Genomic DNA, 55156 nt, shown 5'->3' on the forward strand with positions numbered 1-55156 from the left:
CGCTCAAACGAGCCGAGCATCGCAACGGGACACCACCCGCACCTGACACCGTCACCATCACTCGGCAGGACAGAACTTAAGTCACCAACATTGGGGCTAGGCCGTCTGACCGCCGCCGGGCGGCGCGCACCCGCCCCGCGGCGGCTCACCCTCCCGGGTGACGGGGCGCGCGCCGCCGCCCCGCGTTCTGCCAGGGTGTCGGTCCATGACCTCACTGCGGGTGGACATCGACCGCCTGACCCGGCTGTGGCAGTCCCTGGACACGTGCACGGCCTCCCTCGCCGAGGCCCGCCGCGGCCTCTCCCGGATCCGGGCGGACCAGCTGGGCACGGCGGAGCTGGACGAGGCCTGCGAGGCCTTCCAGGAACGCTGGGAGTACGGGGCCGGAGAGCTGACCGAGCGCATCGGCGAGGTCCGCGAGGGCGTACGCCTCAGCGCCGCCGAGTACGCCCGGCTGGAGGAAGCCCTGCGGGCGGCCTTCCGCGCCGCGGGACCGGTGCCGCGTGGCTGACGGCGGCGCGGCGGCGTACCCCGCGCTCGGCTGGGACCCGGCCCCCGGCTCCCCCGCGGCGGTGGACGCCCTGGCCGGCCGGCTGAAGACCTCCGCCGCGGCCCTCGGCGAGGCGTCCGGGGTCCTGGACCGGCTGCTCGGCGCGAGCGGGGCGTGGCAGGGCGAGGCGGCGACGGCCTTCCGCGCCTCCCTCTCGGAGGAGCTCCCCCGCTACCTGCGCACGGCCCACACCTCCCTCTCCCGCGCGGCGGCCCGGATGGCGGCGTGGCACGACACCCTCACGTCCCACCAGTCCCTGGCCCGCCGGTACGAGGCCCACGCGGCGGCCCTCCCCCCGGACGACCCCCAGGCCCTGGCCGACGTACGCCGCCTGGCCCGCGAACTCACGGAACAACACGCATCCGACGCCCGCCGCACCGCCCGCTCCCTCGAATCCACGGCGGAACGGCTGGCGCCGCGCGAGCCGGGGGTGGCGCGGCGCTTCGTCGACTGGCTGAAGGAGGACGCGGCGGACCCGTTCGCGGACTGGGCCGCCGTGGCCGGCTTCGCCGGGGTCCTCCTCGCGACGGCCTGCCCGCCGGTCGCCATCGGCCTCGTCCTCGTGGCGGGCGGCCTGAGCCTGGCGGCCCTGACGCTGCACCTGTCCGACCCGAAACTGCGGAAGTCCATTTCGGACGGCGTCACCAAGGGTGAATTCGACGCGGACTTCTGGAAGAGCACGGTCACGGTCCTGGGCGACGGCCTGGGCGCCATCCCCGGCATCGGCGCCCTCGCCACCGGCGCCAAGGCCGGAACAGCAGCCTTCCGCACGGCGGCCCTGATCCCGGAGTCCACGGCGATCGCGAACGTGGGGGCGGGGGTGCGGGAGGGTGCGCGGAGCACTTGGACGACTACGGCGGCTTTGCAGCAGGTCGAGAACCCGCTGACCCAGTGGGCTGTGCGGCGGATCGGGCCCGCATCCGAGGACGTGATCAAGTACGGCCTGCCTGGCACCGGAGCCGCGACAGGAATCGCCGGCATTACTTCCCTGGACAACAACTCGACCGTGGACGAGGTCTCCACAGGAGTGGACGGTACGCGCGCTGTCGTGGACGATGCCCCGACCGTCGCAGCCAAGACAGCACACATTTGGTCGGCGGTGACACGGTGACCACGAGCACTGTCGCAACCGATCAGTCTGTTTGGTTTCGTACTCCTCCAGGGTTCTGGGACGTAGTGCCCGAAGTCGGCGAGGAGCTGCCTCAGCTGCTAGCCGAGTGGCTGCCCACTGCGACGGCCACAGAGGCCCTCGCCGATGCACACCGGCTACTGGAGGCGTTCGCACAGCTTCATGCAGGCATGACGCACACGGCGATCGGGCTACACCCTGATGACGAAGACGGTGCCGTACTGTCGGTGCTCGCTTCCACCGTGCGCCCCAGCAGAATCCATGACCCGAAATTGGCCGTAGCACGGGCATCATTGGCCTTTTCAAGTAAGCCTCGCTGGGAGGCCTGCAGCGTTCGCCCTCTCGATCTTCCCTGCGCCACGCCAGCAGTTCTCATCTCCGGCATGGTGACAATCCTCGATCGCAGCGACCCCGTCTCGCTCTGCCATTCATGTGTCATTCTCTCGTACCCCGCCGGCGACCAAACACTCGCCCTCGACATTGCCAGCAGCGCAACCCAGCACGCGGATGCGTATGCCGACATCGTGGAAGCAATCGCGAGCACCGTGTCCTTCACTGACCCGTCGCCGCCTGCGGCAGAAGCTCACCAGACCAGCCAGTCACGCATCTTGGATGTGCTCGCATGACATCAACCCCGCGGCTCTGCAAAGCGGCTCTGGACCATGTCCCAACGCTGCGTGGCCTCAAACGCCTCAGACGTCGCCGGGCTGCGTGGGTCGCAGGGGCCATTGCCGTATCGCTTTCCACCGCCTCGCTGCTCAGCCTCTCCAACAAGCCGGTCAATGCCGTACTGGGCTGGCTTGCCGTATGCGGCCCGATGCTCTATGTCGCCGGAATGTACTTCTGCCGGTATCACCGGATGGCGGCCATCCTTGGTGCATACGAATGGCGCGAACACGATTGCCTCTATCCACCCCGCAACATGAACAGTCCCGCGTTGATCACCCTCGCGATCGACAACGATCAACCGGTCTACCGCCTGGTGCCCACTATCCCCGCCCTCGCCGAAAAGGAGAACGACCACCCCGACCGCATCTGGTTCGCCGGGGACCCCCGATACGGGGGCGTCGTGTCGCCCGTCGGCGGGCACTATCCCGTCCGTGTCGTGCCGCACGGCCATCGTGGAGAGGTGCCCCCCGCAGGGGACGAGGCGCTGGCGCGGCGGGTCGGGCTGGTGCGGCGGAGCGGGAAGGGGACGCAGACCTGAGGCGGCGCAGGCCTGGGGTGGGCGCGGGCCCAGGGCGGGCGCCAGCCGAGGAGGCGGCGTCCGGGCCGGGGTGGCCCGGTTGCGGCGTCAGGCCCGCCGCAGGCGTCGCCGCTCCTGTTCCGACAGCCCGCCCCACACCCCGAACCGCTCGTCATTGGCCAGCGCGTACTCCAGGCACGCCACCCGCCCCGCACACGCCCCGCACAACCGCTTCGCCTCGCGCACGGACGTCCCCGGCTCCGGGAAGAAGAACTCCGGCCCGGTCTGCGCGCACAGCGCCTCCGCCCGCCACCCCGTCGTGCGCCCCTGCGCCCCGCCCCGGGCATCGGCGGCGGACGGCCTCGTCGTCGTGTTCGTCAGCATGCCCGCGAGCATGCCGAACCGCGATATACGTCTGATGAACGCGCCCTCAACGCGCACATCCCGCACGACCGTGCGTTCAGTAACATGGACACATGAGCGACGGTCGCATCGAACGCGGAAACCAGACCCGCCGCCTGGTGCTGGAGCACACGACGGGCATCGCCTCGGCCGAGGGTCTGGAGGGCCTCTCCCTGGGCAAGATCTCCACGGATCTCGGCCTGAGCAAGAGCGGCGTCTTCGCCCTGTTCGGCTCGAAGGAGTCGCTCCAGGTCGAGACCGTCCGCGCGGCGGCCGGCGTCTTCGTCGAGCAGGTCGTGCGGCCGCTGCGCGGGCAGCCCGCGGGGGCGGCGAAGGCCTGGCGCCTGTGCGAGCTGTGGCTCGACTACTCGGCGCGCCGGGTGTTCCCCGGCGGCTGCTTCTTCTACGCGGCCTCGGCGGAGTTCGACTCCCGCCCCGGGCCGGTCCGCGACGAGATCGCGAAGGCCCGGCGGGACTGGGCGCGGTACGTGGAGCGGGTGCTGGACGAGGCCCGGCTGGCCGGCGGGTTCCCGGAGGATCTGGACGTCCCCCAACTCCGCTTCGAAATCACGGCGTTGATGGAGATGGCGAACGCCGAGTCGGTGCTGCACGGGGACGCCGCGCCGTACGGGCGGGCGGCCCGGGGGATCCTTTCCCGGCTGCGCGCCGAGGCGGCCGATCCGGGGAGTCTTCCGGAACGGCCGCCTGCGGGCAGCGGGTTCGGGGCGCGGACGCCCGCCGCCGGGTCCTGACCCCCGCCGGATCGGCTCCGCTTCAGCGCGCTGCCGGGACCGATCCGGGCGCGGAAGCCGGTACGCCGGGCGCGGAAGCCGGTACGCCGGCCCCGGCCGCCCCGCCCGCCGCCGTCCGGATCTCTGCCACGCGCCCCTCCGTTACGAACTCCACCGCCAGGGAGACGACTTCCGGGTCGGCGAGGATCCGGCGGTGGCCGAGTCCGCGGGTCTCGACCAGGCGGGCCCGCGGACCGTACGCGGCCGCGAGGGCCCGGGACTGTGCGGGTGCGGCCACGTCGTCGTCGGCGTCGTGGACGAGCAGTACGGGGACGGGGACCTCGTCGGGGCGGTGGACGGCGTCCAGGCGCTCCGGGATTCCGGCCTCGCCGGGGAGCACCACCCGCCCGATGTGCCCGTACAGCACCCGGCGGACCCGGCCGCCCAGCCGCAGCTGCGCACTGAACTGCTGGACGAGGTAGTCGAATTCGGCGATGCCGCCGATCGCCGCGACGCGGCCGGCCCGCACCCCGCTGCGCAGGGCGAAGAAGGTGGCGAGGACCCCGAGGGAGTGGGCCACGACCGCGCCGAACTCCCCCTCCTCGTCCTGCAGTCGGCGGATGATCTCGCGGATCTGCCGGAGGTTGAAGGCCCGCCCGCCGGATTCCCCGTGGCCCGGGGCGTCGTACGAGAGCACCGGGTGCCCCTGGGCGCGCAGGGCCGCCACCAGGGGTGCGAACCGCGAGGCGCGCGAGGTCCAGCCGTGCACGAGGAGGACGGGCCGGGGGCCCTCGCCCCACCGGTAGGTGACGACGGGGACGCCGTCCACGGTCAGGCGCCCCCTGCGGGCCCCGGCCATCACGTCCTCCTCCTCGCCGGGGCGCATGCCGACCCGGTGGAGGGGCCGGACGAAGAGTGCGAAGGCGGCCCTCCCGGTGAGCTTCGGCGCGACACGCGCGCCCGCGTTCAGGGCGGCGCTCAGGACGGGGACCAAGGGATGCATGCCGGGTCTCCAAATCTCCTCGGGAGGCGGATGCAAAAATGCTAGCACGACCGTTCGTGTTGTTTTAGGCCGACGAGAGCAGGGGCAGGGGGGCAGGGCACCGTACGGGCGGTGGCCGTCAGGCCTCGTGGTCCTCGTGCTTCGCGCGGCTCGGCTGCACGCGCTTCGGCTCCCCCGGCATCTTCGGGTGGTCCGGCGGGTACGGCATGTCCCCGAGCCCGCGGTCGTGCTCGTCGCGGTCGGCGAGCTCCAGGACGGCCTCCAGCGAGAAGGCGTGCTCGTCCATGTCCGCGTGTACGTCGCCCAGTTCGGCGAACCGGGCCGGCATGGTCACGATGTCGAAGTCGCGGGGTTCCGCCCGGTCCACCTCGTCCCAGCGCAGCGGGGCCGACACCGGCGCGTGCGGCCGCGGGCGCACGGAGTACGCGGAGGCGATGGTCCGGTCGCGGGCCGTCTGGTTGTAGTCGACGAAGATCCGCTCGCCGCGCTCCTCCTTCCACCAGGCCGTGGTGACCTCGCCCGGCATCCGGCGCTCCAGCTCCCGGCCGAGGGCGATGGCGCAGCGCCGGACCTCGGTGAAGGTCCAGCGCGGCGCGATCGGCACGAACACGTGCAGCCCGCGCCCGCCGGAGGTCTTGGGCCAGCCGCGCAGGCCGAGCTCCTCCAGGAGGGCGCGCAGCTCGTGGGCGGCGGCCACGGCGTGGTGGTAGTCCGTACCCGGCTGCGGGTCGAGGTCGATGCGCAGTTCGTCCGGGCGGTCGGTGTCGGCGCGGCGCACCGGCCAGGGGTGGAAGGTCAGGCAGCCGAGGTTGGCCGCCCACAGGACGGCCGCGGGCTCGGTGGGGCAGATCTCGTCGGCGGTCCGGCCGCTGGGGAAGGCGATGTGGGCGGTGGGGATCCAGTCGGGCAGGTTCTTCGGCGCCCGCTTCTGGAAGAAGGACTCGCCGGTCACCCCGTCGGGGTAACGCTCGAGGGTGGTCGGCCGGTCGCGCAGGGCGCGGGTGATGCCGTCCGCGACCGCGAGGTAGTACGAGGCCACGTCCAGCTTGGTCAGCCCCCGCTCGGGGAAGTAGACCTTCTCCGGGCTGGACAGCCGTACCGTCCGCCCGCCGGCGTCCAGTTCCACCGCAGTGCGCGCAGTACCCATGTGCGCCACGGTAGGCGCGACCGGGCCGCCCCGCCCGTCGGCGCCCGCCGCACCGCGCCGTACGCCGGGCGGGTCCGTACGCCGGGCGGGTCCGCGTCCCGCCTCGCAGAATCGGGGTATGGACCTCCCGGTGATGCCGCCCGTGAAACCGATGCTGGCCAAGTCCGCGGCCGCGATCCCGCCGGGCCCCGGCCTGCAGTACGAGGCCAAATGGGACGGGTTCCGCGCCATCGTGCACCGCGACGGGCCCGAGGTGGTCGTGGGCAGCCGCACCGGCAAGCCGCTGACCAGGTACTTCCCCGAGCTCGTGGCAGCGCTCCTGGCGAACCTGCCCGAGCGGTGCGTCGTGGACGGCGAGATCGTGATCGCGCACGGCGGCAGGCTGGACTTCGACCGGCTCACCGAGCGCATCCACCCAGCGGCCTCGCGGGTGGCCCTGCTCGCCGAGCGCACCCCCGCCAGCTTCGTCGCCTTCGACCTGCTGGCCCTCGGCGACCGGTCCCTGCTGGAGGCCCCGCTCTCCGAGCGTCGCGCGCAGCTGGCCGAGGCCCTGGGACCGGCCCGCCCGCCGGTCCACCTCGCACCCGCGACCACCGACGCGGACCTCGCCCGGGAGTGGTTCGAGGCCTACGAGGGCGCGGGGCTCGACGGGGTCGTCGCCAAGCGGCTCGACCTGCCGTACCGACCGGACGCCCGGATCATGGTCAAGGTCAAGCACGACCGCACGGCCGACGCGGTCGTGGCGGGCTACCGCCTCCACAAGAGCGGCCCGGTCGTCGGCTCGCTGCTCCTCGGCCTGTACGACGACGCGGGCGTCCTCCAGCACGTGGGCGTGTGCGCCGCCTTCCCCATGAAGCGCCGGGCCGAGCTCGTGGCGGAGCTGGAGCCGTTGCGGATGCCGGACGCCGCGGGCCACCCGTGGGCGGCCTGGACCGAGGAGTCGGCGCACGAGGGGGCGCGGCTGCCGGGGGCACCCAGCCGCTGGTCGGGCAAGAAGGACCTGTCCTGGGTCCCGCTGCGCCCGGAGCTGGTGGTCGAGGTCGCGTACGACCACATGGAGGGCGACCGCTTCCGCCACACGGCGCAGTTCCGGCGCTTCCGCCCGGACCGCACCCCGCAGAGCTGCACGTACGGCCAACTGGAGGAGGTCGTGGGCTACGACCTCGCGCAGGTGCTGGGTACGCCCGGCTGAGTGGGCGGGGCCGGTGCGAGCGGCCGGGGGCGGGTGGCGGGTCGTGGTGGCGGGCTGCGTGGGACGATCGCCGGGACCCGTTTTCCGCGCGTGCGCGGTACGCCGCGATACGCCGCGCTCCCGGAGGAGACCGTGACCGCTGCCGATGCCGCATCCGATGCCGACAGCACGGCCTGGCCCGGGGCCGGGTCCGGGTCCGAGCGGCCCGAGCGGGCCCGGCCCGCTGCCAACGCCGTGGTCGGGGTCGGGGTGGTGGTGGTCGGCCGGGACGGGCGGGTGCTGCTGGGGCAGGCCCACGACGGGCGCTGGGAGCTGCCCGGGGGCAAGACCGACCCGGGTGAGGGCTTCGCCGAGGCGGCCGCGCGCGAGCTGGCGGAGGAGACGGGGCTGCGGGCGCGGCCCGCGGACGTCAGGGTGCTGGCCGTACTGATCGGGGAGAAGGCGGGGATCGTACGGCTGACGGCGGCCGCGGTGACGGAGGCGGCGGCGGGCGAACCGCGCGTGACCGAGCCGGACAAGATCGTGCAGTGGCGCTGGTTCGCACCGGAGCAGATCCCGGAGGGGCTGTTCGGCCCCTCCGGGACGGTGCTGCGCACCTGGCGCCCGGACCTGCCGCTCCCCCGCACCGAGGTCCACTCCTACCGCGTGGCGGACGGCTGAGGGACGGGCGGCCGGGTCCCGCGGGCCCGCTCGTCCGGGGTACGAACCGCCGGGCCCGGCCCCCGCTCGGCTGCAAGCCACGGCCGGACGCCCGGGGGGCACGCTCGACCCCAGCCCACGGCCGGACCCGGGGCCACGCTCGGCCCCAGCCCAACGGCCGGACCCGGGGCCACGCTCGACCCCAGCCCACGGCCGGACCCGGGGCCACGCTCGGCCCCAGCCCACGGCCGGGGTCCTGCCCGACCCGCCCGTGGGGCCTGCGCTCAGGTGCGGGCCGCCGGGCGGGGTGCGAAGCCCTCGTCGCCCAGTTCCTCGGCGAGCAGCCGCTTGGCGATGGCGTCGGCGGCGGCGCGCAGTTCCGCGCTGCGGGGGCGGCCGCGGTCCTTCTCCAGCTGGTCGCCCAGCCAGTCCGCCCAGGCCTGGGAGATCACGGTCGCCTCGCGGGCCCCCGCCTCCGTGTGGGAGAAGTAGCTGCCCTCGCGGGAGAGGAACCCCTCCTCCACCATCCGGTCGAAGACCGGTACGAGCACTTCCGGCGGCATGGACCGGCGGGCCGCGATCAGCCCGAGCCCGGCGTGCCCGACGGTCCGGGTCATCAGCTCTACCTGCATGACGGCCCAGGCCCCGGCCGGGTCGAGTCGGGTGTCCGAGCCGGCGGTGATGGCGCGGGCCGTCTCCGGGCCCATCGTGCGGACGAGCTTGGCGACGGCGAGTTCGAGGAGTTTGGCGGAATCGCCCGTAGCCGCCGGGGAGGCGAAGCCCTCGCCCATGTCGGTGGAACCGGCCCGGGCGCTGTCGCGCAGCGGGACCTGCTTGAGGAAGAGGGCCACGAGGAAGCCGGCGGCGGCCACCGGTACGGTCCACAGGAACACCGTGTGCAGGGTGTCCGCGTACGCCTGCACGATGGGGCCGGCCTGTTCGGGCGTGAGCCCGTGCACCCCCTGCGGGCTGGACGCGGCCTTGGCGAGGGCGGTCGGGTCGGTGCCGGTGGTCCGCGCGGCGTCGGCCACGCCTGCGGCGAGGTTCGGTTCGAGGGTGTTGGCGTAGATGGTGCCGAAGACCGCCGTGCCGAAGGCGCTGCCGAGGGTGCGGAAGAAGGTCACGCCGGAGGTGGCGGTGCCGAGGTCGGCGTAGTCGACGGTGTTCTGCACGGCGATGGTCAGGACCTGCATGCACAGGCCGATTCCGGTGCCGAGCACGAACATGTACAGCGATTCGAGCCAGGGGCCGGTGCCGGGTCCCATCAGGGAGAGCAGGTAGAGGCCGACGGCCATGACCAGGCTGCCCGCGATGGGGAAGACGCGGTAGCGGCCGGTCTGGCTGGTGACGTTGCCGCTGAACACGGAGGCGATGAGCAGGCCGATGACGAGCGGGAGGGTCCGCACGCCGGAGACGGTGGCCGAGTCCCCGTCCACGTACTGGAGGTAGGTGGGCAGGAAGGTCATCGCGCCGAGCATCGCGAAGCCGACGATGAAGCTGAGCACCGAGCAGACGCCGAAGACGGGGTTGCGGAACAGCCGCATCGGCAGCATCGGTTCGGCCGCGCGGGTCTCCACCAGGCAGAACAGGGCGAGGGCCAGCAGGCCGCCGGCGAACAGGCCGACGATGACCCCGGAGCCCCAGGCGTACTCGTTGCCGCCCCAGCTCGTGGCCAGGATGAGGGCGCTGGAGCCCGCGGCGACCAGGGCGATGCCGAGGTAGTCGATGACGGGGCGGGACGCGGAGCGCACGGCGGGGATGGTGCGGGCGGCCGCGATGACGACGAGGACGGCGACGGGCACGTTGACGTAGAAGGCCCAGCGCCAGCTGAGGTGGTCGGTGAACAGGCCGCCGAGCAGGGGCCCGATGACGGTGGACACCCCGAAGACCGCGCCGATCGCGCCCTGGTACTTGCCGCGCTCGCGCAGCGGCACCACGTCCGCGATCAGGGCCATGGAGGTGACCATCAGGCCGCCCGCGCCGATGCCCTGGAGTCCGCGCCACAGGATCAGCAGGGTCATGTTGCCCGCGAGGCCGCAGAGGAACGAGCCCGTGATGAACACGACCGCGGAGATCTGGAAGATCAGTTTCCGGCCGAAGAGGTCGCCGAACTTGCCGACGATGACGGTCGCGACCGTCTCGGCGAGCAGGTACGAGGTGACGACCCAGGACATGTGCTCGGCGCCGCCCAGGTCTGCCACGATCGTCGGCAGGGCGGTGCCCACGATCGTCTGGTCGAGGGCGGCCAGCAGGACGCCGAGCATGATCGTCCCGAAGACGACGTTGCGCCGCCGCCGGTCCAGGACGGGCGGCGGCGCGGCAGCGGCGGGGCCCGGGGCACCGGACCGGGTGGTGGTCACAGTTCGCACTCTCACACCGCCGCGGGGGGTGCGCATGCGCCGCTGCGCCGTCCGGGTGGCGGTCCGCGGCCGTCAGCGCAGGTAGGCGAGGCCGGGGTGCTCCGCCGCGTACCGCTCCAGGAGGCGCCGGGCGACGCCCACCGAGTCCACCAGCGGGTGCAGGGCGAAGGCCTTGACGGCGGAGCGCCGCGATCCGCTCGCCGCGGCGGCGAGCACCTCCCGCTCCACGGCCTTCACGGCGGCCACCAGCCCCGCGGCGTGGTACGGCAGCGGGTCGGCCGGTTCGGGCCGGGCGCCCTTCGCGTCGACCCGGCAGGGCACCTCGATCACGGCCTCCGCGTCGAGGCCCGCCAGGGTGGTGCCGTTGCGCACGTTGAGGATCAGCGTGGTGCGCTCGTCCCGGGCGATGGCGCGCATCAGGGCGAGGGCGACCTGCTCGTACCCCCCGGACTCCAGGTCGCTCTCCTCGCGCTCGCCCGCGCCCGCCGCCTCGCGGTTCTCGGCCATGTACGTGGCCTCGCGCTCGGCCCGGGTCCGCTCCCAGGCGGCGAGGGCGGAGCCGCCGGGGGCGGCCGCCTCGGCATAGAACCGGGCCTGCTGCCCGTGCAGGAAGGCGCCGCGGGTCTGCTCCGCCTCCCGGTAGGCGCGCACGGCCTCGCGGTTGAAGTAGTAGTAGTGCAGGTACTCGTTGGGCACCGCGCCCAGGGACTGGAGCCACTCGGCGCCGAACAGCCGGCCCTCCTCGAAGGACTCCAGGAGCTGCGGGTCCGCGAGCAGCCGGGGCAGCTCGTCCCGCCCGTCCACGTGCAGTGCGCGGACCCAGCCGAGGTGGTTGAGGCCCACGTAGTCGATGCGGGCGCGGGCGGGGTCGGCGCCGAGCAGGCGGGCGATGCGGCGGCCGAGGCCGACCGGCGAGTCGCAGATCCCGATGACCCGCTCCCCCAGGTGGGCCGCCATCGCCTCGGTGACCAGGCCCGCGGGGTTGGTGAAGTTGATGACCCAGGCGTCGGGGGCGAGGCGGGCGGTCCGGCGGGCCAGCTCGACCGCGACGGGTACGGTCCGCAGGCCGTACGCGACGCCGCCCGCGCCGGTGGTCTCCTGGCCGAGCACCCCCTCGTCGAGCGCGATCCGCTCGTCCGCGGCCCGGCCGGCGAGCCCGCCGACGCGGATGGCGGAGAACACGAAGTCGGTGCCGCGCAGGGCCTCGTCGAGGTCCGCGGTGGCCGTGACCGCGGGGGCGTCGGGGACCCCCTCGGCCTGCTCGGCGAGCACGCGCGCGATGGCGCGCAGCCGGTCCGGGTCCTCGTCGTAGAGGGTCACCCGGTCGATGCGGCCCTCGCCGCGGTCGGCCAGCAGGGCTCCGTACACCAGCGGTACCCGGAACCCGCCCCCGCCGAGAATGGTCAGCCTCATGATCCAGCCCGCCCTTCTGCCCCGCACCCGCCCGGTGCGCTGAGCGCAGCGCACCGGCAGCCGGTGCCGCCACCGTGTCCGGCCCCCAGTCTGGCGCAGGGCCGCACGGCCCGGGCGGCCCTGTGGACAACGCGCCGCAGAGGCGCCGCAGGACGCCGCCGGGCGGGGCCGGCCCGCAAGCGGGCGGGGCTGCTACTCCCCGGACCTGCCGGCCTGCCCGGACCCCCCGGGCTCCCCCGGCGCCGGTACGGCGCGCAGCCGCCGGGAGGGCTGCGGCGGGATCCCGGGCGCGCCCGGGGGCAGGCCCTCGGGGATGCCCTGCGGGGCGGACAGCACGAGCGTGATCCGGGTGAAGCCCATGCCCTCCAGCATGGGTCCGGTCTCGGCGACCATGCGGCAGCGGGTGCGGCCCCAGCGCGGGTCCGGGTGCCGGACGGCGAGCACGGCGCCGTCGCTGCGGGCGGCGTCGGGGCCGTACGCGGCCAGCCAGTGCGGGACGCCGTAGCGGTACGCCGCCTCCATGAAGGGGTCGTGGGCGATCTCCCGGCGGATCCCGCCGAGCCCCGCGTCCTGCGGGTCCTGCTCCAGCGCGGCGGCGAACTGGGCGAGGAGCGGCACGCACCAGGACGGCTCGTGGTCCTCCAGCACGGCGGCGGCGTCGGGGTGGAACAGCACGAAGCGCAGGAAGTTGTCGTCCGGGAGGGCGGTGGGGTGCGGGCGCACGCTCTGGAACAGCCGGTCGAAGGCGGAGTTCGTCAGCGCCACGTCCCAGCGGTGGTCGATCAGGAAGGACGGGTACGGGACCGCCTCCATGAAGGCGGCGTAGTCGCGCAGGTAGTCGCGCTGGGCCGGGTCCTCGGGCAGCCGGCTGTCCTCCGCGGGGCGCCAGGACTGCGGCGGGTCGCGGTCCACGAGCACCCGGAACAGCCAGAAGCGCTGCCGGTCGTTCATCTCCAGGGCCTGGGCGAGCGCGAGCAGCTTGCGGTCGTTCCACTCCTTGACCAGGCCGCGCTCCCAGTTTCCGTACGCGCGCACGCTGATGCCGAGGCGCGCGGCGACGTCCTCCTGGCTCAGGCCCAGTTCCTCGCGGCGCTGCCGCAGGAGTGCCTTGCGGCGCTCCGACCGGACTGCTCCGCGTACGGGCTCTTCGCCCGCCAGGCGCTCCTGGCCGGACCGCGCGAGGACTTCGGCTTCACCCACGGCTGCGAGATGTGACACCGGGAGCTCCCCCTTCTCACGGTCTGCGATCTTCATTTCCGTGTGGCGATCCTGCTACCAGCGCAGAGACAGTGTCAACTATTGTGGCAATTCCAGCCTCGTGACACCTCATTCGCGCCACAGCTGTGGCAAGTTCTGGCCGTACGACGGGGAAGCGGCTAGCCTCCAGGGGCCAACCGCGTGCCCGTTCCAACCTCGCGTGATCTAGGAGAACCACTGGTGACAGACGGCTTCCCGGCTACCGTCCCAGTGGCCACCGGACCTCTGGCGGCCACTGCCGCACGCGTCGCCGAACTTGCGGGCAAGCTAGCAAGGCCCCAGGCCGAGGTCTTCGACCTGCGGCGACTTTCGGACGCTTCCGGCGTTCCGACCGAGGTCGTACGCGCCCTGCTCGACGGCCGCCCGGCGGGCGAACCCGACCTCCAGGCCCGCTTCCTTCAGCGCCTCGACCTGCTGCGCCGCACCCGGGTCAAACCCAACGGCCGCCGCTACACCCAGCAGGAGATCGCCGACGGGGCGGGCATGTCCCGGCAGCAGGCCGGCGCCCTCATCAACGGCGACCGACGGCCCACAATGGAGCACTGCGACGCGATCCAGCGCTTCTTCGGGGTCCACGCCGGTTTCCTGACGGCCCACGACGCGGACGCGCTGACGGACGCCCTCCAGCGCACCGAGCAGCAGCTCCTCCAGGACTTCGCGGCCCGCGAGCGGGAGACCGTACCGCCGGATCCGGCGGCCTCGGACCCGCTGGCGCGGCTGCTCCAGGACCACGGGGTGCGCGGGATCGCCTGGCGGGCCGCACAGCTCCCCACCGACAAGCACCGGGACAAGGTGACCGAATGGCTGGACATGCTGCTTGAAAGCGTCAAACCCACTGACTCCTGATCCGGTCGCGAGACGGGATCCGAGAGTGAGTGCGAGAGTGTCCGATCCGGATCCGCGCCGACGGGGAGAACGGTGAGCATAGGCAGAGAGCAGCGGCGGCTGTGTTCGGAGCTGGTGGCCGGTATCCGGCTGCCCGCACCGGCGGAACCCGGGGACCTCTACGCCGCCCTGTGCGAGGGCATGAGCCGCCACCGCGGGCGCCCCGTGCAGTTCCGCATGGCGCCCTTCCCCCCGGGGACGGCGAGCGGCCTGTGGCTGGACATGGCGGACCGCGACCTCGTCGTCATCGAGGAGCGCACGGCACCCGACCACCAGCTGGTGATCCTCGGGCACGAGCTGTGGCACATGAAGGCCGGCCACTGCAGCCACCACGTCGACGGCGCCGCCGTCGCCGCCCGGCTGCTCTCGGACGAGGCGGACCTCAGCGAGACGGTCCGCAGCGTCGCGGCCCGCACCCGCGCCGACGTCTCGGAGGAGACCGAGGCCGAGACCTTCGGGCTGCTCCTGGGCAGCAAGTGCCGGGCCTGGCTGGGCGGCTCGGCGGGCCGGACCCCGGCGCGCGAGGGGCTGGCCGGCCGCATCGAGGCCTCGCTCGGCTACCGAGGGCCCCGGGCCTGAACCAGTGAACGGCAACGGCAACCAGTGAACGGCGAGGACTACTACATCCCCGCGGCGGCGCTCTGGGCCTCCCTGGCCTTCAAGGTCCCCGCGCTGCGCCGCAACTGGCGCGATCCACTCCTGCGGGCCGTCTGCGCCCTGCTCACCCTGGCCGGGGCGGTGTTCGCCTTCGCCGCCCCGCCGACGATCGCCGCGGTCAACCGCTTCACGGGCATCCCCAACTTCTCCGCCCCGCTGGTGTACTGCCTGATCAGCGCCTTCAGCGCGTCCTGCCTCATCCTGATCGTGAACTGGCGCGGCGGATCGCCGGAGCGCACCCGGCAGGTCTCGCGCCGGTGGATCTCCTGCTACAGCGCGGTCATCGTGGCCCTGGTCGTGCTCTTCGCCCTGGGCGAGGCGCCCGAGGAGCGGCTGCGCGACCTCGACACGTACTACGCCCGGACGCCGTACATCCGGGAGATGATCGTCCTCTACCTGGCCGCCCACAACGTCGCCGCCATCGTCATGGTGGCGATGTGCTGGCGCTGGGCCCGCCAGGTGCACGGCTGGCTGCGGACGGGCCTCGTGATCATCGTCGTCGGCTACCTGTTCAACCTGAGCTACGACATCACGAAGTTCGCCGCCATCGGCGGCCGCTGGGCCGGCCGCGACTGGGACTGGCTGAGTACCGACGTGGCCCCTCCCCTGGCCTCCCTCGGCGCCCTCGTCAGCTCGGTCGGGTTCATCGTCCCGCTGGTGTGCCAGCGCGCCGCGGACAGCTGGCACACCTGGGCGACGTACCGGCGGCTCGGGACGCTCTGGCGCGAACTGCGCACCGTCGCCCCCGCCGGGGTCCCCGGGGTCCGGATCGCGTGGTGGTCGCCCGCGGACCTGCGCGTCACCCAGCGCGAATCGGACATCCACGACGGGTTCCTGAACATCGCGCCCTACTTCGACACGGCACTGCACTCCCGGGCCTACGGACAGGCCCTCACGTCCGGCACGGACGAGGACACGGCGCGGACCGTGGCGGACGCGGCCATGGTGACCGCCGCCATCCGGGCCCGGGCCTCGGCAGGCAACGGCGACCCCCTAGATTCAAGCCGGGATCAGCAGCATTATCCGGTCATCCGACCGCGTGACCTCGTGCAGATCTCACGCGCATTGCGCCATTCGCCTGTAGTAGCAGCAGTCCGCCGAGAAGCGGCCAGTTCAGAGAGCGGCCCCCGATGAGCAATCCCACCAGCACATACCGTTCCGGACGCCACGCCGTCGTCATCGGCGGCGGCCTCACCGGGATGCTGGCCGCAGCCGCCCTGAACCCGCACATGGACACCGTGACGGTCCTGGAGCGCGACGCCCTCCCGGCAGGCCCCCACGCGCGCAAGGGCCTGCCCCAGGCGCACCACGCGCACCTGCTCTGGTCCGGCGGGGCCCGCGCGATCGAGGAGCTGGTGCCGGGCACCACCCGGCGCTGGCTCGACCGCGGCGCCCGCCGGGTGCCGCTGCCCACCGGCCTGGTGTCGATGTCCGCGAGCGGCTGGTTCCGGCGCTGGCCGGAGATGCAGTTCCTGATCACCTGCAGCCGGGACCTGCTGGACTGGGTGGTCCGCGAGGAGGTCGCGGCCCGGCCCGGCGTCGAGGTGCTCGACCGCGTGGAGCTGCTGGCCCTCGAAGGGGACGGCAACCGCGTCACCGGGGTGCGGATCCGCACCGCCGGCGGCGGTGAGCGGGCCGTCGGCGCCTCGGTCGTCGTGGACGCCAGCGGCCGCGGCTCGCGCGCCCCCCAGTGGCTGGCCGGGCTGGGGTTCACCGACGAGATCCGCGAGGAACGGGTCGACTCGGGCCTCGCTTATGCCAGCCGCATTTTCCAGGCCCCGCCCGGCACCGGGGACTTCCCGGTCGTCAACGTCCAGTCCGACCCCCGGGTCCCCGTCCCCGGCCAGACCGCCACCATCATGCCCCTCGAGGACGGCCGCTGGCTGGTCACCCTCTCGGGCACCCGCGGCGGGCAGCCCGGCTCCGACGCGGAGGAGTTCGAGGCCTTCGCCCGGGGCGTCCGCGACCCGATCGTCGGGGAGCTCATCTCCCACGCCAAGCCGCTGACCGACGTGGTCGTGACCCGCAGTACGGTCAACCGGCGCCGGTACTACGAGAAGTCCAAGCGGTGGCCGGAGGGCTTCGTCGTCATCGGCGACGCCGTCGCCACCTACAACCCCGTCTACGGGCACGGCATGTCGGTGGCCGCCCAGGGCGTGCTGGCACTGCGCGACCGGCTCGCCGGCGCCGGGCCCGACCGCCCGGGCTGGGCCCTAGGGGTCCAGCGGGCGGTGGGCCGCCCGGTCGCCACGGCCTGGGACCTCGCCGTCGGGCAGGACATCCTGTACCCGGGGGCGGTCGGCAAGCAGCCGCCCGCCGCCTCGAAGGCCCTGCGCCGGTACATGGACCGCCTGATGCTGACCGCCCCGGGGCGCCCCCTCGTCACGCGCACCCTCTTCGACGTCATGACCCTGTCCGCGCCGCCGCACGCCCTGCTGCGGCCCGAGGTGGTCCTCGCCGTGGCCCGCGGCCCCAAGCGGCCACCGCTCGACGGGCCCCCGCTGACGGAGGCCGAACTGGAGTTCACCAAGCGGACCGACATCCAGCCCTGACGCGCGGACGGGCCGCCTCCGCCCGGCATGCACTGCCGGGGGAAGCGGCCCGCCGGCGGGCGCGGAAGGCCCGCCGCCGCGCAGGGGGCAGGACGCCGCGGGGGGGGATCAGGACTCCGCGGTCCCCGGCACCGCCCCCGGGAACAGGTCCGCGAACGGCGCCGCCGAGTCCAGGCCGTCGCGGCCGAACGGGGCGTCGAGGCTCCAGACCAGGAACAGCAGGAAGACGATCAGGGCGCTGAACAGGCCGGCGAGCAGCAGCTCCCGGCTGGAGCGGCGGATCTGGAGGGTGAAGATCAGCCCGACGGTCACCAGCGCCCCGGTGAGCAGGCCGAACCACACCACCCCGGGCAGCGTGGTCGCATCGCTCTGCGTGCGCGCGTGCCGGGCGTCGTCGGCGGTCGCGACCTGGTCCAGGATCGGCTGGTAGGCCTGGGCCTGGAGTTCGGTGGCGGGGGCCTGGTGGGTGACGTCGCTGCGCAGGGCCGCGAGGAGCACGGCGCCCTTCTGCGAGGGCGGCTCGTCGGCCGTCATGCGCGGCCAGTCGACCGTGACGGTGTGGGCCACGTAGTCGTCGACCTTGCCGCGGATCCGGTCGCGGACCTCCGCCGGGTAGACGTCGGCGCGCTGGGTGACCTCGTACAGGGCCTGGGCCTCACGGCGAACGCTGTCCTCGGCCGCGCCGCGGGCCTCCCACACGCCCGCGATGGCGAGGCCGAGCACGATCGCGTACACCACTCCGACCATCATCGTCATGTACTCGATGACGTCGGGGGTTTCGCTGGTGTCCTCGTCCTCGGAGACCCTGCGCTGGCGCAGGACCGTGATGCCGAAGACGAGGGCGCAGCTGAGGGCCATGGCGAGGGCCAGGACCATCCATTCGGACACGAGGGGACTCCCGTCGGGCTTGTCGTCGTACGGGCGTCCGGCGCGGTGGGCCGGAGCGCGGTGGGCTGGGTGGGCCGGAACCGGAGGGTCCGCGGGCGCGGGGGCGGCAGGCGGCGGGGCGCCGGCCGTCACCCGCGGCCCTGTCCGCCAAGATCCGGAAGAGACGGCCTAGCGGCTCTTGCCGCGGGGCCGCAGGCTCGCGGCCGCGAGCACGGCGGGGGTGGTGACCACGAACATCAGCCGCATCGTGGACAGCCCGCCCGCGTCCCGGCGCTGGAGGGCCGCCGAGCGGTAGGGCCGGACCCGGAAGCCCGCCGGGGCCGCCCGGACCGGGGCGGGCGCCGCCAGCGCGGCCGCGGGTACGGGGGCCGGTCCGGGCCGGGGTGCGGCGGGGGCGGGCGCATCGGGCGGCGGGGGCGGTACGGGCGGCGGCACCCGGGGCTGCATCCGGCGCAGGACCCGCGGTACGGCGGGCGCGGACGGCCGCACGGCGGGCGGGACCGCCGGGGGCGGGACGGCGGGCGGTACGAAGGGCGGCGCCACGGCGGCCGGAGGCACGGCGGCGGGCGGCGCCGGGACGGCGGGCGCGCAGGGCACCCCGGCCGGGACACCGGGACCGGCCCCCGGCCGCCCGTACCCCGTCCCGCGGCCGGAATCCGGGCGGCCGGTCCCGCGCGGCTCCCGCACACCCGGTAAGGCCCCGGCCGCGGACGCCCCGGGCGCGGTCCCGCTCCAGGCGGCGACGACCGACCCGTCCTCACCCGTGAGCACCGCTCCCATGCTCCCGCCGCCGGCCGCGCCACCGGCACCCGGCCGCCCGGACGACTGCCAGGCGGCCACCCCGGGTCGCCCGGCCCCTTCCGCTCCCCCGTACCCGCCGCCCGCCCGGAGCGCGCCGACGCAGGCCCCGAGGGCCCCGTCCCCGTCGTGCGCGACGGTGACGTCCGGGCCCGCGGCGGCCGGCGGGACGGGCTGGGCGGCGGCGTCCGCGGCGGCGGGCAGCGGGCAGACCAGGGCCGCCAGCCCCGCTCCGGCGAGGTACCGCCACGACGTCACCATGTGCCCTCCCTGGCGCAGCGGGGCGCACCACGGCGTGGGCGGCTCCCCCGAGGGAAAACGATCAACCGGCGGAATCGATACGCCTGCGGGCCCGCGGAGCCCCTCACCCGGTCGGTCCAGCCACCGCGGCGCCCGCGTCCGCCCCGGCGAATACTGGGGGCCAGGCCCAGCCGAGGAGACTGCCGCATGGAACCCGAAGCACCCCCCGGCGGACGGAAGTTCACCTTCCCCAGTGCGCTCACCGTCCTCGCGCTGGTCACCGTCGCCGTCTGGGCGCTCGCCTTCCTGATCCCTTCGGGCACCTACGAGCGCGACGACAGCGGCGCCCCCGTCCAGGGCACGTACCACCGCGTGCCCTCCGGCCAGAGCTTCACCGACCGGCTGAACGACCTGTTCCTCTCCCCGGTCAACGGCCTCTACGGCATCCAGGACGAGAAGACCGGCCTGGTCGGCCCCGGCCTGACCGGCTCCCTGTACGGAGCGGCCGGGGTCTTCCTGTTCGTGCTGGCCATCGGCTCCTTCATCACGGTCGTGTTCGCCACGGGCGCCCTGGACCGCGGGATCGCCCGGCTCGCGCACCGGCTGCGCGACCGCGGCGCGCTGCTGATCGCCGGGGTGATGCTGGCCTTCTCCGTGCTGGGCACGGTCGAGGGGTTCGCCGAGGAGACCCTCGGCTTCTACGGGCTGCTCGTCCCGATGATGCTGGCGCTCGGCTACGACCGGATGGTGGCGGTGGGCGCGTCCATCCTCGGCGCGGGCATCGGAGTGCTGTGCTCCACGGTCAACCCGTTCGCGACGGGCGTGGCCTCGGCCGCGGCGGACATCTCGCTGGGCGACGGGATCGCGCTGCGCTTCGTGATGTGGGCGGTGCTGACGGCCGTGACCATCGCGTACGTGATCCGGTACGCGAGACGGGTGCAGAAGGACCCGGCGCGCTCGCTGTGCGGGTTCCTCCCCGGGGACCGCGAGCAGGCGGCGGCCGGGGCGGGCGAGGAGCCGGAGCTGACCCGGCTGCACAAGACCGTGCTCGTGCTCCTGGTCCTGGTGTTCGCCTTCATGATCTTCTCGGTGGTGCCCTGGGCGAGCGCGCTGACCGGGAACGCGGACGCGGCCCCGTACTCCTGGGAGCTGGACTGGTCCTTCCCGCAGCTGGCCGCGCTCTTCCTGGTGGCGGCGGTGCTGGTGGGGCTGGTGGCGCGGATGGGAGAGCAGAAGCTCAGCGGCACGATCATCGCGGGGGCCGCGGACTTCATCTCCCCGGCCCTGGTGATCCTGCTGGCCCGCGGGGTCACCGTGATCATGAACAACTCGAAGGTCACGGACACCGTCCTGCACTCCATCGAGGGGGTGGTGAAGGGGACCTCGTCCGGGGTCTTCGCCGTGATCGTCTTCGTGGTGAACCTGCCGCTGGCCTTCCTGATCCCCTCCACCTCGGGGCACGCCACCCTCGCCATGCCGATCCTGGCCCCGCTCGCGGACTTCGCGGGGGTCTCGCGGGCGCTGGTGGTGACGGCCTGGCAGGCGGCCAGCGGCTGGATGAACCTGTGGGTGCCGACCACGGCCGTGACCATCGGCGGCGTGGCCCTGGCCAAGGTCGGCTACGACAAGTACCTGCGCTTCGTCTGGCCCCTGCTGGCCATCCTGTTCGTCCTGATCTGCGGGTTCCTGGTCCTGGGCGCGGCCCTGTGAGTCCCGCGCCCGGCCCGCTCAGCCCTCGGCGCGCTGGGTGACCGGGGCGCTGGACTCGTCGCCCAGGAACTCGTACCACCGGCGCTGCAGGCACAGGTAGCGCGTGTCGGCCTCGGCGAGGGCGAGGAAGGAGTCCACGGTGGCCCCGAGCCGCTCCCGCAGCCCGGCGTCGGACAGCTGCCCGTCCGGCCCGAAGGCGGCATGGGCCTGGGCCAGGCTGAACATGTCGGGGTAGACGCGGGCGCCGAGGTGCTCCAGCGGGACGCGCAGGGCCCACAGCCCGCGGTTGCCGCCGACCATCGACGGCGAGGCGGACACCAGCAGGGTCTGCTTGTCCTTGAAGGGCTGCGGCCGGAAGCGGGAGACCCAGTCCACGGCGTTCTTCAGCACCCCCGGCACGGAGGCGTTGTACTCGGGCGAGGCGATGACCAGCGCCTGCGCCGCGAGCAGCCGCTCGCGCAGCGCCCCCGCCCCGGCCGGCGGCCCCTCGGCCGCCTCCTCGTCCCCGTCGTAGGTCGGCATCTCGAACTCGCGGATCCCGGCCAGGTCCACGACGGCCCCGGACCGCTCCACCTGCGCGGCGACCAGCGCGGCCAGCCGGGCGTTGACGGACCCTTCCCGGGAGGACCCGGCCAGCACCAGCACCCGCAGCGCCCCGCCCTCGACCACGCCGCCGTCCCCGCTCACACCAGAGGTCTCACTCATCCCCCGGACGCTACGCGCCCCCGCCGCCCCCTCCCACCGACCCGGCCGCAGATACGCGAAAAGCCCCTCGAAAGGGGCTTTTCCTGTGGTGTCCGAGGGGGGACTTGAACCCCCACGCCCGATAAAGGGCACTAGCACCTCAAGCTAGCGCGTCTGCCATTCCGCCACCCGGACTAGGTGGTCGGCCCCGGTTTCCCGCGGCGACATGGACAACAATACCAGGCCTCCGCGGGGGTCCCGCACCACATTTACTGAGGTCAGGTGGCTGCGCCGGTCTTGTTCTGGTGGACCCAGTCGGCGTTGTCCTGCCATCCGTACAGCGTGTGGCCGTCCAGGTACGCGTAGTAGATGCCGCAGCGGGCGGTGCTGCGGGTGCGGGCATCGGTGGGGAACCAGGCGGCCGACAGGGCCGGGGGCTTGGCGGGGGCGGCGGCGGGGGTGCAGCCCTCGGGGAGTTCGCCGCGGGCCAGGGTGGCCTTCAGGAGGCGGTCGCCGCCGGTGGTCTTCATCGCGTACTCGACGCCGGTGGCGTCGTCGGGGAGCCAGCGGGGGACGGAGGCGCGGGCCTCCTTGGCCGCGGCGCCGCTCGCGTACGAGGAGGCCTCGTCGTGGCGGCCCTCGTACCACTCCTTGGCGGCGGGTACGGCGACCAGGGCGGCCAGGCCGACGGCGGTGGCCGCTCCGGCGGCGGTGAGGGCGAGGGTGCGGGCGCGGGCGTTCATGGGGGTCGGCTCCTGGGGCGTACGCGGTCGTTCGGTCTCCCTCCATGCTCGGCGGGACGGACCGGACAAACGTCCGTCCCGGGGACCAAAGCGCGTACGACTCAGGCAGCACCCCGCGGGGCCCGCGCTACGGGCAGCGGATGACCTGGCCCGCGTAGGAGAGGTTGCCGCCGAAGCCGAAGAGGAGGACGGGGGCGCCGGTGGGGACCTCGCCGCGCTCGACCAGCTTGGACAGGGCCATGGGGATGGAGGCGGCGGAGGTGTTCCCGGAGTCGACCACATCGCGGGCGACGACGGCGTTCACGGCGCCGATCCGCGCGGCGAGCGGTTCGATGATGCGCAGGTTGGCCTGGTGCAGGACCACGGCGGCGAGGTCCTCGGGGGTGAGCCCGGAGCGCTCGCAGACCTGCCGGGCCAGGGCGGGCAGGCGGCTGGTGGTCCAGCGGTACACGGACTGGCCCTCCTGGGCGAAGACCGGCGGGGTGCCCTCGATGCGCACGGCGTGCCCCATCTCCGGGACGGACCCCCACAGCACGGGCCCGATGCCGGGCTCCTCGCCGGCCTCGACCACGGCGGCGCCCGCCCCGTCGCCGGTGAGCACGCAGGTGGTGCGGTCGGTCCAGTCGGTGATCTCCGTCATCTTGTCCGCGCCGATGACGAGGGCGCGGGTGGCGGAGCCGGCCCGGATCGCGTGGTCGGCGGTGGCCAGGGCGTGCGTGAAGCCCGAGCAGACCACGTTGATGTCCATGACGGCGGGCGAGCCCATGCCGAGCTTGGCGGCGACGCGGGCGGCCGTGTTCGGGGAGCGGTCGATGGCCGTGGAGGTGGCCACCAGCACCAGGTCGATGTCGGCGGGGCTCAGCCCGGCCGACGCCAGCGCCTTGCCCGCCGCCTGCGCGGCCAGCTCGTCCACCGGCTCCTCGGGCCCCGCCACGTGCCGGGTCTTGATCCCGACCCGGGACCGGATCCATTCGTCGCTGGTGTCGACGAGCCCGGCGAGGTCCTGGTTGGTGAGGACCTTGGCGGGCTGGTAGTGACCGAGCGCGACCACGCGTGAACCCGTCATGGGCGGTTTACCCCCTCGTGCGGCAGTCATGACCCCCCAGCTTTGCCTGCTACCGACCGGTACAAGGGCGCGTGATCCCACAGGTTCGGCCGGTCTTCTTTGGAGATTCCCGAGGGTCGCCCCGGTCCGCCGGGGGGTCCGCGGGCGCGCGCGTACGGGTGCGTGAGAATGGGGGCGTCGAGAACCGAGCACGGGCGGGCGGAGCAGTATGGGACGGGTCACCGAACGCCGTCGGATCGTACGCATCGAGGACGGGAAGGTCAGCCGCCGGCCGGACACCCTGGTCGCCGAGGAGCCGCTGGAGATCCGGCTGAACGGCAGACCCCTGGCCATCACCATGCGCACCCCGGGCGACGACTTCGCGCTCGCCGCCGGGTTCCTGGTCAGTGAGGGCGTGCTCGGGCGGGCGGACGAGCTGCAGTCGATCGTGTACTGCGCGGGGGCCGCCGAGGACGGCACGAACACCTACAACGTGGTCGACGTGAAGCTCGCCCCCGGGGTGCCGGTGCCGGACATCTCGCTGGAGCGCAACGTCTACACGACCTCGTCCTGCGGGCTGTGCGGGAAGGCCAGCCTGGACGCCGTCCGGACGGCCACCCGCTTCCCGGGGGCCGCGGCGGACCCGGTGCGCCTCGGCCCGGAGCTGCTGGCGGAGCTGCCGGACCGGCTGCGCGCCGGCCAGCGGGTCTTCGACCGTACGGGGGCGCTGCACGCGGCTGCGCTGTTCGACTCCGCGGGCGCGCTGGTCGACGTACGGGAGGACGTGGGCCGGCACAACGCCGTGGACAAGATCGTGGGCCGGGCCCTGCAGGAGGGGCGGCTGCCGCTGGCCGGCAGTGTGCTGATGGTGTCGGGGCGGGCCTCGTTCGAGCTGGTGCAGAAGGCCGTCATGGCGGGGATCCCGGTGCTCGCCGCGGTGTCCGCGCCGTCCTCCCTGGCCGTGGACCTGGCCCTGGAGTCGGGTATGACGCTGGTCGGCTTCCTGCGGGGGTCCTCGATGAACGTGTACGCGGGAGAGCACCGGGTGCTGGGCACGGGAGCGGAGCTCCCGCAAGCCTGAGCGCGTACGCGGCTACGGGTACGGGGGCTGGACGCGCACCCGGGCGGACCGCCCCCGTGCGGTCAGCCGCGGCGGGAGCGGGAGCGGCGGGACGCCCTGGCGGCGCGCTCGGCGCGGGCCGCCGCGCGCGGGGTGCGGGACTCCACCGGGGGCTCGACGACCTGGAGCTCCAGCGCGGCCGGGGGCGGCGCCACACCGGGGCCGCCCGCCTCGGCCCAGGCCGCGATCTCGTCGGTGCTCGCATCGTCCAGCGCCCAGCCGATCCAGGTGGCGCGGCCGCCCCGGCCCCGGCCCTCCCCAGAGGGCTGGACCACGATCACGTTGGCCTGGGCGCAGGGCCCCAGGCAGTCGCTGGTACGGACCGTGAACCGGCCCCCGGAGCCGGCCGCGGCGGCCTCCAGCCGGGCCAGCTGCCAGGCGTGGTCCGTACCGGGGTTCTTGCGGGCGCTGCCGCAGCAGCAGCCGCGGCAGACGACGAGGGTGCAGGGGCGGTGCGCCGCGGTGGGCCGTATCCAGGTCACCCCGGAACGCTATCGGCCCCGGTGATCAACTTCGCCCGGCGGGCACCGAGACCTGCGCCACACCCCGAACGGGCAGGGGGTCCCGGGCGCGGCGGCGGGCGATGACCGCGCAGACCATCAGCTGCATCTGGTGGAAGAGCATCAGCGGGAGCACGGCCAGGCCCGCGTGCGCCCCGAACAGCACGCTGGCCATGGGCAGTCCGGCGGCAAGGCTCTTCTTGGAGCCGGCGAACTGCACGGCGATCCGGTCCTCCCGCCCGAAGCCGAGGCGCGGGGCCCCGTACCAGGTCAGGGCGAGCATCGCGGCCAGCAGGACGGCCTCGACGAGGAAGAGGGCGCCGAGCCGGGCGGGGCTGACCTGCTGCCAGATCCCGGCCGCCACGCCCGCACTGAAGGCGCTGTAGACGACGAGGAGGATCGAGCCGCGGTCCACGTAGCCGAGGACCTTCTTGTGCCGGGCCAGGAAGCCGCCGACCCAGCGGCGCAGCAGCTGGCCCGCGAGGAAGGGCGCCAGCAGCTGGAGGACGATCTTGAGGAGGGAGTCGAGGGAGAATCCGCCGGCGCCCGAGCCGAGCAGGAGGGCGGCGAGCAGCGGGGTGAGCAGGATCCCGGCGAGGCTGGAGAAGGAGCCGGCGCAGATGGCCGCGGGGACGTTGCCGCGGGCGATCGAGGTGAAGGCCACGGAGGACTGGATGGTGGACGGCACCAGGCACAGGAACAGCAGCCCCTGGTAGAGCGGCGGGGTGAGCACCGCGGGCACCAGCAGGCCGGCCAGCAGGCCGAGCGCCGGGAACACCAGGAAGGTGCAGGCCAGCACGGTGGTGTGGAGCCGCCAGTGGCGCAGCCCGTCGAGGGCCTCGCGGGTGGAGAGGCGGGCCCCGTAGAGGAAGAAGAGCAGGGTCACGGCCGCGGTGGCGGCGCCCTGCGCGGTCCCCGCGGCCTGGCCGCGGGCGGGCAGGAGCGCGGCGAGGGCGACGGTGGCGAGCAGCGCCAGGACGAAGGGGTCCACGGGTATCCGCAGCCGCCGACGCGGACGGGGACCCGGACGCGGGCCGGTCCGCGGGCGCACGCGGGGGCGGGGGCCGGTCGTGCGGGGGGCGGGGGCAGGGACAGGGCCGGGGGTTGGACCAGAACCAGGGGCAGGGGCAGGGGCAGGGCCGGGGGTTGGACCAGAGCCAGAGCCAGGGGCAGGGGCAGGGCCGGAGTCGGGCGCAGGCCCAGGGGCAGGACCAGGGCCAGGGGCGGGGCCGGGGCCAGGGGCAGGGGGACGGGGCATCTGGTCACGTGCTCTCGGTGCGGCGGGGCGGAGTGGCGCGGGCGGGGTGGGCGGCCCCCGGGTCCGGCGCGGTTCGTTCCATCCTGCGGGGCGGGGCGCCATCGGGAAACCCGTACACCCTTCTGACTGTCATCACGCAGCGCGATATGCGGGGCTACGCTGGGGGCGTGTACGAGCCCGCGCAGCTGCGCACCTTCCTCGCCGTGGCGCAGACGCTGAGCTTCACGCAGGCCGCGGGGCGGCTGGGGCTGCGGCAGTCCACGGTGAGCCAGCACGTGCGGCGGCTGGAGGAGGCGGCCGGGTGCCGGCTCTTCGTCCGGGACACGCACAGCGTGCAGCTGACCGGGGACGGCGAGGCCATGCTCGGCTTCGCGCGGACCATCCTGGCGGCTCACGAGCGGGCCGCCGCCTTCTTCTCGGGGACGCGGCTGCGCGGGCGGCTGCGGTTCGGGGCCTCGGAGGACTTCGTGCTCACGCGCCTCCCGGAGGTGCTGGAGTCCTTCCGGCACGACCACCCCGAGGTGGACCTGGAGCTCTCCGTGGAGCTGTCCGGCACCCTGCACGAGCGGCTCGACGCGGGCCGGCTGGACCTCGTCCTCGCGAAGCGGCGCAGCCCGCAGGACCGGGGCGGGCGGCTGGTGTGGCGGGACCGGATGGTGTGGATCGGGGCGGAGGGGGTGCGGGTGGACCCCGACCGGCCGGTGCCGCTGATCGCCTTCCCACCGCCGGGGATCACGCGGGCGCGGGCGCTGGAGGCGCTGGAGCGGGAGGGGCGCTCCTGGCGGATCGCGTGTACGAGCGGCAGCCTGAGCGGGCTGATCGCGGCGGCCCGGGCGGGGCTGGGCGTGATGGCGCACAGCCGGGGCCTCATTCCGCCGGGGCTGGTGCGGGTGCCGGAGCGGGCGGGGCTGCCGGAGCTGGGCGGGGTGGAGTTCGTCCTGCTGGAGGGCGTGCGGCCGACTCCCGCGGCTGCGGCGGCGGCCCGGGCGCTGGCGGCGGCGGTGCTCGCCGGCGGGGACCGGCTGGGGCAGCCGGGGCCGGCCCTGCGCTGAGGCGGACCACCCGCACCCGGACGACCCGCGGCTCCAGCGCGTCGGGTAACCGTGGTGACCTGTGGGCCGGTTGGGGCAGCAGGGACGGCTGGGGCTGACGAGTTGGCCGGGACGGTCGGGACGCGTGCGCCGGTCCCGTCGGCCGGGCGGCCTGTGGATCCCGCGCGCCCGGCCGGGGTAGATCCCGTGCAGATTCCCGCCGGGCCGCCGACTTCCGGTCTGACCAGTGGGGATGGCTTCGTACCGGATCTTCGGAGCGGGACCCGCCGGGGCCCGCCGTGGGGTACGGTCGCGGCGCTGTGCGGGCAGGAGCGGTCGGAGGGAGCGGTCCCCATGCGCGAGTTCACGGTGCCGCCGGTGGTGTCGGGCCCGCCGGTGGGCGGGCTGGCCGACGCCGTGTTCGACCACGCCCTGGAGGATCCGGACCGGGTGGTGTTCGGGCGCAAGCGGGACGGCGCGTGGGGGGACGTGACCTCGGCGGAGTTCCGCGACGAGGTGCTGGAGCTGGCGAAGGGGCTGCTGGCGCAGGGGGTGCGCTTCGGGGACCGGGTGGCCATCATGGCGCGGACCCGGTACGAGTGGACGCTCTTCGACTTCGCCCTGTGGTCCGTGGGCGCCCAGCCCGTGCCCGTGTACCCGACGGCCTCCGCGGACCAGGTGTGGTGGATCCTGCACGACTCCGGGGTCACCGCCTGCGTGGTCGAGGACGAGGACCAGGCCATGACCGTGGGCTCGGTGGTGGACCGGCTGCCGCGGCTGGCCCGGCTCTGGCAGCTGGACTCCGGCGCGCTCGCGGAGCTCGCGGCGGCGGGCGCCGCCGTCGCGGAGGACGTGGTGCACCGGCACCGGCGGGCGGTGACCCCCGAGTCGGTGGCGACGGTCATCTACACCTCGGGGACCACGGGCCGGCCCAAGGGCTGCGTGCTGACCCACGCCAACTTCATGTACGAGACGGACACGATGACGGCGCGCTGGGAGCCGGTGTTCCGGCCCCGGGACGGGGCCGAGCCGTGCACGCTGCTGTTCCTCCCGCTGGCGCACGTCTTCGGGCGGATGGTCGAGGTGGCCGCCGTACGGGCCCGGGTCAAGCTGGGACACCAGCCGGTGCTGGCCGGCGAGGAGCTGCTGGCGGACCTCGCGGCCTTCCGGCCGACCTTCCTGCTGGCGGTGCCGTACGTGTTCGAGAAGGTGTTCGCGGCGGCCCGGCGCAGGGCGGAGGCGGAGGGCCGGGGGGCGCCCTTCGAGCGGGCCGTGGAGACGGCCGTACGGTACGCGGAGGCCCGGGAGCTGCGGCAGTTCGGGTCCGGGCCGGGGCCCTCGGCGGCGGTCCGGGTGGAGCACCGGCTCTTCGAGAAGCGGGTCTACGCGCGGGTGCGCGAGGCGATGGGAGGGCGGGTGCGGCACGCGATGTCGGGCGGCTCGGCGATGTCCCGCCGGCTCGGGCTGTTCTTCGAGGGGGCCGGGATCACGGTCTTCGAGGGGTACGGGCTGACGGAGTCCTGCGCCGCGGCCACGGCGAACCCGCCCGGCGCGGTCAAGTACGGCACGGTGGGCCCGCCGATCCCCGGCAGCAGCGTGCACATCGCGCAGGACGGGGAGGTCTGGCTGCGCGGCGGGCACGTCTTCGCGGGCTACCTCGGGGATCCGGAGGCCACCGGGGCCGTGCTGCGCGGGGGCTGGCTCGCCACCGGGGACCTGGGGCGGCTGGACGAGGACGGCTACCTCGTCCTCACGGGCCGCAAGAAGGAGATCCTGGTGACCTCCAACGGCAAGAGCGTGTACCCGGTGGCCCTGGAGGAGCGGGTGCGCTCGCACCCGCTGGTGGCCCAGTGCCTGGTGGTGGGCAACGACCGCCCGTACGTGGCGGCGCTGCTGACCCTGGACCTGGACGGGGTCGGGCACTGGATGTCGATGCGCGGGCGGCCCGCGCTGGATCCCGAGCGGCTGGTCCGGGACGAGGAGCTGACCGCGGAGGTGCGCCGGGCGGTGGTGGCGGCCAACACCCTGGTCTCGCAGGCGGAGTCGATCCGGACCTTCCGGGTGCTAGCGGAGCCGTTCACGGAGGAGCGGGGGCTGCTGACCCCCTCCCTGAAGCTGAAGCGGAAGGCGATCGAGCGGGCATACGCGGCCGAGGTGGCGGCGCTGTACCCCGGCTGAGGCGGGCGGAGCCCGGCCGGGGAGCGCATTCGACACGATCTGACGGTTCGTCAATTCTCGCTGCCGCGATTATTGACGGTTCATCAGGTCCCACCCAGAATGCGGGAATTCCGACGGGAGGGACCCGACCCCATGCGCAGATCCATCCGCACCCTCGCCGCCGCGGCCGCGGCACTGGCCCTCGTCTCCGCCTGCAACTCCGCCTCCGGGGGCGGGCAGGAGGGTGAGGGCGGGCGGGCCCCGGCCGATGCCGCCGTCCGCGGGGTCACGGCCGACTCGGTCAAGGTCGGCGGCATCGTCTCCATGACCACCGCCAGCGGCTACAGCAAGAAGGACACCGACCTGGGGGCCAGGGCCCGCTACCTGCGCGCCAACGCCGAGGGCGGGGTGAACGGCCGGAAGATCGAGTACCTCGGCGCGGAGGACGACGGCCAGGACCCGGGCCGCAACATGGCCGCGGCCCGCAAGCTCGTCCAGCAGGAGAAGGTGTTCGCGGTCGCGCCCATGAGCTCGGTGACCTTCTCGGGCGCCGACTTCCTGGAGCAGTCGAAGGTGCCCGTCTTCGGCTGGGGCACCCTGCCGTCGTTCTGCGGGCCGAAGTACCTGTACGGGTTCAACGGCTGCCTGGTCCCGATGCCCGGCGGCACCCTCAACCAGACCTGGCCCGAGGGCCTGCGCACGGTGCTCGGCGGGCAGCCGGGCAAGTCGGTCGCGATCATCGCCAACGACAGCGATGCCGGGAAGTTCGGCATCCGCACCTTCAGCCAGGGCTTCGCGACCGCCGGGTTCAAGGTGACGTACGCCAAACCCTCGGTACCGGCCACGGCCGTGCCCAGCGACTGGTCGGCGTACGTCAAGGAGATCCTGCGCAGCAACGGCGGGAAGGCCCCGGACGCCGTGGTCTCGGTGATGCAGACCCCCAACAACATCGGCCTGTTCACCGCGCTCAAGCGCAGCGGCTACACGGGGGTCCTCTCCGACCCCACGGACTACGATCCCGGGCTGCTGGCCCAGGAGGCCACCCGCAAGGCCCTCGACGGGGTGCACGTGCTGCTGCAGTTCCAGCCCTTCGAGTCGGCGGACCCGAAGATGGTCCAGTTCAAGGCCGACATCAAGGCGGCGGCGGGGGGCAAGGACGTCCCCCTGAACATGCACATGCTGACCGGGTACATGAGCGCCGACCTCTTCCTCGCCATCGCGCAGAAGGCCGGCCGCAACCTCAGCCCGGAGACCTTCCAGACCGCCGCGTCGGGCTTCTCCGACACGGGCTCGCTGGTCGGGGACCGCAGCGGGGCCAAGGTGCAGAAGGAGAGCTTCGGCTGCGGGGCGCTGGTGCAGCTCAGGAACGGCCGGTACGAGGTCTCCGTACCGTTCAAGTGCTACCCGCCGATCCCCTTCAAGTGACGTACCGGCATGGGTGATCTGCTGGCGTTCGTGCTGAGCGGGCTGGTCTCCGGGGCGCTGTACGCCCTGCTCGCCACCGGCCTGGTGCTCTCGTACTCGGCCTCCGGGCTGTTCAACTTCGCCCACGGGGCGACGGCCTACCTGAGCGCGCTCGCCTTCCACGAGCTGCGCTCGGGCTTCGGCTGGCCGCCCGTGCCGACGGCGCTGTTCGTGGTGTGCGTGCTCGCGCCGGGGCTCGGCTGGGCGCTGGACCGGCTGATGTTCCGGAAGCTGGCCCGGGTCGGGGAGACCGCGCAGATCGTGGCCACGATCGGCCTGCTGGTCGCCCTGCCCGCGGCCGGGCTGTGGGCCGTGGAGCTGCTCGCGGAGGCGGGGGCGCCCGTGGTGCCCGCGGAGAACCAGTTCGGGCTGCCCGGGGCGGGCCCGAGCCCGGCGGTGTCCTGGCAGCTCGCCGACGGGGTGGGCATCGACTCCGACCAGCTGATCACCTGGGTGGCCACCGCCCTGGTCGCGGCGGCCCTGTGGGTGCTGATGCGGCACACCCGGCTCGGGCTGCGGCTGCGCGCGGCCGTGGACGACCGCTCCCTGACCGAGCTGCGCGGGATCAGCGCGGACCGGCTCTCCTCGGTGGCGTGGATGCTGGCCTCCGGGCTGGCCGGGCTGGCGGGGGTGCTCGCCACCCCCCTGCTCGGGCTGTCGGCGCACGATTTCACGCTGTTCCTGTTCGTCTCCGCCACGGCCGCGGCGCTCGGCCGCTTCGTGTCGGTGCCGCTGGCCTTCGCGGGCGGGCTCGGGCTCGGCGTCCTGCAGAACCTGGTCGCCGGGTACGCCTCCTTCGCCGAGAAGATCACCGGCTTCCGGACCGCGGTGCCCTTCCTGATCCTGTTCGCGGGGCTGCTGGTGCTGACCCGGCGGCAGCGGACCGCGGGCACCGCCGCGGCCGACGCCCCGCCCCCGGACCACCTCGCGGACCGCTCCCCGGCCCGGCGCTGGGGGCCGTGGGCGGTGGCCGCCGCCCTGCTGGGCACCGCCTTCTACACCGTCACCACGCCCTTCTGGAGCGGGGCGCTGGCCCAGGGCCTGGCCCTCGCGCTGATCTTCATGTCCTTCACGGTGGTCACCGGGCTCGGGGCCATGGTCTCCCTGGCCCAGGCCGCCTTCGTGACCGGCGCCGCGCTGGTCGCGGGGCTGCTGATGAGCCGCGGCTGGCCCTTCCTCGCCGCGGCGGCGGCCGGCACCTGCGCCGCCGCACTGCTCGGGGCGCTGGCCGCCCTGCCGGCCCTGCGGCTCGGGGGGCGCTCGCTGGCGCTGGCCACGCTGGCCCTGGCCTTCCTCGCCGACCAGGTCCTCTTCCAGCTGCGCTGGCTGCGCAACGGCGACCAGGGCTGGGCCGTGCCGCGGCCGGCGGCCGGCCCGGTGGACCTCTCCGACGACCGGGCCTTCGGGGTGGCCCTGCTGGTGCTGGTCGTCCTGGTGGCGGCCGGGCTCACCGCGCTGCGGTCCTCGCCGGCCGGGCGCGCCGTGCTGGCCGCCCGCTCGGCCCCGGCGGCCGCGATGGCCTCGGGGGTGTCGGTCGTGCGGACCAAGCTGCTGCTGTTCACCCTGTCCGCCGGGCTCGCGGGCTTCGGCGGGGTGCTGTACGCCTCCTTCAGCACCCGCATCACCGCGACGGACTTCACGGCCGTCACCGGGCTGGTGTGGCTGGCCGTCGTGGTCGCGGCCGGGGTCCGCCGGCCGCAGTACGCGGTGGTCGCGGGACTGGTCTTCGCCGCGGTGCCGCCGCTGGTGTCCGAGTACGTCACCGAGTCCGCGCACCTGCCCGTGCTCCTGTTCGGCCTGGCCGGGCTGGCCCTCGCCAACGACCCCGACGGGTACTGCGCGGCCGTTCCGCTGCGCCTGGCGCGGCGGCGGGCGGCGCGGGCGGGTACGGGTACGGATACGGGTGCTCTTGCGGGTGCGGATGCCCGTACGGACGCGGGTACGGGTGCGGATGCCCGTACCGGAGCCGGCGCGCCCCTCCCCCGTACCGCTGCCGTGCCCGCGGCGCGCAGGGTCCCCGGCGGGGGTGCGCAGGCTCCCGGGCCCGTGCTGGAGCTGCGCGGGGTGTGGGCGGGGTACGACGGCGGGACGGTGCTGCGCGGGGTGGACCTTGAGGTGCGGGCCGGGGAGATCCTCGCGCTGCTCGGGCCGAACGGCGCCGGGAAGAGCACCGCCTGCCGGGTCGCCGCGGGCGCCCTGGCCGCCGTCCGCGGCAGCGTCCTCACGGACGGCCGGGACGCGACCGGCGAGGGGCCGGTGCTCCGGGCCCGCGGGGGCGTGCTGCTGGCCCCGGAGGGCCGCGGGATCTTCCCCGGGCTGAGCATCACCGAGAACCTCGCGCTGCACCTGGACCGGGACGCCGACCGGGAGGCGGTGTACGCGCGCTTCCCGCGGCTGGCCGACCGGCGCTCCGTACCCGCCGGTTCGCTGTCGGGCGGCGAGCAGCAGATGCTGGCGCTCGCCCCGCTGCTCCAGCGGCCCCCGCGGGTGCTGGTCGCGGACGAGCCCTCGCTCGGGCTCGCACCGCGGGTGGTGGACGAGGTGTACGGGCTGCTGGCGGAGCTGAGGTCGGCGGGGACGGCGCTGCTGCTGGTCGAGGAGAAGGCCGCCGAGGTCCTCGGGGTCGCGGACACGGTGGCGTACCTCTCGCAGGGCCGGGTGTCCTGGTGCGGTCCGCGCGCCGAGGTGGAGGCGGACCGGCTCGCGGAGGCCTATCTGGGGATCGCCCGGTGACCGCCGTGGACGGCGGGGCAGCCGGGGCGGGCGCAGGAGGGGGCGCGGTGCTGGAGGTGCGGGGGGTCGGGGTCCGCTTCGGCGGGGTCCGGGCGCTGGCGGAGGTGTCGGCGCAGCTGCGGCCCGGGGAGGTGTGCGGGCTGATCGGGCCGAACGGGGCCGGGAAGACGACCCTGTTCGACGTGGTCTCGGGGATCCGGCGGCCGGACGAGGGCCGGGTGCTGCTGGACGGGCGGGACGTGACCCGGCGCTCGCCGGTGTGGCGGGCGCGGCACGGGATGCGCCGGACCTTCCAGCGGCAGCAGCTCTTCGGGCAGCTGACCGTGGCCGACAACCTGCTCGTGGCCCAGGAGTGGCGCGGGGGCGGACGGGGACCCGGCGGGCGCGCGGGCCGGGGCGCGGTCGGCCGGGACCGGCGGGCGCGGGCGGACGCCGTGCTCGCGGAGTGCGGGCTCGGCGCCCTGGCGGGGGCGTACGCGGGCGGGCTGCCGGTGGGGCAGGCCCGGATGGTGGAGCTGGCGCGGGCGCTGGCGGACCCGCCGCGGGTGCTGCTGCTGGACGAGCCCGCGTCGGGGATGGACGCGCCCGAGCGGGAGCGGCTGGCGGCGGTGGTGCGGCGGCTGGCCGCGGAGGAGGGCTGCGCGGTGCTGCTCGTCGAACACAACGTGGCCTTCGTGATGGAGCTGTGCGCGCGGGTGGTCGTCCTCGACCTGGGGCGGGTGCTCGCGCAGGGGACGGCCGCGCAGGTGCGGGCGGATCCCGCGGTCCGCGAGGCGTACCTGGGGCGCACGCCGTGAGCGCGGGCGGGGGCCGGGCGGCCGCGCGCCCCGGCCCGCGCCCCGGCTGCGGCTCCGGCTCCGGCTCCGGCTCCGGCTCCGGCTCCGGAACCTCACCCGTACGGCGGGAATAGGACCACGGCGCGACTGGTTCTCGCTGGTCGTACGGACGAGATGACAACGCGAGGGAACGACGCGACGTGAGCCAGGACCACACGGACCAGACGGACCACACGCAGGGCGGACAGGACGGGCAGGGCGGGACCGCGGTCCCGGTCGTCGAGCTGAACAACGGCGTCCGCATGCCGCAGCTCGGCTTCGGCGTCTGGCAGGTGCCGGACGAGGAGGCCACGGCGGCGGTGACCGCGGCCCTGGACGCGGGGTACCGCAGCATCGACACGGCGGCGGTGTACGAGAACGAGTCCGGCACGGGCAAGGCCATCGCCAACTCCGGCCTGCCGCGCGAGGACGTGTTCGTCACCACCAAGCTGTGGAACAGCGGCACCGCGACCTGGGACCGGGACGCCGTCCTGCGCGAGTTCGACGCCTCGCTGGCGCGGCTCGGCCTGGAGTACGTGGACCTGTACCTGATCCACTGGCCCCGGCCGCGGCACGGCAGCTACCCGGCGATCTGGAAGGCCTTCGAGGAGATCGCGGCGAGCGGCCGCGCCCGCGCCGTCGGCGTGTCCAACTTCAAGCCGGCCCACCTGGAGCGGCTCAGCCAGGAGAGCGGGCTGGTGCCCGCCGTGAACCAGGTCGAGCTGCACCCCTACCTCGCCCAGCCCGAGCTGCGCGCGGTGCACTCCGGGTACGGCATCGCCACCGAGGCCTGGTCCCCGCTGGGCCAGGGCAAGGAGCTGCTGTCCGACCCGGTGGTGCTGGCCGCCGCGGCCAAGCACGGCCGCAGCGCCGCGCAGGTGGTGCTGCGCTGGCACCTCCAGCTCGGGAACGTGGTCATCCCCAAGTCGGTGACCCCGGCGCGGATCCGCGAGAACATCGACGTGTTCGGCTTCGCGCTCGACGCCGGGGACATGGCGGCGCTGGCGGGCCTGGACGCGGGCCGGCGGATCGGCCCGGACCCGGACGACTTCGACTGGAATTGAAGGACACGGGCCCGGCGGGCGGCCGGCCGGGCCGTCCGGCGGGCCCGCCGGGGACTCCGGCCGCGGCCTCCTGACAGCGGTGGCGGGGGCGGCTCGGGCTGATGCCCGGTGACCGCTCCCGGCCGAATCCGGCGGGGCGGGCTGCCGTACGCCCGTACGGCCTAATCCGGCCGGGCGGGGGTAGGGGTCAGACGAGGGCACCGGCGGGCCGGGCGGCCGCGGGCCGCGCGGGGCGGCGGGGCCCGTCGGACAGGCCGCGGTCCCGGCCGCCGCGCGGGGGCCGCCCGACCACCGGGCAGGTGCCATGGACACCACAGCGGGGACGGACACAGCGGGGACGGACACGGCTGGGGCGCGGGGCGCGGGCCGCTCCCCCGGCGCGGCGGACGCGCCGCTCCCCTCCCAGCCGCCGCCCGGCCCCCACCCCTCCCCCTCGCCCGTGCTGTCGCACAACGAGTGGGACCCCCTGGAGGAGGTGATCGTCGGGCGCCTCGAAGGGGCCGCGGTCCCCTCGAACCACCCCGTGGTGGCCTGCAACATCCCCCCGTGGGCGGCCCGCCTCCAGGGCCTCGCCGCCGGCTTCGGCTTCCCGCGCGCCCTGCTGGGGCCGGCGCAGGAGGAGCTGGACGGGTTCGTGGCCCTGCTGGAGTCCCTGGGGATCACGGTGCGGCGCCCGGAGGCCGTGGACCACCGGCGCAGGTTCCGCACCCCCGACTGGTCCTCGCGCGGCTTCTGCTGCAGCTGCCCCCGCGACAGCATGCTCGTGGTCGGGGACGAGGTCATCGAGACCCCGATGGCCTGGCCGTGCCGGTACTTCGAGAGCCACTCCTACCGGCCGGTGGTGAAGGACTACTTCCGGCGCGGGGCCCGCTGGACGGCCGCGCCCCGGCCGCAGCTGGCCGACGAGCTCTTCGACCCGGACTACCGCGTCCCGCGTCCCGGGGAGCCCATGCGCTACATCCTCACCGAGTTCGAACCGGTCTTCGACGCCGCCGACTTCGTGCGCGCGGGCCGGGACCTGTTCGTGACGCGCAGCAACGTCACCAACCGCATGGGCATCGAGTGGCTGCGCCGCCACCTGGGGCCGGGCTACCGCATCCACGAGATCGAGAGCCGCTGCCGCACGCCCATGCACATCGACACCACGTTCCTGCCGCTCGCCCCGGGCCGGGTGCTGGTGAACCCCGAGTACGTGGACCCGGCCGGGCTCCCCGCGGCGCTGCGCTCCTGGGAGGTGCTGACGGCCCCCGAACCGGAGCCGGTACCGGGCAGGCTGCTCAAGGTCGCCTCCCTGTGCGGGAAATGGCTGAGCATGAACGTGCTGTCGGTGGGCGGCGGCCGGGTGGTCGCCGACCGGCACTACACCTCCATGCTGCGCGCACTGGAACGCTGGGGCTTCGAGCCCGTCCCCTGCGACTTCCTGCACTACGCGCCCTTCGGCGGCTCCTTCCACTGCGCCACCCTGGACGTCAGGCGCCGCGGCACCCTGGAGTCCTATACCGATTGAGCTGCCGAGAAGGGGAATTGAGGGGACGTCAGAGTCTGCTGCGCCATCAATTCCCGCCGCGGCGCAGGGCCAGCAGCCGGTACACCGGGTCCGGGCGGGGGCGGTCCGGGTCCGGGAGGGCCTCGAGGGCGGCCGCCAGCTCCCCGGGCGCGAGGCGCGGGGCGACCCTGGAGGCGTACCGGCCCTTCAGCAGGGCCCGGGCGGCACCGCGCGGCGAGCGGCCCTGCCCGTGGCCGGGGAAGAACGCCTCCCCCGCCTCGCAGAGCCCGTGGGCGGCGGCCCAGCGGATCACGTCCGCGGCGGAGTCGGAGGGGGCCGGGGTCAGATGGGGCGCCAGGACCGCGTCGATGTCCGATCCCGTGTCGTGCGCCGCGTCCTTGTCCACGGTGGTGACGAGTACCCCGCCGGGGCGCAGCACCCGCGCGGCTTCGGCCACGACCGCCGCGGCGGCGCCCGGCTCACGCAGCAGGTGCAGGAGCCAGACCGCGCTGACGGCGTCGAGGGAGGAGTCGGGGAAGGGCAGCCGGCCGGCGGAGGCGAGGACGACGGGCACGCCGCGGGCGGCGGCGGCCGCGGCCATGCCGGCGGAGGTGTCGGCGCCGTAGACGCGCAGTGCGGGCCCGGCGAGGCGGGTGGTGACGATGCCGGTGCCGCAGCCGAGGTCGAGGAGGGTGCGGGCGGTGGCCGGCAGGAGGGAGCGCACGGCTGCGGCGGCGGCCCCGGCGCGGGGTTCGCCGCCGCGGGTGCGGTCGTAGTCCGCGGCCTCGCGGTCGTAGTCGAGGAGCGGACGCACCGTCAGACGGCCCCGTGGGCGGGGGCGATGGCCTCGACGCGCTCGGCGAGGGCGAAGTCCTGGCCGGTGACGGCGCCGCCGGCGGAGTGGGTGTGCACGGCGAGGGAGACGGTGTCGTAGCCGAGGGTCAGGTCGGCGTGGTGGTTCAGCCCGTCCTGGACGGCCGCGATGCCCATGACGAGGGCGGCGGCGGCGAAGTGGCCGCCCAGCCGGTAGGTGCGGGCGAGCCGGCCGCCCTCCAGCGCCCAGCCGGGGAGCTCCCGCAGCCGGTCCTCGATCTCCTTCTGGGACAGCGGCTCCATGGCCATGCGCGGCTCCTCCCGGGGCGGTGTGCGGACGGGTCCAGCCTGCCACAGCGGGGGCGGGAGGGAGGGTTTCGCGCCATAGTGCGCACGGGTCCCCCGCTCCGCTTCCGCCGTGCGGGCCGGGCTCATATGCTCCTGCACCCATACGTGTTACCGACGGTAATGGGGTGCGGGGATGGCGTCGAGACGTACGTTCGTGGCGGGCGCGGCGGCGGTGGCGGGGACGGCCGCGGCGGCGGGCGCCGGACCGGTCCGCGCCGCCGGGCGGGCGCCGCAGGCCCGGCCCGGGGCGGCCCCCGCGGCCGCCCCCGGCGGCGCCGGCCGGGTCGCCGTACTCGGCGGCGGGGTGGCCGGGATGACGGCGGCCCACGAGCTCGCGGAGCGGGGCTACGCCGTGACCGTGTACGAGCGCCGGGCCCTGGGCGGCAAGGCCCGCAGCATGGGGGTCCCGGGCAGCGCGCGCGGCGGCCGGCTGCCACTGCCCGCCGAGCACGGGTTCCGCTTCATCCCGGGGATCTACCACAACCTCCCCGACACGATGCGCCGCATCCCCTTCCCGGGGAACGCCGACGGGGTCTGGGGCAACCTCGTCGCACCCCCCGAGATGATGTTCGCGCGGGCCGCGGGCCGCGAGGACCTGCGCGCCCCCATCCCCTGGCCCGGGCACCGGCCGGCCGGGCTGTCCCCGGAGGAGCTGCGCCGGGCGCTGACCGGGCTGCTGGAGACCTTCTGCCGGCTGCCCGCACACGAGAGCGCGTACTTCGCCAACCGCGCCCTGGTGTTCATGACCAGCTGCGCGGAGCGGCGCGACGAGGTGTGGGAGCGCACCCCGTGGTGGGACTTCGTCCGGGCGGACCGGATGTCGAACGAGTACCAGCGCATCCTGGCCGTGGGCATCACCCGCAACATCGTCGCCACCAAGGCCGAGGAGGCCTCGACCCGCACCGTGGGCACCCTCGGCGAGGCCTTCGCCTTCAACGCCCTCGGCCAGGGGGCCGACGGGCCGCCGGACCGGATCCTCAACCTGCCCACCAACGAGGCCTGGATCGACCCCTGGGAGGCCCATCTGCGCTCCCTGGGGGTGGAGTTCGCGCTCGGTTGGACGGTGCACGAGGTCCTGTACGGGTCCGGGCGGGTCACCGGGGTGGCGGTGGAGGACCCCGACGGGGTACGCCGGACCGTGACCGCCGACCACTACGTCAGCGCCCTGCCCGTGGAGCACGCCCGGCGGACCTGGGGGCCAGCGCTGCGCGCCGCCGACCCGATGCTGGGGCGCTGCGACCGGCTCCAGACCGACTGGATGACGGGCATCCAGTTCTACCTGACCGAGCGGGCCCCGCTGGTGCACGGGCACTTCAACTGCATCGACTCCCCCTGGTCCCTGACGGCCATTCAGCAGGCCGAGCACTGGCCGGCCCGCGACTTCCCGGCCGACTACGGGGACGGGGCGGCGGTGGACTGCCTGTCGGTGGACGTCTCGGAGTGGGACAGGCCCGGCCTGCTCTACGGGAAGACGGCCAAGCAGTGCACGCGGGAGGAGGTGGCCCGCGAGGTGTGGGCGCAGCTGAAGGCCTCCCTCAACGACACGGGCCGCACGGTGCTGCGCGACGGGGCCCTGCACTCGTGGTTCCTCGACCCCGGGGTGGACGGGCTGGGCACCCCCCGGCCGGTCAACCAGGACGAGCTGCTGATCCACCCGGTGGGCACGCTCCACAACCGGCCGAGCGCGGACACCCGGATCCCGAACTTCTTCCTCTGCGGGGACTACGTGGCCGTGGACATCGACCTCGCCACGATGGAGGGCGCGAACGCCTCGGCCCGCGCCGCGGTGAACTCCCTGCTGGAGAGGTCCGGTTCCCCAGCGCCCCGGTGCGCCGTGCTGCCCATGTACCGGCCGCCGGAGCTGGAGCCCTTCCGCCGCCACGACCGGCTGCGTCACCGGCTGGGCCTGCGCAACGTGTTCGACCTGGGCTGACCGGGCCCGGCCGGTGTCGCATACCGTCGAGGCATGACGACACCGCCGGACACCACGGCCGCCCCGGTCAGCCGGGTGGGGCCCCTGCTGCGCACCTGGCGGGAGCGGCGCGGGATGAGCCAGCTGGAGCTGGCGAACCGCGCCGGCTCCTCCTCCCGGCACATCAGCTTCGTCGAGACGGGCCGGTCCCGGCCGGGCGAGGAGCTGCTGATGCGGCTCGCCGACCGCCTGGACGTCCCCGTACGGGAGCGCAACGCGCTGCTCCTGGCGGCGGGTTACGCACCCCGGTTCGCGCAGACCCCGCTCGCGGACCCCTCGATGGGGCTGCTGCGCGAGGGCATCGAGCGGCTGCTGACCGGCTACGAGCCGTACCCGGCGGTCGTCGTGGACGGCACCTACCACGTGGTGGCCGCGAACCGGGGTATCGCGATGCTGCTGGACGGCCTGCCGGGGCACCTGCTGGAACCGCCGCTGAACGCCATGCGGATCACCCTGCACCCGGAGGGCCTCGCCCCGCGGATCCGCAACCTCAAGGAGTGGCGGGGGCACCTGCTGGCGCAGATGGAGCGGCAGATCGCCCTGGCCCGCTCGGAGCCGCTGCGCGCCCTGTACGAGGAGGTCGCGGCCTATCCGGTGCCCGACCGGCCGGGCGGTGCCGAACCGGCCGGGCCCGTCCCGTACTTCGCGCTGCCGCTGGTGATCGAGCACGACGGGCACGTGCTGTCCTTCGTGTCCTCCATCTCCACCTTCAACACCCCGATGGACGTGACCGTCGCCGAGCTGGCCATCGAGACGATGCTCCCGGCCGACGCGGCGACGGTGAAGTACCTTCGCTCACTTGAGGGTTGAGCGCAGGGCGAGCTGCTGGAGCAGGGCGAACCCGGCCACGGCGAGGGCCTGGGCCGAGACCCACACGGCTCCGGCGGCGGTGGGCGTGAACCAGGCGAACAGGGCGACCAGGCTCAGGGCCGCCCACAGGCAGTTGGTCTCCACGACGGCCCTGACCGCGAGCACCGGGGGCTCCCGCCGCGAGGCCAGCCAGCCGACCGCCGCGCCGTAGGCGGTGAGCAGGACGCCGAGGGCCAGGAGGAGCCCCTGCCCGATCCCGAGCAGCCGGCCCAGCGGGGCGGAGAAGGCGAGGTACGCGAGCCCGTTGGCGGTGGTGACCACCGAGTCGAGGGCGAGGAACCGGCGCAGCACCGCCTTCGGCTCACCGGTGCGGGCGAGGGTGCCGATCAGGGTTGCGGACATGGCGGACCAGCCTCCGTGGGGTCGCGGTGCGAAGCGGGTGGGGCCGGGCCCGGAGCCGAGTGCGCGGCCCCGGATCCCGGTGGCACCACCTTGCCGCGGGCCGTGCACCCGGGTCGATTACCCCGCAGGTAATGCCGCCGCGGCCCCTCAGGCCGCCGCGGGGGCCGATTCGCCGGCCAGGGTCTTCAGGCGGCGGGTGAAGAAGAGCATCGTCGCGCCGGCGGCGAGCACCAGGGCGCCCTGCCAGGCGAAGTTGAGGCTCTGGCCGAGGACCTGGTCGAGCCGCGGGAGCTGGCCGCCGATGCCGTCGCCGGCGGCCGCGGCCAGGAACCACACGCCCATCATCTGGTTCGTGAAGGCCCGCGGGGCGAGCTTGGCGGTCACGGACAGGCCGACCGGGCTCAGGCACATCTCGCCCATGACCTGGATGGCGTACACGCCGACCAGCCACATCAGGGAGACCTTGACGCCCCGGGAGGCGATGGCCGCGGCCGAGGACATGACCAGGAAGGAGGCGCCGACCAGCAGGAGGCCGAGGGCGAACTTGAGCGGGGTGCTGAAACCGCGGCCGCGGCGGACCCAGAACGCGGCGAACAGCGGGGCCAGGGCGATCACGAACAGGGAGGGCAGGGCCTGGGTCCAGCTGGCCGGGATGCTGTGGCCGAGCAGGCTCATGTCGGTCTTCTGGGCGGCGAACAGGTTGAGCTCGTTGCCCATCTGGTCGTAGACCATCCAGAAGAGGGTGGCGGCCAGGAAGAGCCACACGTACGCGCGCAGGCGGATCCGCTCGGTGGCGGTCACCTTGGGGCTGCGGTACATGGACACCAGGACCCCGGCGGGCACCACCACGGCGACCAGGGTCAGGGCGAAGGTGATGCTGTCCACGTCCAGGGCGTGCGCGCCGGCGAGCACGGCGGTCAGCAGGGCCGTGGCGGCCAGCGCGCAGCCTCCGGAGCGGCGCAGCCGGGCCCGTTCGGCGGGGCTGAGCGGGACCACGGGCTCCGGGCGCAGGGAGGCCTCCAGGCGGCGGCCGCCGAGCACGTACTGGACCAGGCCGAGGGCCATGCCGACGGCGGCGGCGCCGAAGCCGAGGTGCCAGTCCACCTCCTCTCCGAGGTAGCCGACGATCAGCGGGGCGATGACGGCGCCGAGGTTGATGCCCATGTAGAAGAGCGAGAATCCGGCGTCGCGGCGCTGGTCGTCCCCGGGGGCGTACAGGCGGCCGACGAGGGCGGAGATATTGGGCTTGAGGAGGCCCGTGCCCAGGACGATGAGGGCGAGGCCGGGCCAGACGGCGGCGGCGCTCGGGACGGCCATGGCCAGGTGGCCCGCCATGATCACGAGCCCGCCCCACAGGACGGCGCGGCGGGCGCCGAGGAAGCGGTCGGCGATCCAGCCGCCGGGCAGGGCCAGCAGGCAGATCATGGCCATGTACACACCCTCGACGGCCTCCGCGCTGCCCTGCGCGAGGCCCATGCCGCCCGCCGCGCGGGGCGCGGCCAGGAAGTGCACGAGGATCGCGACCATGCCGTAGAGGCTGAAGCGCTCCCACATCTCGGCGAGGACGAGGGTGGCGAGCCCGCGCGGGTGGCGGCGGGGGCGGCCCGCAGCAGGCCCGGCAACAGGCCCGGCGGCCGGTCCCGCGGGCGGTCCGTGCTGCGGCTTCGTGTCCATCGGGGCGTTGGCGTTCACCTGACCAGTGCAGCCCGGCGGGGCCCCGGCGGGGATCCTTCTTTCGGCCGGGTGCGGGGGTGCGGGCAGGGCCCCGGGCCGCAGGGCCCGGGGCCTTGGTCCCGGGGGCGGCCGGAGGGGGCGGCCGTACGTCCCGCCCCGGCCGCACGTCCCGCCCCGGCCGCACGCACGGCCCGAGCCGTACGCCCGGTCAGGCCGGGTCGATGCCCGCGTGGGCGGCCGCGGCCTGCACGGTCTGCTCCAGCAGGACGGCGATGGTCATCGGGCCGACGCCGCCCGGGACCGGGGTGATGAGGGAGGCGCGGGCGGCCGCGGACTCGAAGTGGACGTCGCCCACGTTGCCCTCGTTGTACCCGGCGTCCAGGACCACCGCGCCGGGCTTGATGTCCTCGCCGCTGATGAACTCGGCCTTGCCGACCGCGGCGATCAGGACGTCCGCCTGGCGGATGTGGGAGGCGAGGTCTTTGGTGCGGGAGTGGCAGTAGGTGACGGTGGCGTTCTGCTCCAGCAGGAGCATGCCGGCCGGCTTGCCGAGGATGGCGCTGCGGCCGACGACCACGGCGTGCTTGCCGGTGAGGTCCACGTCGTACTCCGCGAGGAGCCGCATGATCCCGCCGGGGGTGCAGGAGACGAAGCCCGGAAGGCCGAAGCCCATGGCGGCGAACGAGTGCATGGTGACCCCGTCCACGTCCTTGCTTGGGGCGATGGCCTCGAAGGCGGCGCGCTCGTCGATGTGGTGCGGGACCGGGTGCTGGAGCAGGATGCCGCTGATCTCCGGGTCCTCGGAAAGGGCCGTGATCGTGGCGACGAGCTCCTCGGTGGTGGTCTCGGCGGGCAGGGCCACGTGCCGGGAGGTGATGCCGGCCTTGGCGCAGCGGTTCTGCTTCATGCGCACGTAGGTCACGGACGCGGGGTCCTCGCCGACGAGCACGGTGGCCAGGCAGGGGGCCGTCCCGGTGCGCTCGGTGATCTGCGCGGCGCGGGCGGCGGTCTCCTCGCTGATGCGGCGGGCGACGGCGGTGCCGTCCATCAGTCGGGCGGTGGCAGTCGTCATAGGGGTCTCCTGGAACGTCGCTGCGGGTTCGCGGGTCGCCCAGGCGCGCGGCACCGGCGTACGGACGTACGCACGGGATCGGCGTACCGCGGTACGCCGGGCCGCTCCCCGGTGGTGATCCACCCAAGCGCCAGTCACGGCCGCCGCCCAGCGTACCCAATGAAAATGTGCTGGCCGTAGGGCCGGGACAACTGGAACGATCACGACATGACGCCTACTTTCGACAAACTGGTCGCCGAAGCCGAGTCCGTGTCCGTGGCGGGCTGGGACTTCTCCTGGCTCGACGGCCGCGCCACCGAGCAGCGGCCCTCCTGGGGGTACCAGCGCATGCTGGGCGAGCGCCTGGCGCGGGCCGGGGCCGCCCTGGACGTCCAGACCGGCGGCGGCGAGGTGCTGGCCGGGGCCGGACCGCTGCCCCGGCTGACGGCGGCCACGGAGTCCTGGCCGCCGAACGTGGCGAAGGCCGCGGCGCTGCTCCACCCGCTCGGCGCGGTCGTGGTCGCCGACTCCGACGAGCCGCCGCTGCCCTTCGCGGACGGGTCCTTCGACCTGGTCTCCAGCCGGCATCCGGTGACGATCTGGTGGGAGGAGATCGCCCGGGTGCTGCGCCCGGGGGGCACGTACTTCTCCCAGCAGGTCGGCCCGGCGAGCGTCTTCGAGCTGGTCGAGTACTTCCTCGGCCCGCAGCCGGAGGAGGTCCGGCGCGGCCGGCACCCGGACGACGCGGTCGCGGGGGCGGAGGCGGCCGGCCTCGAGGTGCTGGACCTGCGCTCGGAGCGCCTGCGTACGGAGTTCAACGACATCGGAGCCGTGATCTACTTCCTCCGGAAGGTCATCTGGATGGTGCCCGGCTTCACGGTCGGCCACTACCGGGACCGGCTCCGCGAGCTCCACGACCAGATCGAGCGGAACGGTCCGTTCGTCGCCCACACCGCGCGATTCCTGATCGAGGCCCGCAAACCGGAATGATCCCGGGGTGCCGGGCGTTGGCTCCGTGGAGACGGCGCGCAGACAGCGTGGCGCAGGTCACTCAATTCCGTGCGTAACGAATCCTCTCGGGCGTGCGATGAACCGACAGGTGTCCTTGCGCGGCGCCGGTGCGGAGACCCCGCCCGGTTCCTGCACCCGTCGTCGCGCGAAGATGTCCCGCCGTCCTTTGTCTGTTCGCAACGAGAGGCTCCTTGTGTCGCTCAGCCCGTCCCGTACGTTCCCTCCGGAGATCGCCGAATCGGAGGCCCTCGTCGCGCTCGTCGAGCGCGGCCGCGAGCAGGGTCACATCAACGGTGACGATGTTCGGCAGGCCTTCGAGGCCGGCCGCATCCCGGTGGACCAGTGGAAGCGGGTCCTGCGCAGCCTGAACCAGGTGCTGGACGAGGAGGGCGTCGCCCTGCACGTGAGCGCGGCCCCCGCTGCGAAGACCGCTGCGAAGAAGCCCCGCAAGGCCGCCGCGGCCCCCGCCCGCACCACGGTGAAGAAGGCTGCCGCAGCGCCGCGCCCCATCGGCGCGCGCAAGACGGCCGCCACCGCCCCCGCGGCCGCTGCTGCGGCCATATCCGCTCAGCCCGCGGCGGAGGCCGGTGCTTCGGCCGCCGGGGACGCCGAGTCCGCCGCCGAGCCGAAGAAGCGCACGGTCAAGAAGACCGCCGCGAAGAAGACCGTCGCCAAGAAGACGGCGGCGAAGAAGACCGCGAAGGACGCCGACGGCGAAGAGGCCGTGGACGTCGAGAACGAGGAGTTGTTCGAGAACCTCGAGGACGAGGCCGAGGAGGAGCCGGCGAAGGCGGGCGGCCAGGGCTTCGTGCTGTCCGACGAGGACGACGACGACGCCCCGGCGCAGACCGTCATGGTCGCCGGTGCCACCGCCGACCCCGTCAAGGACTACCTGAAGCTGATCGGCAAGGTGCCGCTCCTCAACGCCGAGCAGGAGGTCGAGCTCGCCAAGCGGATCGAGGCGGGCCTGTTCTCCGAGTACAAGCTCGAAGAGGAGGAGGACCTCAAGCCCGCGTACCGGCGCGAGCTGGAGATCCTGGTCGAGGACGGCCGCAGGGCCAAGAACCACCTGCTGGAGGCCAACCTCCGCCTCGTGGTCTCGCTGGCCAAGCGCTACACCGGCCGCGGCATGCTCTTCCTGGACCTGATCCAGGAGGGCAACGTCGGCCTGATCCGCGCGGTGGAGAAGTTCGACTACACCAAGGGCTTCAAGTTCTCCACGTACGCGACCTGGTGGATCCGCCAGGCCATCACGCGTGCGATGGCGGACCAGTCGCGCACGATCCGCATCCCCGTGCACATGGTCGAGATCATCAACAAGCTCGCCCGCGTGCAGCGCCAGATGCTCCAGGACCTGGGCCGCGAGCCCACCCCGGAGGAGCTGGGCAAGGAGCTCGACATGACCCCGGAGAAGGTCATCGAGGTCCAGAAGTACGGCCGCGAGCCGATCTCCCTCCACACCCCGCTGGGTGAGGAGGGCGACAGCGAGTTCGGTGACCTCATCGAGGACTCCGAGGCGGTCGTGCCGGCCGACGCCGTGTCCTTCACCTTCCTGCAGGAGCAGCTCCAGTCGATCCTCGGCACCCTGTCCGAGCGCGAGGCGGGCGTGGTCTCCATGCGGTACGGGCTGAACGACGGCCAGCCGAAGACCCTGGACGAGATCGGCCGCGTGTACGGCGTGACCCGCGAGCGGATCCGCCAGATCGAGTCGAAGACCATGTCGAAGCTGCGCCACCCGTCCCGCTCCCAGGTGCTGCGCGACTACCTCGACTGATCCCGTCGAGCAGGCCCGGTGAGGCCCGGTGCCCCTTGCGGGGTGCCGGGCCTCCGGCGTGTCCGGGCGGACATGACGGCGTAGACGAGCACGCCCGCGAAGAGGAACAGGACCCCCTGGTAGACGGCTGCGTAGCCCGCGCCGGCGACCAGCCACAGGGAGAAGGCGGCGGCCGCGGCGGCGAGGAACCCGTCGCGCACCAGCCGGCGCCGGTCCACGCGCTCCCCCTGCCCCGACAGCAGGAAGTACAGCTGGGCCGCGGTGGCGAGCAGGTACGGCACGGTGGCGGTGAAGGTGGTGACGAGGACCAGGACCTCGAAGACCCCCGCCGGGCCGGCCGTGTAGTTGTAGACGGTCAGTGCGGAGGCGAGGACCACGGTGACCAGGACCCCGGCGACCGGCACCCCGCGGCTGCGGCGGGCGAAGACCCCGGGGAAGAGCCCGTCGCGGGCGGCCGCGTACGGGGTCTGGGCGCTGAGCAGGGTCCAGCCGTTGAGGGCGCCGAGGATGGAGACCACGGCCGCGCCCGCGACCAGGGTGCCGCCCCAGCCGCCGCCGAACATGGCGTCCACGGCGTCCGAGAAGGGGGCCTGCGAGTCGACCAGCCGCTCGTGCGGGACCAGGCCGAAGACCGCGAGGGTGCCGAGCAGGTACACGGCGGCGGCCCCCAGGGTGCCGAGCACGGTGGCGCGGCCGACGTTGCGCCGCGGATCGCGGACCTCGCCCGCGCTGACGGCCGCGGACTCCACGCCGAGGTAGCTGAAGAGCAGGATGGCGGCGGAGGCGGAGACCGCGCCGAGCGCGGAGCCGCCCGCGCCCTCCGCGAGGAAGGGCCCGGTGTGGGCGGGGTCGAAGAAGAACAGCCCGCCGACGGCCACGACCAGCAGCGGTACGAACTTCAGGACCGTGGCCGTGAGCTGGACGGCGCCGACGTACCGGGTGCCGGCCAGGTTGGCGAGGGCGGGCAGCCACTGCACGGCCAGCGCGGCCAGGCACAGGGTCCAGGTGTGGTCCCCGAGGCCCGGGAAGAGCACGGCGAGGTAGCCGGTGGAGGCGACGGCGAGGGCGGCGTTCGACACCCAGGCCGTGATCCAGTAGCTCCAGGCGGCGAGGAAGCCCGCGAAATCGCCGAAGGCGGCGCGGGCGTACACGTACGGGCCGCCGGTCCGCGGGTGGCGGGCGGCGAGCCGGCCGAAGACCAGGGCCAGGCATATCGCGCCGGCCGTCAGCACGCCGAAGGCGAGCAGGCTGACCGTGCCGAAGGGGGCGACGGAGGCGGGGAGCAGGAAGATCCCGCCGCCGATGATGTTGCCCGTGACCAGGGCCGTGGCCACGGGGAGGCCGAAGCGGCGGGCGTGCCGGTCCCCGGCGGGGGCGGCGGGGGCGGAGCCGGGGACGGCGGGGCCGGGGACGGGGGCGGAGTCCGGGGTGGGGGACCCGGGCCGCCGGGGGTGCCTCGTGAGCATCGCGGGGTGGTGCCTCTCGTGGTGCAGGAGGGCCCGGGGGTACCGGACCGCTGCATATGGTCAGCGACCAGGCATTTCCCGCCAAATCGCCGGGATTCCTGCGGCAGCCCCACCCCGGGTCCCGCAGATCCTCCGCCGTACGGTCCCCGCCGGCGGAGGATTCCGGCCGCGGGCGGGCACCTGCCCGCGGCGGCGCCCCCGACCGGAACCGGGCAGGTCAGGGGGACGGAGGGGCTACTCCTGGGCGAGGTCGCCGCCGGAGGCGGGCAGCGGGCCGTCGGCCGCCTGCCAGAGCCAGCGCCGCAGGACCAGGTGGACCTGTTCGGCGCCGGTGATCCGCTCGGGCGGTTCGGAGAGCACGGCGGGCCACATGAGGAAGGGGCGGCCCTGCTCCCCGCCCAGGCCGCCGTGCGAGCCGATCTGCTCCTCGAAGGCGTGCACCGCGCCGGTGGCCGGGTCGTACGCCGAGTTCACCATGATGTCGGGGGCGTGCGGGAAGGAGTCGGTGCGGCGGACCGCCTCGGCCGCGCCGGGTCCGAAGTCCGCCAGCAGCGCTTCGGCCTCCCCCGGGGCGTCGAGCCGGGCCACGGCCCCGTCCCGGGCCAGGACCTCCCCGTCGACCAGCAGGAAGCCGACGCCGGGGTGGTTGGCGAGGGTGGCGAGCAGGGCGGGGTGGCGGCGCTCGATCGCGACCCGGTCCATCCGCAGCGGTACGTCGGGGAAGGAGATCAGCCCCAGGTTCCCGGAGGCGAGGACCACCGGGGCGGAGCCGGTTCCCGGGCGCTCCTCCACGCCCTCCTCCACGGGCCGGTGCAGGGCCGCGAGCACGGCCGCCCGGGCCTCGGCCCCGCTGGGGGTGCGCCCGGCGCGCCGCGGCACCGGCAGGCCGCAGCCGGCCCGTACGAGGTCGCGCAGGGTGAGACCGTAGCGGCCGAGGAAGGTCTCTCCGGGGCTCTGGCCGTGGTCGGAGAGCAGGACGAGCCGGTACGAGCGCGGGGCGTGCGCGGCCACCTTCTCGATCAGCTCCACGCTGCGGTCCAGGCGCCTGAGCACCTGCTCGGTGTCCTTGTGCCGCGGCCCGGAGTGGTGGGCGACCTCGTCGTACGCGACCAGGTCGGCGTAGACGGCGGCGCGCCCGGCGAGCATGTCGCCGATCACGGCCGCGACGACGACGTCCCGCTCCACGACGGTGGCGAAGGCCCGGATGAAGGGGTAGAGCCCGCCGCGGGCCACCCGCGGCCGGTCGCCGCGCAGCCGGGCCCGTACGGACTGGCCGATCTCGCGGAACACCTCGGCGACCAGGGACAGGGCGGTGCGCACGGAGTTGGCGGGGTCGGAGAAGTAGGCGAAGTAGCCGGCGCGGGAGCGGTTGTCGCGGCCGCGGCGGGCGGAGACGGACAGCACCAGGGCGAGCTGGTCGGCGCCGCCGCTGAAGAGGTTGCCGCGGCTGGCCCCGTCGAGGCTGAGCAGCCCGGGGTCGCCGGTGCGGCGCACGGCGCGGCGCTGGAGTTCGGCGGCGCTGGTGGGCCGGTTGCAGACCACGATCTCGCCGGTGTCCTTCTCGTACCAGCGGAAGGCCGGCACGTCGAAGTTGGAGCCGTGCAGGATGCCGAGCTGGCTGGCGCCGGTCTGGCTGGACCAGTCGGTGTGCCAGGGCATCAGGCGGTGGGTGCGCTCCAGCATCCGGGCGGTGGCGGGCATCAGGCCGGTGGCCGCGGCCTGCCGCAGGACCTCGTACCCGACCCCGTCGAGCTGGAGGAAGACCAGTCCGGGCCGGGCCTCGGAGGCGCCGGCGGCGTGGACCCGGTGCTGGCGGCGGCGCCTGCGGTCGGCGAGCCGGTAGAGGCGGCGGCGGTAGGCGTCGTCGTCGCGCACGGCCAGGGCGGTGGCGGTCGCGGAGGCCACGGCGGACATCACGGCGGCGACGACGACGGCGGTCTGCCAGTCGGCCTCGCCGCGCCCGTCGGGGATCAGGCCGAGGGCGATGAGCAGCAGGGAGCCGCTGAGGAAGAAGACGAGCAGGCCGAGGACGAGGGCGGGGACCAGCAGCACCGCCCGTACCAGCACCGGCCAGACCAGGGCGTTCAGCAGGCCGAAGGCGCCCGCGCCCCAGGCGGCGGTGAGGGCGATGCGGGTGGTGCTGTCTCCGTCGTCGGACTGGAGCTGGAAGTCCGGGAGGATGCCCGCGAGGGCGAGCATGGTCAGCGTGGACACCGCCCACACCGTCGCCACCCGGAACAGGGCGCTGCCCGCCCTACGCCATCGCCCGTCGTGCACGCAGTCCCACCTCACTCCCCCGGACCGCTCCGGGGGGACCCCGGCCCCCGACCCGCGCCACGGCCTGCGGGTCCCGGGCCCAGCCTCGCACGAACGGGGGGCCGTCCGGGGGAGGCGGCGGAGGCTGCGTCAGGTGCCGTCGTACCCGGCCGTGGGCATGGACAGGCGGCGGTGGACCTCGGCCTTCATGGCGGGGGTGTAGGACGGTTCGTCCCGGCCGACGGTTTCGAGCCGGATCCCGCGCCGGTCGCATGCGGCGGTGAACTCCTCGACCGAGCTCAGGGCGCGGGCCAGGACGCGGCGGTTCGGCGCGACGAACAGGTCGACCTGTCCGGCGTCCACGTCGGTCCACAGTCCGACGTGGTCGGGGCGCAGCCCGTAGAAGAGCAGCTGCCGGGTGACCACGTACCCCTGGTCGGCGGCCCAGCGGGCGCACATGGCGTGCTGGCTGCGGGTGTCGACCGCAAAGGGGTCGCTGTCGAGCTCCTCGAGCGGGGCCAGGCTCGCGATCGCGGCCACGCGCACCTCATCCATGCCGCCCGACCCTACTCCGCCGGGCTGCGGCCCGGGCCGTCTCCCGGCAAGATCGGGAAGGGACGGCTTGGCGGACCCGGCAAGATCGGGAAGGGACGGCCTAAGCTCGGAGGGTGCGGCCGGTTCCGGAACCGGCCGGGGAGGTCCGCGGGGCGGGCCTCGCGGAGCGGGTCGGCGGAGAGGGGCGGCGCGTGCCGGCGGGGATCACCTGGTGGGGTCATGCCACCTGTACGGTCGAGGACTCGGGCGTGCGCTTCCTGACGGACCCGCTGTTCGTCCGGCGGCTGGCGCATCTGCGGCGCCGCTGCGGGGAGTTGCCGCCCGCCTCGGCCGCGGAGGCCGATGCGGTGCTGGTCTCGCACCTGCACTCCGACCACCTGCACCTGCCCTCGCTGGCGAAGCTCGCGCCGGGCACCCGGCTGCTGGTGCCGCGGGGGGCGGGGGGGGCGGTGCCGGGGCTGCGGCGGCTGGCGGGGGCGCGGATCACGGAGGTCACGCCGGGGGACGTGGTGGAGTTCGGGGCGGTGCGCGTGCGGGTGGTGAGCGCGGCGCACGACGGGCGGCGGCTGCCGTTCGGGCCGCACCGGTGCCCGGCGCTGGGGTACGTGGTCGAGGGCTCGTCCCGTACGTACTTCGCGGGGGACACCGGGCTGTTCGACTCGATGGCGCGGGAGGTGGGCCCGGTGGACGTGGCCCTGCTGCCGGTGGGCGGCTGGGGGCCGTTCCTTGGCGCGGGGCACCTCGACGCGCGGGCGGCGGCGCGGGCGCTGGCGCAGCTGGGCGCGGCGGCGGCGGTGCCGGTGCACTACGGGACGTACTGGCCGATCGGCATGGACGCGGTGCGGCCGCACGAGTTCCACGCGCCGGGCGGGGAGTTCGTACGGCAGGCGGGGCTGCTGGCCCCGGGGGCGACCGTGCACCGGCTGGGGCACGGGGAGGGCGTGGTGGCCGGCTGATGCTGATGCGACTGGCCGCGGGGGCGGCGCTGACCGTGTCGGGTGCCGTCGCCGGGGCGGTACGGGCCGTGGACCCGACCGGGCCGGCGGGCACGGTGAGCGCGGTGCCGCCGGATGCCGCGCAGCAGGCGGTGGGGTATCCGGCGCTGTTCGTGCTGGTGGCGCTGGGGGCGCTGGTGCCGGTCATCCCGACCGGGGCGCTGGTCAGTTCGGCCGCGGTGGTGGCCTTCCACCAGAGCCTGCCGGTGGGGCTGCTGCTGGTGTTCGCGGTATCGGCGCTGGCCGCCTTCACCGGCGACATGGCGCTGTACTGGCTCGGGCAGCGCGGGGTCCGCTCGCGGGGCGGCTCGCGCTGGCTGGAGCGGCTGCGCAGCCGGGCGGCCCCGGACCGGCTGGCTGCCGCGCAGACCCGGCTGGAGGAGCACGGGGTCCTGGTGCTGGTGCTGTCCCGGCTGGTGCCGGCGGGGCGGATCCCGGTGATGCTGGCGTGCCTGCTGGCGCGGATGCCGATGCGGGTGTTCGCGCGGGGGGATGCGCCGGCGTGCCTGGCCTGGGCGGCGACGTACCAGCTGATCGGCATCCTGGGCGGCTCCCTCTTCGCCGAACCGTGGAAGGGCGTCGCCCTGGCCGTCGCCCTGGCGGTCGCCCTGGGCGCGGCCCCTGCGGCGTGGCGCCGCGCCCGCGGCCGCTAAACCGCCCCTTCCGGGGCGGAGCCCCGGGGGCCGGGCGGGGACCGGGGTCAGGGGAGGGTGCGGGAGGCGCCTACCGGGAGGTCCCAGAGGGTGTCGCGGGGGAGGGCGGCCCGCTCCCACGCGGCGCGCAGGCGCAGCAGCGGTTCCAGCACCGGCTCCGCGGACAGGACGAACGTCGCCCAGTGCATCGGCACCATCCGCCGCGCCCCCACGTCCTGGAAGGCCCGTACGGCCTCCTCCGGGTCCGCGTGGACCTCCCGCAGCCACCACCGCGGCGCGTACGCGCCGATCGGCAGGAGCGCCAGGTCCAGCCCGGGGTGCCGGCGCCCGATCTCGGCGAACCAGTGCCCGTACCCCGTGTCCCCCGCGAAGTACACGCTCCGCGCCCCGCAGGAGAGCACCCAGCCGCCCCACAGGGTCCGGCAGGTGTCGGTCAGGGAGCGCTTGGACCAGTGGTGGGCCGGTACGAACTCGAAGCGTACGCCGCCCAGTTCGGCGGCCTCCCACCAGTCGAGCTCGGTGACCGCCGTGAAGCCGCGCCGCCGGCACCAGCGGGCCAGCCCGGCGGGCACGAAGAGCGGGGTGGAGCGGGGCAGCCGCCGCAGGGTCGGGGCGTCGAGGTGGTCGTAGTGGTTGTGGCTGATCACGACGGCGTCCACCGGCGGCAGGTCCTCCCACCGCACGCCGACCGGGGTGATCCGGGCGGGGGTGCCGAGGATCTTCCGGGACCACACCGGGTCGGTGAGGACGGTGAGCCCCCCGATCCGGACCACCCAGCTGGCGTGGCCCGCCCAGGTCAGCCCCACCCCGCCGGCCGGGACGGGCGGCATCGGGCCGGGCGCGTACGGCAGGTCGGGGATGCCGAGGAGCCCCGCGGGCCCGGGCCGGAAGGCCCCTTCGCGCGCGAGCCGGGCGAAGGAGCGCAACCCCGGCAGGGGGGAGGTCAGCCGGTCGGCGAAGGAGCGCGGCCAGCGCCGCCCCCGGAGCCCGCCGGCCGGGAGGGGAGGCGGCGGAGGGTGTGGAGAGGTGCCCGCGGCCGACGGGGCGGGCGCGGCAGGGTCCGCCGCGGCCCCCCGTCGGCCACGCCCGCGCCGGCCCCGCCCCCGCGGGTCCGGCCGGTGCGGGTCCTCGTGCGGTTCCGTGGGCGCCGGCTGCTGCGCCATCTGCTCCGTCATCGGGGGCGGTTCCCTTCGGGACAGCTCGTCGGGGACAGGTCTTCGGGCGGCCCGGTTCAGCCCAGTTCGTCGAGGGCCTCGGCGAGGGTGCGCAGGGCGCGGGCCACGTGCGGCAGGGCCACCGGGTCGGGGGCGGCGAGGGCCGCCAGCCGGTCCTGCGGGGTGTCGCCGAGCAGGGGGCCGGTGGCGAGCCGGACCCGCAGGGCCACGGCCTCGTCCGCGAACCGCTGGCCCCCGGGGACGGGCCGCCCCAGCCGGGTCCCGAGGTACTCCTCCAGCTCCAGGGCGTCGCCGACCCCGCGCCGGCCCAGTCCCCCGCGCAGCGGGCCCAGGTCGGCGTACAGGTGGCGGCCCGCCACGGGGGGCCGGGCCAGGGCCCCGGCGCCCAGCAGGACCCCGTGTGCGGCCCGGGCGATGCGGCCGTGCAGCGCGGCGGCGGCGCGGGCCCGGCCCGCGACCGGCTCGGGTTCGCCCAGCGCGTGCGCGGCGGCGGCGCAGACGGGTCCGGCGGGCACCGCGCCGGTGGCGGTCAGCACGTCCAGGGTCCGGGCCCGCAGCCCCTCGCCCCGGGCGGTGCCGGGGAAGCGGGCGACGGCGGCGGGCCAGCCCGGGGGCAGCAGGGAGCCGGAGAGGTCGGCGAGGACGGTCACCTCCTCGGGGCACATCTCGGCCGGGCTGATCACCACGGTCTCGTGGGGCCGGTGCCGGGTGTCGCGCCAGGTCTCGTCGCTGACCACGGCCAGGCCCTCGAACACGGCGGCCTCGCAGGCCTCCCGGAGCAGTTCGGGCGGGGCGGCGGTGGCCGTCGGGTCGTCGGCCACGCTGAGCAGCAGCACCCGCGGGTCGCCGCCCTCGGCGCGGACCCGCCGTACGGTCTCCAGCAGCGCGTACGGATCGGGGACGCCGCCGCATTCGGCGGGGGTCGGCACGTGGTAGGCCCGCTGTCCCAGCAGCCGGATCTGCGGTGTCCACCAGGCGGGACAGGGGCGGGGCAGCAGCACGTCCCCGCCGTGCGCGGCGAGCAGGGCCAGCAGCAGGGGCGGGGCCCCGGGGGCCGCTGCCACCCGGTCCGGGTCCGTGGCGAGGCCGCGGCGCTCCCAGTAGCCGGCCGCGGCCGCGCGCAGGGCGGGGGCGCCGCCCGGGGGCTCGGGGCCGGTCCGCTCGGCCGCGGCGGCGAGTACGGCGGCCAGGCCGGGCAGGACGGGCAGGCCGGTGTCGGGGGCGGGCGGGGTGTAGCGGACCGGGCCGCGGCCCTCGGGCGCCGTCCGCCGCATGTTCCCCACCACCGCCCGTTCTGCCGGCCTGCCCGAGAAGTCCACTGCCCCTTTATACGGATAAAAGTGATAATCCGCCCGCTTTTCC

General features: G+C 74.8%; 49 protein-coding genes and 1 tRNA gene. 26 read left to right on the forward strand and 24 right to left on the reverse strand.

Going from position 1 to position 55156, the window contains the following annotated elements; translation table 11 throughout:
- The first annotated feature begins 205 nt into the window (after window positions 1–205).
- From ACZ7JZ_RS24895 to ACZ7JZ_RS24910, 4 genes are read left to right on the forward strand one after another with little or no spacing between them, the layout of a single operon-like run.
- Window positions 206–511, forward strand: a complete 306-nt coding sequence (locus ACZ7JZ_RS24895; protein ID WP_470942983.1) for a hypothetical protein — start codon at window positions 206–208, stop codon at window positions 509–511.
- Entirely contained in the window at window positions 504–1661 is a 1158-nt protein-coding gene (locus ACZ7JZ_RS24900; protein ID WP_470942985.1) for a WXG100 family type VII secretion target, read from the forward strand. The genes ACZ7JZ_RS24895 and ACZ7JZ_RS24900 overlap by 8 nt, the downstream gene beginning before the upstream one ends.
- Window positions 1658–2305, forward strand: a complete 648-nt coding sequence (locus ACZ7JZ_RS24905) for a hypothetical protein (protein ID WP_470942986.1) — start codon at window positions 1658–1660, stop codon at window positions 2303–2305. The genes ACZ7JZ_RS24900 and ACZ7JZ_RS24905 overlap by 4 nt, the downstream gene beginning before the upstream one ends.
- A complete protein-coding gene (locus ACZ7JZ_RS24910; RefSeq protein ID WP_470942988.1) occupies window positions 2302–2886 on the forward strand; it encodes a hypothetical protein in 585 nt (194 codons plus the stop codon). Before ACZ7JZ_RS24905 ends, ACZ7JZ_RS24910 begins: the two co-directional genes overlap by 4 nt.
- Before the next feature lie 87 nt (window positions 2887–2973).
- Here the strand turns inward: ACZ7JZ_RS24910 and ACZ7JZ_RS24915 are convergent, their stop codons facing one another.
- Window positions 2974–3249: a WhiB family transcriptional regulator gene (locus ACZ7JZ_RS24915; RefSeq protein WP_470942989.1), complete on the reverse strand. Its 276-nt coding sequence runs from the start codon at window positions 3247–3249 to the stop codon at window positions 2974–2976.
- A 92-nt stretch (window positions 3250–3341) separates the two neighbouring features.
- Between ACZ7JZ_RS24915 and ACZ7JZ_RS24920 the strand changes: the two genes are divergently transcribed.
- Window positions 3342–4019, forward strand: coding sequence for a TetR/AcrR family transcriptional regulator (locus tag ACZ7JZ_RS24920; protein WP_470942990.1), 678 nt, complete (start codon window positions 3342–3344; stop codon window positions 4017–4019).
- A gap of 22 nt (window positions 4020–4041) precedes the next feature.
- Here the strand turns inward: ACZ7JZ_RS24920 and ACZ7JZ_RS24925 are convergent, their stop codons facing one another.
- Both ACZ7JZ_RS24925 and ligD read right to left on the reverse strand, forming a co-directional pair.
- Window positions 4042–5001: an alpha/beta fold hydrolase gene (locus tag ACZ7JZ_RS24925; RefSeq protein WP_470942992.1), complete on the reverse strand. Its 960-nt coding sequence runs from the start codon at window positions 4999–5001 to the stop codon at window positions 4042–4044.
- 118 nt (window positions 5002–5119) lie between these two features.
- Complete coding sequence (ligD, locus tag ACZ7JZ_RS24930; RefSeq protein WP_470942993.1) at window positions 5120–6148, reverse strand: non-homologous end-joining DNA ligase; 1029 nt, start codon at window positions 6146–6148, stop codon at window positions 5120–5122.
- A 118-nt stretch (window positions 6149–6266) separates the two neighbouring features.
- Between ligD and ACZ7JZ_RS24935 the strand changes: the two genes are divergently transcribed.
- Both ACZ7JZ_RS24935 and ACZ7JZ_RS24940 read left to right on the forward strand, forming a co-directional pair.
- Complete coding sequence (locus ACZ7JZ_RS24935; RefSeq protein WP_470942995.1) at window positions 6267–7340, forward strand: ATP-dependent DNA ligase; 1074 nt, start codon at window positions 6267–6269, stop codon at window positions 7338–7340.
- A gap of 132 nt (window positions 7341–7472) precedes the next feature.
- Entirely contained in the window at window positions 7473–8000 is a 528-nt protein-coding gene (locus tag ACZ7JZ_RS24940; protein WP_470942997.1) for an NUDIX domain-containing protein, read from the forward strand.
- 263 nt (window positions 8001–8263) lie between these two features.
- Here the strand turns inward: ACZ7JZ_RS24940 and ACZ7JZ_RS24945 are convergent, their stop codons facing one another.
- The 3 genes from ACZ7JZ_RS24945 to ACZ7JZ_RS24955 all read right to left on the reverse strand — a co-directional run bounded on the left by ACZ7JZ_RS24945 (window position 8264) and on the right by ACZ7JZ_RS24955 (window position 12970).
- Window positions 8264–10375, reverse strand: coding sequence for an MDR family MFS transporter (locus ACZ7JZ_RS24945; RefSeq protein WP_470942999.1), 2112 nt, complete (start codon window positions 10373–10375; stop codon window positions 8264–8266).
- 36 nt (window positions 10376–10411) lie between these two features.
- Window positions 10412–11752: a 6-phospho-beta-glucosidase gene (locus tag ACZ7JZ_RS24950; RefSeq protein ID WP_470943001.1), complete on the reverse strand. Its 1341-nt coding sequence runs from the start codon at window positions 11750–11752 to the stop codon at window positions 10412–10414.
- Window positions 11753–11944: 192 nt separating this feature from the next.
- Window positions 11945–12970 (reverse strand): helix-turn-helix domain-containing protein, encoded by a 1026-nt coding sequence (locus ACZ7JZ_RS24955; protein WP_470943003.1) that lies wholly within the window; start codon window positions 12968–12970, stop codon window positions 11945–11947.
- 219 nt (window positions 12971–13189) lie between these two features.
- On the opposite strand from ACZ7JZ_RS24955, the gene ACZ7JZ_RS24960 reads away from it, so the two are divergent.
- From ACZ7JZ_RS24960 to ACZ7JZ_RS24975, 4 genes are all read left to right on the forward strand, one after another.
- Window positions 13190–13855 (forward strand): helix-turn-helix domain-containing protein, encoded by a 666-nt coding sequence (locus ACZ7JZ_RS24960; protein ID WP_470943005.1) that lies wholly within the window; start codon window positions 13190–13192, stop codon window positions 13853–13855.
- A 72-nt stretch (window positions 13856–13927) separates the two neighbouring features.
- Entirely contained in the window at window positions 13928–14473 is a 546-nt protein-coding gene (locus ACZ7JZ_RS24965) for a toxin-antitoxin system, toxin component (RefSeq protein WP_470943006.1), read from the forward strand.
- Window positions 14474–14497: 24 nt separating this feature from the next.
- A complete protein-coding gene (locus tag ACZ7JZ_RS24970) occupies window positions 14498–15685 on the forward strand; it encodes an MAB_1171c family putative transporter (RefSeq protein ID WP_470943008.1) in 1188 nt (395 codons plus the stop codon).
- Complete coding sequence (locus ACZ7JZ_RS24975; RefSeq protein WP_470943009.1) at window positions 15682–17103, forward strand: NAD(P)/FAD-dependent oxidoreductase; 1422 nt, start codon at window positions 15682–15684, stop codon at window positions 17101–17103. The genes ACZ7JZ_RS24970 and ACZ7JZ_RS24975 overlap by 4 nt, the downstream gene beginning before the upstream one ends.
- A 108-nt stretch (window positions 17104–17211) precedes the next feature.
- Here ACZ7JZ_RS24975 and ACZ7JZ_RS24980 read toward each other — a convergent pair whose 3' ends face one another.
- Window positions 17212–17991: a bestrophin-like domain gene (locus tag ACZ7JZ_RS24980; protein ID WP_470943010.1), complete on the reverse strand. Its 780-nt coding sequence runs from the start codon at window positions 17989–17991 to the stop codon at window positions 17212–17214.
- Between the two features lie 168 nt (window positions 17992–18159).
- On the reverse strand, window positions 18160–19050 hold the full coding sequence (locus ACZ7JZ_RS24985; protein WP_470943012.1) for a hypothetical protein: 891 nt from the start codon (window positions 19048–19050) through the stop codon (window positions 18160–18162).
- A gap of 186 nt (window positions 19051–19236) precedes the next feature.
- On the opposite strand from ACZ7JZ_RS24985, the gene ACZ7JZ_RS24990 reads away from it, so the two are divergent.
- Complete coding sequence (locus tag ACZ7JZ_RS24990) at window positions 19237–20739, forward strand: YfcC family protein (protein WP_470943013.1); 1503 nt, start codon at window positions 19237–19239, stop codon at window positions 20737–20739.
- Between the two features lie 18 nt (window positions 20740–20757).
- On the opposite strand, the gene ACZ7JZ_RS24995 is transcribed toward ACZ7JZ_RS24990, so the two are convergent.
- The 4 genes from ACZ7JZ_RS24995 to ACZ7JZ_RS25010 all read right to left on the reverse strand — a co-directional run bounded on the left by ACZ7JZ_RS24995 (window position 20758) and on the right by ACZ7JZ_RS25010 (window position 23232).
- On the reverse strand, window positions 20758–21444 hold the full coding sequence (locus tag ACZ7JZ_RS24995; RefSeq protein ID WP_470943015.1) for an NADPH-dependent FMN reductase: 687 nt from the start codon (window positions 21442–21444) through the stop codon (window positions 20758–20760).
- A gap of 86 nt (window positions 21445–21530) precedes the next feature.
- Window positions 21531–21618 (reverse strand) — tRNA-Leu (locus ACZ7JZ_RS25000).
- Between the two features lie 83 nt (window positions 21619–21701).
- A complete protein-coding gene (locus ACZ7JZ_RS25005) occupies window positions 21702–22166 on the reverse strand; it encodes a hypothetical protein (protein WP_470943017.1) in 465 nt (154 codons plus the stop codon).
- 127 nt (window positions 22167–22293) lie between these two features.
- The gene (locus tag ACZ7JZ_RS25010) at window positions 22294–23232 is read right to left on the reverse strand and encodes a beta-ketoacyl-ACP synthase III (RefSeq protein ID WP_470943018.1); all 939 of its coding nucleotides are present in this window, start codon (window positions 23230–23232) and stop codon (window positions 22294–22296) included.
- Window positions 23233–23440: 208 nt separating this feature from the next.
- Here ACZ7JZ_RS25010 and fdhD point away from each other — a divergent pair, with 208 nt between their 5' ends.
- Window positions 23441–24292, forward strand: a complete 852-nt coding sequence (gene fdhD / locus ACZ7JZ_RS25015; RefSeq protein WP_470943020.1) for a formate dehydrogenase accessory sulfurtransferase FdhD — start codon at window positions 23441–23443, stop codon at window positions 24290–24292.
- A gap of 62 nt (window positions 24293–24354) precedes the next feature.
- On the opposite strand, the gene ACZ7JZ_RS25020 is transcribed toward fdhD, so the two are convergent.
- Together ACZ7JZ_RS25020 and ACZ7JZ_RS25025 are read right to left on the reverse strand one after the other, a co-directional pair.
- Window positions 24355–24813, reverse strand: coding sequence for a (2Fe-2S) ferredoxin domain-containing protein (locus tag ACZ7JZ_RS25020; protein WP_470943022.1), 459 nt, complete (start codon window positions 24811–24813; stop codon window positions 24355–24357).
- Window positions 24814–24838: 25 nt separating this feature from the next.
- A complete protein-coding gene (locus ACZ7JZ_RS25025; RefSeq protein WP_470943161.1) occupies window positions 24839–25828 on the reverse strand; it encodes a bile acid:sodium symporter family protein in 990 nt (329 codons plus the stop codon).
- Window positions 25829–26256: 428 nt separating this feature from the next.
- On the opposite strand from ACZ7JZ_RS25025, the gene ACZ7JZ_RS25030 reads away from it, so the two are divergent.
- From ACZ7JZ_RS25030 to ACZ7JZ_RS25060, 7 genes are all read left to right on the forward strand, one after another.
- Entirely contained in the window at window positions 26257–27141 is an 885-nt protein-coding gene (locus tag ACZ7JZ_RS25030) for a LysR substrate-binding domain-containing protein (RefSeq protein WP_470943024.1), read from the forward strand.
- Between the two features lie 333 nt (window positions 27142–27474).
- A complete protein-coding gene (locus tag ACZ7JZ_RS25035) occupies window positions 27475–29298 on the forward strand; it encodes an AMP-dependent synthetase/ligase (RefSeq protein WP_470943025.1) in 1824 nt (607 codons plus the stop codon).
- A 132-nt stretch (window positions 29299–29430) separates the two neighbouring features.
- A complete protein-coding gene (locus tag ACZ7JZ_RS25040) occupies window positions 29431–30702 on the forward strand; it encodes an ABC transporter substrate-binding protein (RefSeq protein WP_470943027.1) in 1272 nt (423 codons plus the stop codon).
- A 9-nt stretch (window positions 30703–30711) separates the two neighbouring features.
- A complete protein-coding gene (locus ACZ7JZ_RS25045; protein WP_470943028.1) occupies window positions 30712–33474 on the forward strand; it encodes an ABC transporter permease subunit in 2763 nt (920 codons plus the stop codon).
- Between the two features lie 5 nt (window positions 33475–33479).
- The gene (locus ACZ7JZ_RS25050; protein ID WP_470943163.1) at window positions 33480–34271 is read left to right on the forward strand and encodes an ABC transporter ATP-binding protein; all 792 of its coding nucleotides are present in this window, start codon (window positions 33480–33482) and stop codon (window positions 34269–34271) included.
- A 281-nt stretch (window positions 34272–34552) separates the two neighbouring features.
- Window positions 34553–35353 carry an aldo/keto reductase gene (locus ACZ7JZ_RS25055; protein WP_470943165.1) on the forward strand — a complete coding sequence of 267 codons (801 nt, stop codon included), beginning with the start codon at window positions 34553–34555 and terminating at the stop codon, window positions 35351–35353.
- A gap of 304 nt (window positions 35354–35657) precedes the next feature.
- Window positions 35658–36860: an amidinotransferase gene (locus ACZ7JZ_RS25060; protein WP_470943030.1), complete on the forward strand. Its 1203-nt coding sequence runs from the start codon at window positions 35658–35660 to the stop codon at window positions 36858–36860.
- Window positions 36861–36906: 46 nt separating this feature from the next.
- Here the strand turns inward: ACZ7JZ_RS25060 and ACZ7JZ_RS25065 are convergent, their stop codons facing one another.
- Both ACZ7JZ_RS25065 and ACZ7JZ_RS25070 read right to left on the reverse strand, forming a co-directional pair.
- A complete protein-coding gene (locus ACZ7JZ_RS25065; RefSeq protein WP_470943031.1) occupies window positions 36907–37653 on the reverse strand; it encodes a class I SAM-dependent methyltransferase in 747 nt (248 codons plus the stop codon).
- Between the two features lie 2 nt (window positions 37654–37655).
- Window positions 37656–37961, reverse strand: a complete 306-nt coding sequence (locus tag ACZ7JZ_RS25070) for a 4a-hydroxytetrahydrobiopterin dehydratase (RefSeq protein ID WP_470943033.1) — start codon at window positions 37959–37961, stop codon at window positions 37656–37658.
- 172 nt (window positions 37962–38133) lie between these two features.
- Here ACZ7JZ_RS25070 and ACZ7JZ_RS25075 point away from each other — a divergent pair, with 172 nt between their 5' ends.
- Entirely contained in the window at window positions 38134–39933 is a 1800-nt protein-coding gene (locus ACZ7JZ_RS25075) for a hydroxysqualene dehydroxylase (protein ID WP_470943035.1), read from the forward strand.
- A 33-nt stretch (window positions 39934–39966) separates the two neighbouring features.
- On the forward strand, window positions 39967–40782 hold the full coding sequence (locus ACZ7JZ_RS25080) for a helix-turn-helix domain-containing protein (protein ID WP_470943037.1): 816 nt from the start codon (window positions 39967–39969) through the stop codon (window positions 40780–40782).
- On the opposite strand, the gene ACZ7JZ_RS25085 is transcribed toward ACZ7JZ_RS25080, so the two are convergent.
- The 3 genes from ACZ7JZ_RS25085 to ACZ7JZ_RS25095 form a co-directional block, all read right to left on the reverse strand.
- Window positions 40768–41184 (reverse strand): hypothetical protein, encoded by a 417-nt coding sequence (locus tag ACZ7JZ_RS25085; protein ID WP_470943039.1) that lies wholly within the window; start codon window positions 41182–41184, stop codon window positions 40768–40770. The genes ACZ7JZ_RS25080 and ACZ7JZ_RS25085 overlap by 15 nt on opposite strands.
- Window positions 41185–41331: 147 nt before the next feature.
- On the reverse strand, window positions 41332–42876 hold the full coding sequence (locus ACZ7JZ_RS25090; protein ID WP_470943040.1) for a peptide MFS transporter: 1545 nt from the start codon (window positions 42874–42876) through the stop codon (window positions 41332–41334).
- Between the two features lie 190 nt (window positions 42877–43066).
- Window positions 43067–43930, reverse strand: coding sequence for a bifunctional 5,10-methylenetetrahydrofolate dehydrogenase/5,10-methenyltetrahydrofolate cyclohydrolase (locus tag ACZ7JZ_RS25095; protein WP_470943041.1), 864 nt, complete (start codon window positions 43928–43930; stop codon window positions 43067–43069).
- Window positions 43931–44137: 207 nt separating this feature from the next.
- On the opposite strand from ACZ7JZ_RS25095, the gene ACZ7JZ_RS25100 reads away from it, so the two are divergent.
- On the forward strand, window positions 44138–44899 hold the full coding sequence (locus tag ACZ7JZ_RS25100) for a class I SAM-dependent methyltransferase (protein WP_470943043.1): 762 nt from the start codon (window positions 44138–44140) through the stop codon (window positions 44897–44899).
- A gap of 214 nt (window positions 44900–45113) precedes the next feature.
- Window positions 45114–46694, forward strand: a complete 1581-nt coding sequence (locus ACZ7JZ_RS25105; RefSeq protein ID WP_470943045.1) for an RNA polymerase sigma factor — start codon at window positions 45114–45116, stop codon at window positions 46692–46694.
- Here the strand turns inward: ACZ7JZ_RS25105 and ACZ7JZ_RS25110 are convergent.
- From ACZ7JZ_RS25110 to ACZ7JZ_RS25120, 3 genes are all read right to left on the reverse strand, one after another.
- Complete coding sequence (locus ACZ7JZ_RS25110; protein WP_470943047.1) at window positions 46682–48160, reverse strand: amino acid permease; 1479 nt, start codon at window positions 48158–48160, stop codon at window positions 46682–46684. The genes ACZ7JZ_RS25105 and ACZ7JZ_RS25110 overlap by 13 nt on opposite strands.
- A gap of 234 nt (window positions 48161–48394) precedes the next feature.
- Window positions 48395–50437: a phage holin family protein gene (locus tag ACZ7JZ_RS25115; RefSeq protein WP_470943049.1), complete on the reverse strand. Its 2043-nt coding sequence runs from the start codon at window positions 50435–50437 to the stop codon at window positions 48395–48397.
- 129 nt (window positions 50438–50566) lie between these two features.
- Window positions 50567–50971, reverse strand: a complete 405-nt coding sequence (locus ACZ7JZ_RS25120; protein ID WP_470943051.1) for a hypothetical protein — start codon at window positions 50969–50971, stop codon at window positions 50567–50569.
- A gap of 191 nt (window positions 50972–51162) precedes the next feature.
- On the opposite strand from ACZ7JZ_RS25120, the gene ACZ7JZ_RS25125 reads away from it, so the two are divergent.
- Window positions 51163–51927, forward strand: a complete 765-nt coding sequence (locus ACZ7JZ_RS25125) for an MBL fold metallo-hydrolase (protein ID WP_470943167.1) — start codon at window positions 51163–51165, stop codon at window positions 51925–51927.
- Window positions 51927–52619 carry a DedA family protein gene (locus ACZ7JZ_RS25130; protein WP_470943053.1) on the forward strand — a complete coding sequence of 231 codons (693 nt, stop codon included), beginning with the start codon at window positions 51927–51929 and terminating at the stop codon, window positions 52617–52619. Before ACZ7JZ_RS25125 ends, ACZ7JZ_RS25130 begins: the two co-directional genes overlap by 1 nt.
- A gap of 47 nt (window positions 52620–52666) precedes the next feature.
- Here the strand turns inward: ACZ7JZ_RS25130 and ACZ7JZ_RS25135 are convergent, their stop codons facing one another.
- Window positions 52667–53782 (reverse strand): MBL fold metallo-hydrolase, encoded by a 1116-nt coding sequence (locus ACZ7JZ_RS25135; protein ID WP_470943169.1) that lies wholly within the window; start codon window positions 53780–53782, stop codon window positions 52667–52669.
- A gap of 68 nt (window positions 53783–53850) precedes the next feature.
- Window positions 53851–55068 (reverse strand): aminotransferase class I/II-fold pyridoxal phosphate-dependent enzyme, encoded by a 1218-nt coding sequence (locus tag ACZ7JZ_RS25140; RefSeq protein ID WP_470943055.1) that lies wholly within the window; start codon window positions 55066–55068, stop codon window positions 53851–53853.
- Between the last annotated feature and the right edge of the window lie 88 nt (window positions 55069–55156).

It is taken from the genome of Streptomyces sp. NPDC038213 (assembly GCF_055600495.1).

What these genes read in the sequence shown, in the direction of transcription:
- ACZ7JZ_RS24895 (WP_470942983.1), top strand. Translation starts at nt 206, where the DNA reads ATGACCTCACTGCGGGTGGACATCGACCGCCTGACCCGGCTGTGGCAG.
- ACZ7JZ_RS24910 (WP_470942988.1), top strand. Translation starts at nt 2,302, where the DNA reads ATGACATCAACCCCGCGGCTCTGCAAAGCGGCTCTGGACCATGTCCCA.
- ACZ7JZ_RS24915 (WP_470942989.1), bottom strand. Translation starts at nt 3,249, where the DNA reads ATGCTGACGAACACGACGACGAGGCCGTCCGCCGCCGATGCCCGGGGC.
- ACZ7JZ_RS24920 (WP_470942990.1), top strand. Translation starts at nt 3,342, where the DNA reads ATGAGCGACGGTCGCATCGAACGCGGAAACCAGACCCGCCGCCTGGTG.
- ACZ7JZ_RS24925 (WP_470942992.1), bottom strand. Translation starts at nt 5,001, where the DNA reads ATGCATCCCTTGGTCCCCGTCCTGAGCGCCGCCCTGAACGCGGGCGCG.
- ligD (WP_470942993.1), bottom strand. Translation starts at nt 6,148, where the DNA reads ATGGGTACTGCGCGCACTGCGGTGGAACTGGACGCCGGCGGGCGGACG.
- ACZ7JZ_RS24935 (WP_470942995.1), top strand. Translation starts at nt 6,267, where the DNA reads ATGGACCTCCCGGTGATGCCGCCCGTGAAACCGATGCTGGCCAAGTCC.
- ACZ7JZ_RS24945 (WP_470942999.1), bottom strand. Translation starts at nt 10,375, where the DNA reads ATGCGCACCCCCCGCGGCGGTGTGAGAGTGCGAACTGTGACCACCACC.
- ACZ7JZ_RS24950 (WP_470943001.1), bottom strand. Translation starts at nt 11,752, where the DNA reads ATGAGGCTGACCATTCTCGGCGGGGGCGGGTTCCGGGTACCGCTGGTG.
- ACZ7JZ_RS24975 (WP_470943009.1), top strand. Translation starts at nt 15,682, where the DNA reads ATGAGCAATCCCACCAGCACATACCGTTCCGGACGCCACGCCGTCGTC.
- ACZ7JZ_RS24985 (WP_470943012.1), bottom strand. Translation starts at nt 19,050, where the DNA reads ATGGTGACGTCGTGGCGGTACCTCGCCGGAGCGGGGCTGGCGGCCCTG.
- ACZ7JZ_RS24990 (WP_470943013.1), top strand. Translation starts at nt 19,237, where the DNA reads ATGGAACCCGAAGCACCCCCCGGCGGACGGAAGTTCACCTTCCCCAGT.
- ACZ7JZ_RS24995 (WP_470943015.1), bottom strand. Translation starts at nt 21,444, where the DNA reads ATGAGTGAGACCTCTGGTGTGAGCGGGGACGGCGGCGTGGTCGAGGGC.
- ACZ7JZ_RS25005 (WP_470943017.1), bottom strand. Translation starts at nt 22,166, where the DNA reads ATGAACGCCCGCGCCCGCACCCTCGCCCTCACCGCCGCCGGAGCGGCC.
- ACZ7JZ_RS25010 (WP_470943018.1), bottom strand. Translation starts at nt 23,232, where the DNA reads ATGACGGGTTCACGCGTGGTCGCGCTCGGTCACTACCAGCCCGCCAAG.
- fdhD (WP_470943020.1), top strand. Translation starts at nt 23,441, where the DNA reads ATGGGACGGGTCACCGAACGCCGTCGGATCGTACGCATCGAGGACGGG.
- ACZ7JZ_RS25035 (WP_470943025.1), top strand. Translation starts at nt 27,475, where the DNA reads ATGCGCGAGTTCACGGTGCCGCCGGTGGTGTCGGGCCCGCCGGTGGGC.
- ACZ7JZ_RS25040 (WP_470943027.1), top strand. Translation starts at nt 29,431, where the DNA reads ATGCGCAGATCCATCCGCACCCTCGCCGCCGCGGCCGCGGCACTGGCC.
- ACZ7JZ_RS25045 (WP_470943028.1), top strand. Translation starts at nt 30,712, where the DNA reads ATGGGTGATCTGCTGGCGTTCGTGCTGAGCGGGCTGGTCTCCGGGGCG.
- ACZ7JZ_RS25055 (WP_470943165.1), top strand. Translation starts at nt 34,553, where the DNA reads ATGCCGCAGCTCGGCTTCGGCGTCTGGCAGGTGCCGGACGAGGAGGCC.
- ACZ7JZ_RS25060 (WP_470943030.1), top strand. Translation starts at nt 35,658, where the DNA reads ATGGACACCACAGCGGGGACGGACACAGCGGGGACGGACACGGCTGGG.
- ACZ7JZ_RS25070 (WP_470943033.1), bottom strand. Translation starts at nt 37,961, where the DNA reads ATGGCCATGGAGCCGCTGTCCCAGAAGGAGATCGAGGACCGGCTGCGG.
- ACZ7JZ_RS25075 (WP_470943035.1), top strand. Translation starts at nt 38,134, where the DNA reads ATGGCGTCGAGACGTACGTTCGTGGCGGGCGCGGCGGCGGTGGCGGGG.
- ACZ7JZ_RS25080 (WP_470943037.1), top strand. Translation starts at nt 39,967, where the DNA reads ATGACGACACCGCCGGACACCACGGCCGCCCCGGTCAGCCGGGTGGGG.
- ACZ7JZ_RS25085 (WP_470943039.1), bottom strand. Translation starts at nt 41,184, where the DNA reads ATGTCCGCAACCCTGATCGGCACCCTCGCCCGCACCGGTGAGCCGAAG.
- ACZ7JZ_RS25095 (WP_470943041.1), bottom strand. Translation starts at nt 43,930, where the DNA reads ATGACGACTGCCACCGCCCGACTGATGGACGGCACCGCCGTCGCCCGC.
- ACZ7JZ_RS25100 (WP_470943043.1), top strand. Translation starts at nt 44,138, where the DNA reads ATGACGCCTACTTTCGACAAACTGGTCGCCGAAGCCGAGTCCGTGTCC.
- ACZ7JZ_RS25110 (WP_470943047.1), bottom strand. Translation starts at nt 48,160, where the DNA reads ATGCTCACGAGGCACCCCCGGCGGCCCGGGTCCCCCACCCCGGACTCC.
- ACZ7JZ_RS25120 (WP_470943051.1), bottom strand. Translation starts at nt 50,971, where the DNA reads ATGGATGAGGTGCGCGTGGCCGCGATCGCGAGCCTGGCCCCGCTCGAG.
- ACZ7JZ_RS25130 (WP_470943053.1), top strand. Translation starts at nt 51,927, where the DNA reads ATGCTGATGCGACTGGCCGCGGGGGCGGCGCTGACCGTGTCGGGTGCC.
- ACZ7JZ_RS25135 (WP_470943169.1), bottom strand. Translation starts at nt 53,782, where the DNA reads ATGGCGCAGCAGCCGGCGCCCACGGAACCGCACGAGGACCCGCACCGG.
- ACZ7JZ_RS25140 (WP_470943055.1), bottom strand. Translation starts at nt 55,068, where the DNA reads ATGCGGCGGACGGCGCCCGAGGGCCGCGGCCCGGTCCGCTACACCCCG.